This window comes from Herbaspirillum sp. FG34 (genome assembly GCF_057809315.1).
In genome coordinates this window covers 1-57431 of sequence record NZ_JBMDJS010000001.1, presented here as the reverse complement: position 1 = coordinate 57431, position 57431 = coordinate 1, and the positions used below count along the sequence as shown (strand labels likewise).

Below are 57431 nucleotides of genomic sequence, written 5' to 3'. Positions count from 1 at the left end.
TTCCCGCAGCAGGATACCGGGCGCCTGATCGGCGGCATCCGTGGCGACCAGGCCATCTCCTTCCAGGCCATGCGCACCAAGCTCAACGAGTTCATCGATATCGTCAAGGCCGATCCGGATGTGTCCGATGTGGTGGCCTTCACCGGTGGACAGCGGCGCAATGGCGGCTTCATGTATGTCACGCTCAAGCCTCTCTCTGAACGAAAAGACAGTGCCGACAAGGTGGTCGCGCGGCTACGCATCAAGACCGCCAAAGTGGCCGGTGCGCGGGTGTTTCTGGTGCCGGTACAGGACATCCGCATCGGTGCGCGCCAGAGCGATTCGCAATATGAATATTCGCTCAAGTCCGACGATGTGGGCCTCTTGCGCATCTGGGAGCCCAAGATACGCCTGGCGCTGTCCAACCTGAAGGAGCTCGAAGACATCAGCACCGACCAGCAGGACAACGGTCTGCAGACCACCCTGACCATCGACCGCGAGACGGCCATGCGTGCCGGGGTCACGCCGCAGCTGATCGACTCGACCTTGTCCGACCTGTTCGGCCAGCGTCAGATCTCCACCATCTACAGCGGCATGAACCAGTACCACGTGGTGATGGAAGCCGCACCGCAATACTGGCAGAGCCCGGAGATCCTGCGCGATACCTACGTCAGCCTGGCCGGTTCCTCCAATCTCTCGCCCACCACCTCCAGCCTGTCGACCCCGCCGGCGCTGTCGGCCTCGGGCAAGTTGAACGCCAATACCGGGCTGGCGCAGACCATCTCGACGGCGGCCTCGCGCCAGATTCCGCTGGCGGCGTTCTCACGCTTCGAGCCCACCACCACGGCGCTGTCGGTCAGCCATGAGGGCCAGTTCGTGGCCTCGACCTTGTCCTTCAACCTGGCCGAGGGGGTCTCGCTGTCGCAGGCCACCGCCGCCATTGACCGCGCCATGGCGCAACTGGGCGTACCCACCAGCGTGCTGGGCACTTTCGCGGGCACGGCCAATGCCTTCCAGGCCTCCACCTCCAGCCAGCCCATCCTGATCCTGACGGCCTTGCTGGCGGTCTATATCGTGCTGGGCATTCTGTACGAAAGCCTGATCCATCCCATCACCATCATTTCCACGCTGCCCTCGGCGGGCGTGGGGGCGCTGCTGGCCTTGATGGTGACCGGCACCGACTTCAGCCTCATCGCGCTCATCGGCGTGATCCTCCTGATCGGCATCGTCAAGAAGAACGCCATCATGATGGTGGACTTCGCCATCGATGCCGAACGCAATCGCGGTCTGTCACCGCGCGACGCCATCTTCGAGGCCTGCAAGCTGCGCTTCCGCCCCATCATGATGACCACCATGGCCGCGCTCCTGGGCGCCATCCCGCTGGCCATCGGCCACGGCGATGGCGCTGAACTGCGCCAGCCGCTGGGCATCTCGATTGTGGGCGGGCTGGTGGTGAGCCAGCTGCTCACGCTCTACACGACCCCGGTGGTGTATCTGTACATGGAACGCCTGAGCGCCTGGGGCCGCCGCCGTTTCGGCCGCAAGAACAAGACAGAAACCTCGGCGGCCTGAGGCTGCCGCCATGGAGAAACGCATGACGCAACAAGACCTGTTCAAACTCAAGCCGCTGCTGGCGGTGCTGGCAGCCAGCTTTGCGCTGGCGGCCTGCTCGGTCGGGCCCGACTATGTACGCCCGCAGATGGACACCGGCCCGGCCGTCTTCAAGGAAGGCCAGCACTGGAAGCCGGCCCAGCCGCGTGACCTGATGGCCGATGGCAAGTGGTGGGAAATGTTTGGCGATCCGCAATTGAATGCGCTGGCCGATCAGGTCGACATCTCCAACCAGAACTTGGCCCTGGCCGAAGCCAATTTTCGCAGCGCCGTGGCGCTGGTGCAAAGTTCGCGCTCGGCCTATGCGCCCACGCTGTCGGCCTCGGCCGGTGCCTCGCGCGGGCGCTCCGGCTCTGCCGGTTCGTCCTCAGCCACATCCTCCGGCACGTCCACCTCGTCGAGTTCATCGGGCAGCGTGCGCAACGCCTATACCTTCTCGCTGACGGCCTCGTGGGAAGCGGACATCTGGGGCAAGGTGCGGCGCGACGTCGAATCCAGCCAGGCCAGCGCCCAGGCCAGTGCGGCCGATCTCGCCGCAGCGCGCCTGTCGGCGCAGGCCCAGCTGGCGCAGAACTATCTGCAACTGCGCGTGCTGGATGCCCAGCAGCAATTGCTGGAAGACACGGTCCAGGCTTACCAGCGCTCGCTGCAAGTCACGCAGAACCAGTATGCCGCCGGGCTGGTGGCCAAGTCCGACGTGATCCAGGCGCAGACGCAACTGAAATCGGCCCAGGCGTCGGCGCTGGACAATGGCGTCACACGGGCGCAGGTGGAGCACGCCATCGCGCTGCTGGTGGGCAAGACGCCGGCCCAGTTCTCGCTGCCGCGCGCGCCGCTCACGGCGGTGGCGCCGCCGGTGCCGCAGGGGGTGCCGTCGATGCTGCTGGAGCGTCGTCCCGATGTGGCCGCTGCCGAGCGCCGCGTGGCCTCGGCCAATGCCAAGATCGGCGTGGCCAAGGCCGCCTACTTCCCCAGCCTGACGCTGTCGGCCTCGGGCGGTTATCAGAGCTCCACCTTCGCCGACTGGTTCACGCTGCCGGGACGTGTGTGGTCGCTGGGCCCGCAACTGGCGCAGACCATTTTCGATGGTGGCGCGCGCGCAGCGGCCACCGATCAGGCCATCGCCACCTATGACGGGACGGTGGCCACCTACAAGCAGACGGTGCTGACGGCGTTCCAGGAAGTGGAAGACAACCTCGCCGCGCTGCGCATCCTGGAGCAGGAAGCGGCCGTGCAGGGCGAGGCCCTGCAGGCTGCGCGCCAGGCCGTTACGCTGGTGACCAACCAGTACAAGGCGGGGACGGTGAGCTACGTCAACGTCATCACGGCCCAGGCCACCGCGCTGTCGGCCGAGCTGACTTCGCTCAGTATCCTCAACCGCCGCATGGCCGCCAGCGTGCTGCTGGCCAAGGCGCTGGGCGGGGGCTGGGACGGGCATAGCCTGGATGACCTCGGCCCGCTGCAGCAGCAGACGGCTGACAAGGCCAGGGGCCTGAAGGACAACGCAGCGCTGCGTTGATCCGAGTTGCGTATGGAGCGTGCTCAGGCGGTGACCAGTACTGCCGGCAGCGCCCCGCGCAAGGCATTGCAGACCACGATCTCCTGCGCTGTCATCAGGTCGGCGCGGGTGATGACGACTTGCACGGCATCCCATTGCGGATCGGCCAGCAGCACCTGCCGCATGACGCCCGGCAAGACCCCGCACGCCAGCGGCGGCGTGCACCAGCGACCGGCGATCTTGACGAAGACATTGCTGCGGCCGCCCTCGGTCAGTTCATCGCGTTCATTGAAGAACAGCAGGTCGAAGCCGCCGCGCCGTTCGGCTTCTTGCCAGGCGGCGTCGTAGCGGGCGCGCTGGCTGCTCTTGTGGCGCAGGAAGGGGTCATGGCTGTCGGTGGCGGTATCCGCCAGGAAGACCTTGACCGGCGTACTCAACGGGGTCAGCACCGTATGCTGGATCGCGATGCCCCCGTGGATATCCAGCGCCAGCCGCAGGCGATAGGCCGTCTGGTCGGAAAGTTCAGCACAGCGTGCATCGAGTTGTGCTCGGATGGCCGTCGCATCGAAGGGATAGCCCAGCTGTGAAGCAGATTGCTTCAGACGCTCCAGATGCAGCGCCAGATGGCGGCAACCGCTGCGGGTGGCATGGATGGTTTCGAAGAGCGTGAAGCTTTGTGTCAATTCCGTGAGGAAACCTGATTTCAGCTGGCATTCCGCAAATTCGGAGGCAGCCTCGCTGTCGTGGACGATGCCTGCACCCACACCCATCACGCCGCTGCGCATGCCCTGCTGCGGGGCTTGCAGCTCCAGCGTGCGGATCGGCACCGAGAGGCAGAAATCCCCAATGGCATGCCCGCCCGCGCGCGGCGCCTCGAACCAGCCGATGGCCCCGGTATAGAGTCCGCGCGCTTCGGTTTCCAGCTCGTCGATGATCTCCATGGTGCGGCGCTTGGGCGCACCGGTGATCGAGCCGCAAGGGTAGAGCGCAGCAATCGCATCGGCCAGGGTGACGTCCGCGCGCAGGCGGGCGCGGATGGTGGAGGTCATCTGCAGCACCTGGCCGTAGCGACGCACGTCGAACAGATGCGGTACCTGCACCGAACCCGGGACTGCCACGCGGCCCAGGTCGTTGCGCAGCAGGTCGACGATCATCAGGTTTTCTGCGCGGTTCTTTTCATCGTGGGACAGGGCCAGAGCGCGTTGCGCGTTGAGCGTGTCCGCACCTTCCTCTCCGACCGGTACGGCCCGCGCGGTACCCTTCATGGGCTTGGCTTTCAGCGTTCCCTGCTGATGGGCGACGAACAGTTCCGGCGAACACGAGAGCACCATGCCACCGCTCTCATCGCGCAGCAGCGCACCATACGGCACCGGCTGGCGTGCACGCAGGCGGCGGTACAGGGTGATGGGGTCGCCCAGCACGTCGAAGTGCAGGCGATAGGTATAGTTGACCTGGTAGGTATCCCCGGCGGCGATGTAATCGCGGATACGATCGATGGCCGCAGTGAAAGCGGTCTCATCGACGCTGCTGCGCAGACGGGTGATGCCGGCGCTGTCGGAGCGTACTTGGGTGGACAGCCACGCATCCACTTCGGCGGCAGACAGAGGCGCGCAGTGGGCAAACAAGAGCACGCGCGCCAGGGGGGCGGACAACGGGTGATGCGGCAGGCCATGCAGCGCCGCGCCCAGTTCATAGCGCCACAAGGCCACGGCGTGCTGTCCCTCGGCCAGCGCTGCCTGCATCTCGTCCAGCATCGCCGGGAAGAGCGCGGCATCGGTGCAGGCCAGTGTGCGTACATGCCCGGTGTAGAGGCGCGAGCGCGGTTCGGCCGGGCTGGCCTGGTGGTCGTCGAGGAGGGCGAAACATTCGTTCATGAGGCGTGGGCAGCGATGACAGCGAGGGGAGGGGCCAGGGCGGCCGCCGGCAGCATGATAGCGTAAAAGGTATACTGCAAGGCTTGCCGGGCGGCTTGCAAGGCCGGTCATTGTGGCTGCATGCGGCCCGGCTGCCCCTTCATTCTTTCTTGCTCATGGCCATTCCCCGCACCTTCATCATTCCCTTGATCGTCGCCTGTGCGCTGTTCATGGAACAGATGGATTCCACCGTCATCTCGACCTCGCTGCCGGCGCTGGCGCTGGACATGCACGTCGATCCGATTTCACTCAAGCTGGCGCTGACCTCCTATCTGGTCTCGCTGGCGGTCTTCATTCCGATTTCCGGGTGGATGGCCGACCGCTTCGGTTCGCTCACCATCTTCCGCGCGGCCATCTGCGTGTTCATGCTGGGCTCCGTCCTGTGCGGGGTGTCCTCGACCCTGCCGCACTTCGTCGCCGCCCGCTTCCTGCAGGGCATCGGCGGGGCCATGATGGTGCCGGTCGGACGCCTGGTGATCCTGCGCAGCGTGGAGAAGGTCAACCTGGTCAAGGCCTTGTCCTATCTCACCATCCCGGCCTTGTTCGGCCCGGTGCTGGGGCCGCCGCTGGGCGGTTTCATCACCACGTACTTCCACTGGCGCTGGATCTTCTTCATCAACATTCCCATCAGCATTCTCGGGCTCTATCTGGCCACGCGCTTCATTCCCGACCTCAAGGCCGAGCAGGTAGCCCGCCTGGACATCCTGGGGTTCATCCTCTCGGCACTGGGCTGCTCGCTGCTGATGATGGGCCTGGCCACCTCGGGCCGCCATCTGGTCGCGGGGGATATCTCGCTGGCCTGTGTGGTGGCGGGGGCACTGTTTCTGTGTGCCTATGTGTGGCATGCACGCCGCACCACGGCACCGCTGATCGATCTGGCATTGCTGAAGATTCCGACCTTGCGTGCCGGTGTGTTCGGCGGTTCGCTCTATCGCGTGGGCATCGGTGCCATTCCCTTCCTGCTGCCGCTGATGCTGCAACTGGGCTTTGGCTATACGCCTTTCCATTCGGGCCTGCTGACCTGTGCATCGGCCGCCGGTGCGATGTTCATGAAGACCATCGCCGCGCGCTTCCTGCGTCGCTACGGGTTCCGCCGCGTGTTGCTGGTCAATGGCGCGCTGGGCGTGCTGGGGCTGTGGGCCATGGCCACCTTCACGCCGCAGACGCCTTACCTGTTGATGGTGATCATCCTGCTCATCGGTGGTTGCTTCCGGTCGCTGCAGTTCACCAGTCTCAATGCGATTTCCTACGCCGATGTCGACAAGGTGCGCCTGAGCCAGGCCACCAGCATGGCCAGCGTAGCGCAGCAATTGTCCATCGGCATGGGCGTGGTGCTGGCCGGGTTTGCACTGCAGATGTCCAATGAAATCCAGGGCCATGCCACGCTGGTGGCACAGGACTTCTGGCCGGCCTTCCTGGTGGTGGGCGCGGTGGCCTCGCTGGCGCTGCTGATGCTGCGCCAGCTGCCGCCGAATGCCGGTGCCGAGATGGCGGGCCAGCAGGACAACAAGCCGGCCTGACGCACCCACGTCCGGCCACGGCACAACGAGGAGAAGCATGCAGCCCATGACGTACAAGTCCCTGTGGTTTCCGCTGGGCGCGGTCCTGATCTGGGCCGGCAATACCGTCATCAGCAAGATGTCGGCAGGGGTGATTGCGCCGGAGGATATCTCCTTCTACCGCTGGGTGCTGGCGGCGCTGCTGATGTCGCCCTTCCTGGCGCGCCCGACCTGGGCGGCGCGTGCGCAGATCCGTCCGCACCTGGGCAAGATACTGGTGCTGGCCCTGCTGGGCATGGTGTTGTTCCAGAGTCTGGCGTATTTCGCCGCGGCCACGGCCTCGGCCACCAGCATGGGCATCATCGCCTCGCTCATGCCGCTGCTCACGCTGGTACTGAGCATCAAGCTGCTCTCTGAGCCGCCGACGGTCGGCACCCTGGCCGGTGGCATCCTCTCGCTTTTCGGCCTGGCGGTGCTGATCGGGCGCGGCCATCCGCTGGCGCTGTTCGACCAGGGTGTGGTCACGGGTGACCTGCTCATGCTGCTGGCCACCATCGCCTATGGACTCTATGGCGTCATGCTGCGTCGCTGGGCGCTGCCGCTGCGTACCTGGCAACTGCTCTACATGCAGGTGCTGACGGCGGTGGTGCTGCTCTTTCCCGGTTACGTGCTGGGCCATCATTCGCCGATCACGCGCGATAACCTGCCTATCCTGCTGTATGCGGGGATTGCTGCTTCCATCCTCTCGCAGTTCCTGTGGATGCGCGGCGTGGCGTATCTGGGGGCCAGCCGCTGTGCCATTTTCGTGAACCTGATGCCGGTCTTCACTGTCATCATTGCAGTGCTGGCGCTGGGCGAGCAATTGCACGCCTACCACGCCATCGGTGGGCTCATCACGCTGGCCGGCGTGATCATGGCCCAGGTCTTCAAGCAGCGCCTGCGCTGGCGCGCCGGCTGATCTGACAAGAACAGGAAAGAGACATGATCGATCCCGCCATGATCGTCAATTGCACGGTCTACAAGAAGGGCAAGAAGCTGCGCGACATCAGCCTCGACGACATCAGCGACGTGCTGGAAGAGGAGGGCACATTCGTCTGGCTGGGCCTGTTGGAGCCCAATGTCGAACTGATGAACAAGATCAAGGAAGAATTCTGCCTGCACGAGCTGGCCGTGGAAGACGCCTACGCCGCGCACCAGCGCCCCAAGATCGAGGAATACGGCGACACCCTCTTCGTGGTGCTGCACACGGCCCAACTGGCCGGCGGCGAAGTGCTCTTCGGCGAGACTCACATTTTGACCGGTCCGCGCTTCGTGGTCACGGTGCGGCATGGCGCCTCGCGCAGCTATGCCAAGGTGCGCGAGCACTGCGAGATGCTGCCCGAGCGGCTCATGCGCGGCCCCAGCTTTGTGCTCTATTCCATCATGGACTTCGTGGTCGACAACTATCGTCCCATCATGGACGACCTTGAAACCAAGTTCAGCCAGTATGAGGAACAGCTCTTCAATCCCGGCGCCTTGAGCGGCAAGGCCTACCTGCAGGAGCTGTACCAGTTGAAGCGCCAGCTGATCCGCCTGCGCTCGGCCGCCACACCGCTGCTGGACGTCTGTACGCAATTGCTGCGCTTCCATGAAGGGCTCATCACCAAGGAAGGCAAGGCTTATTTCCGCGACATCTACGACCACGTGGTGCGCTTCATCGATACCGGCGACCGCCTGCGCGAAATGGTGGAGTCGGCCGTGCAGATCAACCTGGCCCAGGTCACCATTCATCAGAACGAGATCGTCCAGACCCTGGCCGGCTGGGGTGCCATCCTGGCCATCCCGACCATGATCTTCAGCCTCTACGGCATGAACTTCGCGCACATGCCGGGACTGTCCTGGCAATGGAGCTTCCCGCTGGTACTGGGTGGCATCGTCACCGCCTGCACGCTGTTGTGGCGGCGACTGCGCAAGGCGGGCTGGCTTTAGGAAGTCACTGATCAGGTTCTGACAGGTTGGTGTCGTAGCTTCCCCCCTGCCACCTCGCATGGCGGTGCTAATATGGCTTCCATTGCTCGTGCATCGACTTGATGGGCGAACCCTCTGGCGGCAGGGATACCAAGGAAGGGTACTGTGCCGAGCCACAATTATGCGAATCGAATGATGGAAGGAGTCAAGGAATGGTCGACAAGTCGAAAATCAATGAGGTCATTGTGATCGCGCAACATCGGAGCAAGACGGCCCCGGCGCCCATGAGTTTGTCCGGACCGGCGGGCAAGCGTGTCGTGGTGAACGCAGCCAAGCGCGTGATGAAGACCCATAGCGAAGTCATTAAGGCACTTGCCAAGCGATGATTGATTCTGCTCTGGTGATCGACATTCACGATCTCATTCTGAGTACCGAGCCAGGGCTTGAGGGAGATCACGGGGTAGGGCCAATCGAAGGTGCCCTGGCCCCCGTGGAAAACCGTATTCATTATCAGGATCTTGATGATGTCTTCGAGATCGCCGCAATGTATGCAGTGGCAATAGCCCGAGGGCATGTGTTCAACGACGCCAATAAGCGCACCGCTTTGGTGACGGCATTGACTTACCTCGCCCTGCAAGGGGTTGAACTCTCGCGTGAACCCTTCTTGGAAGAAATTATGGTATGGGTCGCCGAGGGGGTATTGGATGTCGAAGAATTGGCGCTGATCTTCTATTCCATTGCCAAGAATGAGGGATTGCTTGAGTAGATCGCTCCCTGTTGCTCGCGCAAATTGAATCAGAACAGGCGCTGCTCGGACGTCGCGCTTTTCCTTTTTGTAAAGACTTCCTGCGGGTGCGGCAATATGCCGCACCCGCAGGCTCGTTTGCGTCGCTACACTGCGCACGCACTGCGCGCAGAGTGTGCATCCTGCCCACATGTGCAGGACTCGCGTTCTAAATGCGATTCATTTCTCTTGATAATTGCAACAAAGTTGCATTAGAATCCCGCCCTGACCGCGCAAGACGGTCTCTCCATCGCGGCCAGGCAGTCCACGCACCCAGCCGCAGCACAACGACATCACAAGGGAAAAGATGAAAATGACCGCACTGCGGGCGGCCGTGCTGGGCGCGCTCGCCATCGGCTACGGCCAGCAACCGGCCTGGAGCGCCGAGGCCCTCACCAACACCGGCACCGACAGCGGCCTGGGCCAGGTGGTCGTCACCGGTACCAGCCAGCGCCAGCAGTATCGCCAGAGCACCACCTCCAGCGCCACCCGTACCGAAACGCCCCTGCAGGAACTGCCGCAGTCGGTGCAGGTAGTCTCGCGCCAGCTGATGGACGACCTCGGCGCCACGCGCCTGGATGACGTATTGCTCTACGTGAGTGGCGTGGCCAAGCAGAACAACTTCGGCGGGCTGTGGGACAACTATTCGATCCGCGGGTTTTCCGGCAGCGAGAATGGCGGCATGAACATCCTCTGGAATGGCTTCGCCTCCAATCGCGGCTACGCGCCGCCGCGCGATACCGCCAACGTGGAGAGCATCGATTTCCTCAAGGGTCCGGCGGCGGCGCTCTATGGCAACAGCGAACCGGGCGGCACCGTCAACGTGGTCACCAAGAAGCCGCAGTTCAAGGCGGCCCATTCCCTTGATCTGTCGGTGGACAGCCGGGGCGGCTATCGCAGCGCGGTGGACTCCACCGGGGCGCTCAACAGCGAAGTGGCCTACCGGCTCAATGCAGCCGTCGAGCACAAAAACAGCTTCCGCGACAACGTCAGCAGCGACCGCCAGTTCCTGGCACCGGCGTTCACCTGGGTGCTCAGTGAGCGTACCGTGCTGAACTATGAAGGCGAGTACCTGCGCCAGAAGGCGCCGCTGGATCGCGGCATCGTCGCCGTCAACGGCAATCCGGGCGTGCTGCCGGTCTCGCGCTTCCTGGGCGAGCCTGGTGATGGCGACATGACGATGCAGAACACCAATCACCTGCTGACCCTGGAACATCGTCTCGACGACAACTGGCACCTGCGCACCGGTGTGTTCCACAAGGATGGCACGCTGGATGGCTATTCCACCGAAGCCTCGGCCCTGCAGGCCGACAATACCACCCTGCGCCGCCAGCGCCGCTACCGCGACTACAGCTGGCACGATACCGCGCTGCAGGCGGAACTGGGCGGCAAGCTGCACACCGGTGGCATACAGCATGAGGTCCTGGTGGGGACCGAAGTGGACTGGCTCACGCTGGATCAGCGCATGTTGCGCGTGAACCCGAGCGCTGCGGCCCCCTATGCCGTCAACATCTACGACCCGGTCTACGGCCAGGCGCAGCCCACCCCCACCCCCAACACCAATACCAGCGAACGCCAGATCAGTACCGCGCTCTATCTGCAGGACCAGATCAGCCTGAGCGAGCGCTGGAAGCTCCTGGCCGGCATACGTGCCGATGGCTTCCGTTCCACTCTGAACAACTGGCGCACCGGCACCACCACCCGCCAGGACAAGAGCGCCTATTCACCACGCCTGGGCCTGACCTACCTCGTCACGCCCGCGTGGTCAGCCTACGTCAGCGCCAGCAAGTCCTTCCGCCCCAACAGCGGCAGCGATGCCAGCGGCAATGCCTTCAGCCCCGAAACCTCGCGTGCGGCCGAAGTCGGCCTGAAGTTCCAGAGCGAAGACCAGCGCAGCGGCGCCACCCTGGCCGTGTTCGACATCAGCAAGCAAAACGTGCTGACCACCGATCCGGCCAATCCATCCTTCTCGATAGCGGCCGGTGAAGTGCGCAGCAAGGGCGTGGAACTGGACGCCAATGCGCGCCTGGGCCACCACTGGCGGCTGACCGGCAACCTGGCCTATACCGACGCCTACGTCAGCAAGGACAACACCCTGACGGTCGGTTCGCGGCTGATCAACGTGCCGCGTGTATCGGGAAGTGTACTGGCAGTGTTTGAAGATGCGTCTGCAAGTGGCAGGCCCTACGGTATCGGTGGTGGCCTGAACTATGTGGGCAACCGTACCGGTGACCAGGCCGGCAGTTTCAAGCTGCCCGCTTACGTGACGGCGCGTGCTCTGGCCTACTGGCAGTTCACCCCCAAGATGAAGCTCTCGCTGGACCTGAACAATCTCTTCAACAAGCGTTACTACAGCAGCTCCTACAGTACTGTGTGGATCATGCCGGGCGAGGAACGTACCGCCACGCTGGCGCTGAACGTGAAGTTCTGAAGAGGCCCTGCTTGAAGCGTTATTCTCAGATGTCACGTCGGCGCGCCTTGCTGGCACTGCTGGTCGCCAGCCCGTGGCCGCAGGCATGGGCGCATGGCGATGAGGCGGCCAGCACCCATGCCCGTGCCATCACCGGGAGCGACAGCGATGTCCTGACCGTGGTCGGGCCGTGGGAACTGACCGGGCTCGATCCCTCCCGCGCCGGGTACATGTTCGCCCGCATGGAAGTCGTGCAGACCCTGCTGGAGGTGGACGATGCCGGGCAGTTGCAGGCGGGGCTGGCGACGGCCTGGCAGGTCAGCGCCGATGGCCTGCAATGGCGCTTTGCGCTGGCCCGCGGACGGCGCTACCACGATGGGAGCGAAGTCACGCCCGCCAGCATCCTGGCCTGTCTGCAGCGCGCCGCTGTCTTGCCAGGTGTACTGCAACTGGCAGGCATCACGGCCATGACTGTGCAGCAAAGTGATCTGGTGGTGTCTCTGCGCCAGCCCTTCGGCCCGCTGCCTTATCTGCTCACGCATTACTCCACGCAGATCCTGGCGCCGGCCAGTTTCGATGCACGGGGCAAGGTAGTGGCCATCCTCGGCAGCGGCCCGTTCCGCATCAAGTCGATCAGCCTGCCGCAGCAGTTTGATGTCGAGCGGGTGGAGGGCGGGGCGGGCAGGGCGGTACGGCGTGCGCGCTACATCAGCGTTTCACGCGCGGAAACGCGTACGCTGCTGGTCCAGAGCGGCCAGGCCGATCTGGCCTTTTCGCTCGATCCGCCCAGCATCCGCGCGCTGCACAATAGTCCGCATGCCGTGCTGCTGTCGGCCATGCTGCCGCGTACCACCATCCTCAAGCTCAACGCCGGCCATCCTTTTCTGGCCGATGTGCGGGTGCGCCGCGCCATCTCCCTGGGCATCGAGCGCGAGGGCATCGCCCGTGCCTTGCTGCGCGATGCCGACCTCGGTGCGACGCAACTGCTGCCGCCGTCGCTGGCACGCTGGCATGATGCCCGCCTGCCGCCGCTGCATACCGATCTCCGGCAGGCGCGCCGCCTGCTGGAAGAAGCCGGCTGGCGCCTCGGTGCCGATGGCGCCCGCTGGAAGGATGGCCAGAAGCTGCAACTGAGCCTGATCACCTTCGTCGATCGTCCCGAGCTGCCGCTCATCGCCACCGCCCTGCAGGAAGAAATGCGCCAGATCGGCATCGCCGTGCGCGTACAGATCGGCAATTCCAGCGACATCCCGGCCGGTCATCGCAGCGGCCAGTTGCAGATGGCGCTGGCCGCGCGCAACTACGGCAACCTGCCCGACCCGGTGGCCAGCCTCTTGCAGGACTTCGGCCCGCAAGGGGGCGACTGGGGCGCCATGGGCTGGCATGACGGGGAAGTCCCGGCCCTGCTGGCCCGGCTGGCGGCGCTCCCGAGCGGCGACGCCAACACCGGGCGAGCCGAGCGCGAGCGCATCGTGGCCGTCTTGCAGGCGCAGTTGCCGGTGATCCCGGTGCTGTGGTATCGCCAGACCTGTGCCGTCAGTGGTCGCCTGCGCGGCGCCAGCATCGATCCCTTCGAACGCAGTTATCGCATCGCTTCCCTGCAATGGACCTGACCCGCCTTCTGCTGCTGCCACCGGCCACGCGCCGGCAACTGGCCGGCGCCTTGAGCCAGCGCCTGCTGCAAGCCGCCCTGGTGGCCTTGCTGGTGGGCACGCTCTGTTTCTTCATGACACGCCTGCTGCCGGGCGACATGGCCTATCGCATCGCCGCCGGTCGTTACGGCTACGACATGGTGACCACCGAGGCGGCCCTGGCCGTGCGCGCCGAACTGGGCCTGGACCAACCCTGGTTCATGGCCTTGAGTCAATGGTGGAGTCGTCTGCTGCACCTGGACCTGGGGGTGTCTCAGGTGACGGCGCTGCCGGTGCTGGTGGAAATCGCGCATCAGCTGGGCCCCACGCTGCGCCTGTCCTTCCTGGCGATGGTGCTGTCGCTGCTGATCGGCCCGCCCCTCGGTGTGCTGGCCGGACTGCATCCGGGTGGCTGGATCGATCGCGCCACGCTGGCAGTGTCGGTGTTGTTGCGGGCCTTGCCTTCCTTCCTGTTGGGCCTGGTGCTGGTCCTGCTGTTCTCGGTGCAGCTGGGCGCCTTGCCGGCGGCGGGGCATACCGACCACGGTGGCATTGTGTTGCCGGCGCTGACGCTGGCACTGGGGCTGGCGGCAGTGTCCTGCCGGGTGGCGCGCGATGCCATGGTGCAGGTGCGCGCCTCCGATTACTTCGCCTTCGCGCTGACCAAGGGACTCACGCCCGGGCAAGCCTTGCTGCGCCATGGCGTGCGCAATGTGGCCGCACCGGTCACGGCCTATCTGGGAGTGCAACTGGTGATGCTGGTCGAAGGGGTGGTGCTGGTGGAGACCATCTTCGCCTGGCCCGGCATCGGTCACGCCTTGGTGCATGCCATCTTCGGACGGGACGTGCCGATGATCCAGGGCACGGCGCTGGTGCTGGGCCTGTTGTTCGTTCTCTTCAATGCGCTGGTCGATGCCGCCTGCGCCTTCATCGATCCGCGCCGCCGACCATGAATCTGTCTACCTCCGAATGGCCGCTGCAGCCGGGCACACGGCGCTGGCGACCCACGCAGATCGCGGGCCTGTTGCTGCTGTTGTTGATTTTCCTGTTCGCCTGGCTGGGGCCGCTGCTCATCGATGCCGATCCGGCGCGCCAGCAATTGGCGCGCTTTCTTGAAACGCCCAGCCTGGCCCATCCGCTGGGCTACGACCAGCTCGGTCGCGACATGCTGGCAAGACTGGCGCATGGCGCGCGGCTGTCGCTGGCGCTGGCGCTGCTGAGCGTGCTCTCGGCGGCGCTCCCCGGGGTACTCATCGGCTTGCTGGCGGCCTGGTGCGGCGGCTGGACCGAGCGTGTGCTCTCCGCCCTGGCCGATGCCGTGCTGGCCCTGCCGGGCCTGTTGCTGGTGTTGCTGCTGGCGGCCTTTGCTCCGGGCGGCTTCTGGCCTTTGTATGTGGGTATCTCGCTGGCCTTGTGGGTGGAGTATTTCCGCGTGGTGCGCGCCGCCAGCCGCATCCTGCTGGCCAGTCCGCAGGTGGAAGCCTCGCGCCTGCTGGGATTCGGGGCCGTCTACATCATGCGCCGCCATCTGCTGCCGGCGCTGCTGCCACGGTTGTTGACGCTGATGCGCTTCGGCCTGGCGGGTGCGGTGCTGGCGATGTCGGCCTTGGGTTTCGTCGGCGTCGGGCTGCAGCCGCCCACGGCGGAACTGGGCGTGATGATGATCGAACTGCTGCCGTATTACCGCGAAGCACCCTGGCTGCTGGGCGGGCCGGTGCTGGTGCTGTTCCTCACCTTGCTGGGTTTGCTGTTGTCGTCAGGACAGAAGGAGCAGGAATGAACATTCTTTCCTCGAATGCGGCATTGCGGGTGCAGGACCTGTCGGTCTGGCACGGCCAGAGCGCGCTGGTACAGGGCATCGATTTCTCCATTGCGCGCGGTGGGGTGATGACGCTGCTGGGCGAGAGCGGTTCGGGCAAGTCGCTGCTGGCCCAGGCCATCATGGGCAATCTGCCGGCCAGCCTGCATGCCAGCGGCCGGATCGAGATCGATGGAGCGACCACCGAGGCCGCCGATGCCGCGTCACGCCGGCGCGGCTGGGGGCGGCGCGTGGCGCTGCTGCCGCAGGAGCCCTGGCTGGCGCTGGACCCGACCATGACAGTGGCGCATCAGGTGGCCGAGACCTATGAGCTGGTCAGCCGTCCCGCCGCCGACAGCCGCCACGAGAGCCTGCGCGGCGCGCGCCGCCAGGCCCGTACGCTGGCCGGGCAGGCCCTGGCCAGCCTGGGGCTGGAGGCAGCGGCCGATCATTACCCCTTCATGATCTCGGGCGGGATGGCCCAGCGCGTGGCATTCCTGGCCACCCACGCCGCGGGCGCGCCGCTGTTGATCATCGATGAGCCGACCAAGGGGCTGGATGCGGACCGGCGCGGCGAGGTGCTGGCCCTGTTGCAGAGGGCGCAGCAGCAGGGCATGAGTCTGCTGTGCATCACCCATGATGTGTGGCTGGCGCGCGCGCTGGGCGGCGAACTGGCGGTGATGCTGGAGGGGCGCATGGTCGAGCGCGGCCAGACTGAAGCACTGCTGGCGCGGCCCGGGCACGCCTACACGCGTCGACTGCTGGCGGCTGATCCGGCGTGCTGGGCGCAACCGGCGGCGACCGTGTCCACGGCATCGGCTCCGGCCTCCTCCGTGCTCGTCGAGCTCAGCCAGGTGGCCAAGTCCTTCGGTGAGCAGCCTTTGTTCAGCGGCATCAGTGCACGTCTGCATGCCGGGGAAATCGTCGCCGTCAGCGGCCCCAGCGGCGTCGGCAAGACTACTTTCGGCAATATCGTGCTGGGCCTGCTGCGGCCCGATGCCGGACAGGTCACGCGGGCGGCCGGTCTGGCGCGCACCGCCTTCCAGAAGATCTATCAGGACCCGGCGGCGGCCTTTGCGCCCACCGTCACGCTGCGTCAGTCATTGCGCGATCTGGTGCGCCTGCATGGACTGGACTGGCAGCCTCTGGAGGATCTGCTGGCGCGCATGCGGCTCTGTCCCAGTCTGCTGGAGCGCCTGCCGCGCCAGGTCTCGGGCGGGGAGTTGCAGCGCATTGCGCTGGCGCGCGTGCTACTGATGCGTCCGGCCCTGATCTTTGCGGATGAACCGACTTCGCGCCTGGACCCGCTGACCCAGCAGGAGGTCATCGCACTACTGGTGGAGCAGGCCAGGGAGGCGGGTAGCGCCGTGCTGCTGGTGACGCATGATGCCCAGATCGTGCGCTGCGTGGCAGACCGGCGCCTGCTGCTGGGGCCACCGCCCTAGGGCCTGTTCAGGCGCTGCCTTGCCGGTCGTCGTGCTGCGGGTAAGCCGTCTCCTTCTGGCTGCCCAGCAGCACATTGGTCCATTTCCCTTGGGCTGAGCTGGCCCCTTCCGGCAGGAGCATGTAGGACAGGCTCTGCAGGCCGCAATACTGTTCCAGATAATCGCGCGCGTGCGCCATGCGCTCGCGCAGTTGCGTGATGCTGTCCTTGCCGCCGGGCCGCATCGGCAGGAATTCGAAGAGCACTTCCGGATGCAGGAATTCGGTGAGGTGCTGGACGACCTGCTCGACATCGGGCGCCTCGCTGCTGAATTCGTGATGGGCCGGGGCCGCTTCGTCACGCAGCTGGTAGCGGATCAGGCAGCGCATCTTCACCTCCGCCCCGGGTGTTCGGGGATCATCGTCAGGCGCGGATAGTCGTGCTGGATCGCACGGTCGCGACCCTGTTCCTTGGCGCGGTAGAGGGCAGCGTCGGCGGTGTCGATCAGTTCGCGGGCATCGACCTGTGCACCCTTGCCGCTGGCCAGGCTGGCGACTCCTACGCTGATGGTGACGTGTCCCACCGAGCTGCCTTCATGCGGGATGTCGAGGGCGCGCACGGCCTGTACCAGCCGGTTGGAAATGGCATGGGCGCTGGCAGCGTTGCAGTTGGGCAGGATCAGCGCAAATTCCTCGCCGCCATAGCGTGCCACGATGTCGCCCTGGCGACGTGCCACGCTGTTGAGGGCAGCCGCCACCTGCTTGAGACAGATGTCGCCGGCAGCATGACCATAGGTATCGTTGTAGCGCTTGAAGTGGTCCACATCCACCATGATCAGCGAGAGCGACTCGCCGGAACGGTTCAGTCGCGCCAGTTCAGCGGTGAGCGCCGCATCGAAGTAGCGGCGGTTGAAGACGTCGGTCAGGCCGTCCTTCTGCGACTGCGCTTCCAGGGTGCGATAGAGCCTTTCCAGTTCGGTCCGGGCGGTGATGGCTTCGAGCTCGGCATTTTCGCGTCCGGCCACCTGCGCCACCAGGCGGTTGCCGCCATAGCCGATGACGATGAGCAGAAGCAGCACCGCGATGCCGCGGATCCACACGCGCCGTGTCCAGTCTTCCAGGACGTCGTCCTTGGCCAGCGCCACGGCGACGAACAGGGGATACAGGCTGCAATGCTGGAAACTGGTCAGGCGCACGATATCGTCGCGCGGCGAGCGCATCTCGAAGCTGCCTTCTTCGGCCCGGCTGAGGTATCGGGTCACCAGCACGGACTTGGAGATGTCCAGGCCAATGGAATAGCTCAGCAGCGGCTGACGATAGATCACGGTGCCTTCGTTGAGGCCGAACAGGATGGCGCCGTCGCGGCCGATGGCGAACTGTTCGTAGTAGCGCTGGAAGTGGCTGAGGTCGACATCGGCCACCACCACCCCGGCAAAGCTGCCGTCGGTGTGGTTCACGCGCCGGCTCATGGTCACGATCCACTGGCCGTTGGTGCGGCTGCGCATGGGCTTGCCGATGTAGGCCTGGTCGGTGCGCAGGCGCTGGTGATGCAGGAAGTAATCGTCCTGGATGTAGCGGTGTTCCAGAGTGGCCTGCGAGGTACCGATGGCCAGGCCCGTTTCGTCATACACCATCAGACTGGCCAACTGCGGTACGGCCGCCACCGAGGCCACCATGAAATCATGGGTACGCTGGCGCCCGGCCACGCCGGGACCGTCATATTCCATATGCTCCTGGATGCCTTGCAGGACCACGTCGATTTCCTTGAAGGACTGGTCGGCATGCTGGGTCATGGCCAGTGCCATGTTGGAGGCATTGCGGATGGCCTCGTCGGTGGCCACCTCATAGGCACGCCAGGCCGACCACGCCTCCAGCAGCAGGATGACGAGACAGACCACGACCACGAACAGCTTGGCTGTTCTGGATGCGCGCTGGATTCTGTGTTCTGGCATGTTGTCGCTTTCCCCCGGAAACGGCTTTACCCCCCGGCGCCCTGTTGCCTGTCTGCATTGTTGTTCAGGCTGTTGGGCGCGTCTATCAGGGATGTCCTGAACTTGTATCGAGATTAACAGATTCCCCTGATGCAAGGGCGAGCCGCCGTTGCCTGTACCCCTCAGTCGTAGCGGCGGCTGAACAGGATGTTCAGGCCATTGATGGTGCCGGCCCGCGCCACCACCGACCAGCGTCGCGAGATCTGCCAGGTGGCCTTGGCTACGCTGGCCGCGCCCTGCAGGCTCTGCTCGTAGCCCAGCGTGATCTTCTGGGTGATGGCCTTGCCCAGGTTGACCACCTGGTCATCGGTCAGCCCCGATTCGCTGGAACCGATGCTGAACTGGTCCAGCCCGATATCCTTGGCGATGCGCTTGCCGCCCATGTTGCCCACCAGCGCCAGGGCCTGGCTGCTGGCGGTACGCTGGCCGATGCTGGAACTGTCGGTGCCGTGACCGAACATCATCCAGGACAGTTTTTCGTCATCCGGCACATTGGGTTCGGACACCAGTTGCACGCGTGGCTGGTTGACGTTGCCGGTCACCGAGACCCCGGCTTCGACATCCTGGTTGCGGCGCATGGCCAGGATGTTGATGTTGGGATTGGCGATCGGGCCCTGGAAGTTGATGATGCCGCGCTCGATATTGAGTTTGGTGCCAAAAGCTTCATAGCTGCCCTCGGCCACGTTGATGGTGCCCGTGGCGCGCAGCGGGGAGAGCGGTTCGCTACGAACATTCATATCACCCCGCAAACGCAGGTCGGCGCCGCTGCCACGGAAGCGGAAGTCGTTGCCCAGATCGAGCGCCAGGTTGATGACGGGGGCGAACTTGCTGGCCGGTTTCTCGGTGGCCGCTTCCAGTTTCTGTTGTGACGAGGCGGCTGCACCGACGCGGTTCTTGCCGCTGCGGCTGACGATGACCACGTCATCGCCCAGCTTGGGCGCGCTGCTCTTGGGCAGGTCGAAGAGGGCACGGTCGACGGTGAACTTGCCATCGACCCGCAACTGTTCGTTGACGTTGCTGATCTTGCCTTCGCCGGAGAGCATCAGCTGGCGGTCGGGGCTGGCGAACAGTTCCAGATGGTCGGCGGTGAGGGTGGCGTTGAGGTCCGGATTATCCGCACCCAGCTGGACCTTGCCACCGGCGCGCAGGGTGCCGCGTCCGCCGTGGAACTCGATCTGACGCAGATCGATCACGTTGCTGTCCATGACGATACGCACGATGCCATCCTTCAACTGGATACCCTGGTCGAATTCGGTCACGGCCAGGTTGTCGCCATTGATGGCGCCCGACAGGCGCGGCTGGGCGAGCGTGCCGCCGGCGTTGAGGGTGGCGGCCAGCTTGCCGTTGAGGCTCACTTGCGGGCCGATCAGGTCGCCCACGCGCTTGAGTTCCGGTACATCGAGGCTGGCCCTGAGGTTCAGCGGCGATTCGGGCGCGAGGGCCAGCAGTGCATCCACACGACGCAGGCCGACCTCGCCACCCAGCTCCAGTGTACCGATGCGCGCGGCGTTGACGCGCCCGGTGACATTCATGCGTTCGCCCTGGAACTGGCCGCGCAGCTGCAGTTCGGACAGGCCCAGCGCCGCTTCGCCCACGCTGGTGGTGACCCGCAGATCGCCCGACTTGCGCGCGATCTGCAGGTAGCCGCTGGCAGTCTCGGCCAGGCTGAAGTCCCAGTCGCTGTCCAGCACCAGGTCGGTCTTGACGGGCGGCGGCGTCCCGGTGAACTGCTGCACCAGTTCAAGTACCCGGCCCACATCCAGCGCGCGCACCTGTCCCGCCGAAGCCAGTCGGCCCTGGTGGTAGGACAGGCGCTTCAGTTCCAGCGCGCTGTGGTCGATCTCGATGCGGGTGCTGCCGGTCTCGATGTCGTCGGCCGACGCGTCCAGTGTGAGCGGGCTGGTCAGGGCGATGCGCGGCAGGCCCTGGTTGCTGAACTGGTCCAGGCTGCCGGCCCAGCCATAGTTGCCACGGGTCTTTTCGGTGAGCTTGCCGTGCGCGGCCAGGTTCAGGTCCAGCGGCTGGTCGGCCAGCTTGCCCCTGGCCTGCATGGACAGGGTGTGGCTGGCATAGGTGCCATCCAGTTTCAGGGCCAGGCGTGCCAGTTCGGCGTGCGGACCGCTGTAGCCGTCGCCTTCGATGCTCAGGGACAGGCGGTTGTCGGGCGAGGCCACACCGGCAGCCAGGTTGCTGTGCAATTCGCTCTGGCCGGTCAGGTGATGCAGCTTGTGCGCACCGAAGGCCAACTGCTCGGCCTGCAGGCTGGCCAGCAGGTTGGGGCGCTCGCGCGTGCCGGTGAGGATGCCATCCACCCGCAACAGGCCGGCCAGTCCATAGCCCAGCCGCGCGAGCTGCGGCGCATCGACCTTGAGCCTGAGCTTGTCGCGGGCGGCACCGAAGCTGCCGTCCAGGTCCAGCGTATTGCCGGCGATCTGCACATTGGCGTGGCTGGGCATCAGGCGCATGCCGGCCAGGTTGATGTCGCCCTGGCCGCGCATGGGGAGGGCATCGTAAGTACTGTCGTGGATGCGGAAACCCAGCTTGAGCTTCAGTTCCGGAGAGAGCGCACCGGCGGCGTCGAAGTCCATGTTGATGCGCGCCGGGATGGGCTTGGAGGTGGTCGCGGCAACGCGCTTGCGGCCCTTGCCGGAGGTGGTCGGGGGCGGCCTCACCGCCTGCAGCACGGCGGTCGGATCGAAGTCCACCAGCCGGCCCTTGAAGGCGTAATCCATTGCATTGGCGGTCTGCAGGGTACCGGAGGTCTCCAGGCGCGATTTGCCGGCGCTCAGCGAGGCGTCGCGCAGTTGTACTTGATCCTTGCCGATGAGGCTGTCCACATGCAGCTTCAGGGTGCTGTCCTGCAGGGTCAGCAGGAGTTGCTGGGCGTCGGGCGCAAGCGTGACATCCACCGGCCCGGAAAGCCGGGTTGGCCGCACCTGGTGATGCAGCTGGTTCAGGTCCAGGTCGCTCACGCGCAGCTTGAACTGTCCCGCCATGGGCTCAGCCTTGCCGGGCTCGCTACTGCCGGGACGAAACTGCCCGCTGCCTTCGATGCGTGCGTGCTGCGGCAGGCGGATCTCCAGCCGCGACAGGGTTTGTTGCTGCAGGTCCAGCTTCAGGTCGGCGCTGGCCGAGAGCAACGGCAAGCGTTGCTGGTCCAGGCTGCCGGGGCGGGCATTGTCGATCTCCACACGGCCCGCCACCTGCAAGGGAGCGTCGGCGGCCAACCCGGCAGGTGGTGCCAGGTCGGCGCGCAGGTTCAGGTCGGCGGCGGGCGCTGCGGCGTTGAAGGCTTGCGGATTGAGGTGCTGCAGGTCCACCCTGGCACGCTTGAGCGGGATACTGGCAAAGGGCGTGGCGACGATGTCGGCATTACCCTTGAGCTTGTCGCCGCCCGCCGTGAGCGCGATGCCCAGTTCCTGCAGCGAGCCCGACAATTGCGCGTTGAGCTGGTATTGCTCCTTGTTCTCGCCGTACTGGTAGGCCCCGGCCAGTTCCAGCCCGCCACCGATGGCAAACGGCGGCTTGCCGTTCAGATGCAGCAAGGCAGTGGCGTCGCCGAAGGCGGTGTTGAGGCTGTCCAGCACCAGCGTATGTTGCACGCCGTCGGAGTTGCCATGCAGCTTGAGCTTGGCGAGTTCGGTGGTGGAAGTCCCTTGGATCAGTTTGAGGCTGGCCACGCTGATCTCGTGGATCTCCAGCGCCAGCGGGATCTCCAGCGAGGCCGGCAGGGTGCTCGGTTCGGAGGGCGAGGGTTGCTGGTTCAACTGCACGTTGCCCACGCGCAGGTAATCGAGGTTGAACTTGCGGCGCAACAGCGCCAGGTGCCAGCGCGCGTCGACGCTGTCGATGTCGAGGATGCGCTTCTCATCCTGGTAATGCAGGTCGCGCAGGCGCAGGCCGTCGGCGACCGTGCCGCCCAGCAGCTGGCCCGAAAGCTTGCCGTCCAGGGCCTTGACGGCGGTGTCCCAGAGCAGCCGCGCACCGCTTTCGGTATGGGTGGCCAACAGGGCGGCAGCGGCAACGGCCAGTACCAGCGCGGCCACGCTGCCGCCGCTCCACGCGGCGATGCGACGGCCGCTGCGGGCGCGACGACGCGGCGGCGGTGTGGCGGGGGCTTGTTGCGGATCGTGTTGCGGTTCGCTCATGCTGGGTGGTGATTCGAATTCAGTTCATCGGGAGGTGGGCGCGCTGCCGGTCCGGCGCTAGAACGCGATGCCCAGCGAAACGTGCGGCCGGATCTGGTGCTTCTGGATGCCATAGGCCAGGTCCAGGTTGAGCGTGCCGACCGGACTGCGCCAGCGCGCACCGGTACCGACCCCGTGATAGAAGGTCTTGTTGTTCCAGTTGTCGGCGGCTGCGCCCACGTCATAGAAGACCGCCGCCCCCCAGTTCTCGCTGAACCAGCGCTGGTACTCCGAGCTGCCCACGGCCAGGTACTTGGTCGGATAGACGGTACCGTTCTGCTCGTTGCCGATGCTCTGGTAGCTGTAGCCGCGCACCGAATCGTTGCCGCCGGTGCGAAACAGCAGCGAGGGCGGCACCGCTCCGGCACTGCCCGCCGTGAAGACCCCGCCCAGTTCTGCGCGCAGCACCACGATGTCGCGCTTGCCGACCGGCACGAACTGCTTGAAGCGGCCATACAGGCGCGAGAAGCTCTGGTCGGTCAGCAAGCCCTTGAGGGCGAAACCGGCTTCCAGGGTCAGCAGGTTGCCCTTGCGCGGGAAGATCGGGTCATCCACGTTGCGGCGCGACCAGGCAAAGCCCGGCACCAGCGCGCGGTGCTTGCCGGGCGTGACGATGGTGTTGGCGGGCAGGGTGCTGCCGTCTTCCTGGCTGAGCTCGTCGCGGTAATAGGTCAGCGAGTAGGTGGTGTCGTAGTTCTCGCTGTTGCGCGCGCGCTTGAACCCGACCTGCTGGCTGCGCAGATCGATGCCTTCCAGCTTGGTCCGGTCGTAGGAGGTATTGAGGCTGTTGACGAAGGCCTTGTCGTCCGGCGGCATGGCCAGCGACAGCACGCCGTACTGGCGCTTCTGCTCCAGCCGCAACTGACTGTCGAACACGTAGGCCTTGTTGAACACGTTGTAGTGCGAGTAGCGGCCCTCGACCTGGGCGCCGGTATCGGTGCTGTAGCCCACGCCGGCGCGGATGCGCTGGGTCGGGAACTCGGTGACCTGTACCTTCACCGGGGTCTGGTCGGGATGCGCGGGATCGTCATCGATGGCCACGATGGCATTGGAAAAATACGGCGTGTTCTGGATCTGCCGTTGCAGGGCCAGCAGGCGGTTGACGTCATAGGATTCGCCCACGATGAGCGGATTGACGTGGCGGATGATGCTTTCCGGGTAGCGCCGGGTGCCGGTGATCTGCACAGGCCCCAGCGTGAAGGCCGGACCGCTGTCATAGCGCACGGCCAGCTCGGCCTGGTGCTCGTCGGGATCGATACGCGCCTCGGAGCTGGCGATGCGGGCAGCGGCGTACTTCTTCTGCTGCAGTTTTTCCAGGCCGGCGTTCTTGGCGCGGTCCCAGTCTTCCTGGCGGAAGGGCTGGCCGACCGGCAGCGCCCAGTCTGCGCGGATACGCGCCACGGTGGCCTGGTCCTCGCGCGCGGCCACGCCGGTGACGCCGATGTCGGTCGCGCTGATGGCGGTGCGCGGACCGGGGTCTACGCTGATGGTGATGCGGCGTACCGCCTTCTTGCCCTCCGCGCCGGCATCGTCCTGCTGGCTGACCTTGGTGACGGGCGTGAAGTAACCCTCGGTGGAGGTCAGCTCACGCACCTGGTCGGCGGCGGTATCCATCATGAACTTGAGCTGCTCATCACTGATGTCGTCGCGGTCCTGGTAGCGCGAGAGGTCCAGGAAATCCTTGAGCAGCGACTGCACCGGCCGTGGGGCGTCGATCTGTACCTTGTAGGCGGCGTGGGCGGTATCGGCGGCGCACCAGAGGAAGGCGATGGCCAGACTGCGGGTCCAAGTCATTGATTCACTGCATCATCGGTTGTCGGTTGAGGCGGCCTGACGCGCCGCAAGGCAAGTCGGGTAGGATGAGGGCTGGCGGCATGCCACCCAGGCCTGACCTTTGCGCAGTGCGGATAGTTCCTGGCCGTGCAGGCGGCGCAAGCTTCATTTTCGGCTCGCCCTGCATGTCATCCTGTGACACGGTGCCATGCACGCCGCTTGCGGTATTGCCGGTGCAAGCCCCGGAGGGCCTGCCCGCCTGTTCATCCCGCTATTGTAATGCCCCGGCAGTGGTTGTCGTACGGGCAATCTGGCAGTTCATCGAAGGAGAATCCTGTGAGCAGTACCAGTAGTGTGAGCTTTGATGCGTATTCGGAAAAGGCGACTTGCGAGCGCCTGTTGTGGGTGCATCGCTGGACCGACAAGCTGTTGAGCTTTCGCACCACGCGCCCGGCCGGCTACGGTTTCACGGCCGGGCAGTTTGCGCGCCTGGGCCTGGAGATCGATGGCGAGGTGGTCTCGCGTGCCTATTCGATCACCTCGGCCGAAGGGGACGATTACCTGGAGTACTACGCCATCATCGTCCCGGAAGGAAAATTCACTTCACGCCTGAACCAGCTTCAGCCGGGCGATGCCGTCTGGGTCGAAAAGCTCAGTTACGGTTTCATGACTGCCGATCGTTTCGTCGATGGCCGCCAGTTGTGGATGCTGGCCACCGGTACCGGCCTGGGGCCATATGTCTCGATCCTGCAGCAGCCCGAGGTGTGGCAGCGATTCGAGGATTTGATCGTGGTCCACGGTGTACGCCAGCGCGAGGAACTGGCCTATACCGAAACCTTCGCCCGCTTGCAGCAGCAAGCCCGCGAGCAGGACTGGCCGGCGCGCCTGCATCGGCTGTGCTGCGTCACGCGCGAGGCCGACCTGCCGGTCGCCCCAGGCTGGCTGGGCGGGCGCATCACGACTCTGCTCCGGGACGGCCGGCTGGAACAGGCCAGCGGCCTGGCCCTGAGCCCCGAGCACAGCCGCGTGATGGCCTGTGGCAATCCGGACATGGTCACCGAGGTGCGCGAGTTGCTGCGGGAACGCGGCATGACGCCGCTGCGGCGTACCGGTGGCGGGCAGTTCGTGACCGAGGATTACTGGTGATGCAGGAGGCGCCCCGGTGCAAGCCCTTGAGGCGTCAGCCGGACAAAGCCAGGACGCTGCGATGCAGCTTGGGCGTACCTGGGCTTGATGGTGCGTGCTGGTGAGGAGCGATGAGAATTCCGTGGGAACCTCACACGATATCGAGCCAGGCCACAAATATTTTTTAGATATCTTCACTAAAAGCTTGGGATCGAATATTTTCTATTGACACCTCGAAATAATTCGATTTTTTGTGGGAATAACGCACTTTCCTTTCTATTTTCTTCAGATTTTCTCTATCTCCTAACGATGGAAGTTTTCGCGATGCCGTAGTGGCATCGTCCGACATGGGGAGCCGACATCGATGCAGACAAATCGAGGGCGCCAGCCGAGGCAATACAAAGGCGATATATGGGAGGATGAACGCGGGCAATGATGTCGCGGAGTCGCCACCTGTCAGTCAATTGAACCATTTGGGGGTAGCATGAATTTGAAGAAAGTCCTGCACGTTGCCATAGCCGATGATCATCCCATCGTGTTGGGCGCGCTTCGGGGTGAGCTGGCGCGCCTGCCGGAAATCCGTATCGACCTGGAAGTCGAGAATGGCGAAGCCCTGATCAACGCGCTCAAGCGTTCGCCGTGCGAGATCGTCATCACCGACTTCGCCATGCCGGCCGATGACAGCGACGAGTCCGATGGCTTCGCGCTGGTCAAGCGCCTCAAGACCGAGCATCCGTCGACCAAGGTGATCGTCTACACCGCCATGAACAATGGTGCGGTCATCCGGCGCCTGTATCGCATGGGCGTGTTTGCCGTCATCAACAAGCGCGAGAAGACCGACGAGCTGATCAATGCCTGCCTGGCCACCCAGAGCAGCAAGCAGCTGTATTTCCCGGTCTCGCTGCGCGGCGAGCTGGAGATGAGCTGGGCCCAGGGCGAGGGCTTCGGCCTGGTGCGCGAGCTGACCCAGAGCGAGCTGGAAGTGGTGCGTCTGTTCGTCGAGGGGCAGTCTTTGGGGGAAATCTGCGTGCGCCTTTCGCGCACGCCCAGCACCATCAGCACTCACAAGAACAATGCCATGCGCAAGCTGGGATTGAGTACGGATGCGGAGCTGATCAAGTATGCGTATTCGACGGGGATGATCAACTGACCCAGGAAAGTGCCCGGCACCGCATTGGTGCCGGCCTTGTCGGGGAGGGGAGCAGAGGAGGTAAGGCGGCGCGGCCCGCCAAAACAAAAAGCCCGGTCACCAGGACCGGGCTTTTTGCTTGAATCTGTGGGGTGGCTGATGGGACTCGAACCCACGACGACAGGAATCACAATCCTGGACTCTACCAACTGAGCTACAGCCACCGTCGACTGTCAGACAGACTCGCGTCCGTCATCAAGTAAGCAAAAGATTATACAAACACTTGAAGGGAATGGCAACACAATTTCCATGCAAATTGGCAATTCCCCTGAAATTCCTTCCTCACCCAGCCAGGATCTGCTTCACCCACCGGCTTGTGGCAGCAAGGCCCGTACCGGGGGATCGAGCTTGAGCAGCCCCCGGAAGGCCTGTTCCAGCGTCGTGCCGCTGGCCGTGGTGAAGCCGGCCAGCGACCCGGTGGCGGCCCGGGTCTGCAAGCCCTCGGTCTGCAGCAGGCGTTGCAGTTGCCGGGTGACGGCCTGGCCGGTATCGATGATCTCCGGGACCTCACCGATCAGGCGTTTGCATACGCTCTCGATGGCCGGGCGCACGAAGGGGTAGTGGGTGCAGCCCAGTACCAGCGTATCGGCGCCCTGCTCCAGGAGGGGTGCCAGATAGCGCTCCAGCAGTTGCACCGTCGCTGGCGAGAACAGTTCACCTTTCTCGATCAGGTCCACCAGGCCCACGCAGGCCTGGGGCAGGTAACGCACCTGATACTGCGCCTGCATCTGCTGCTGCAACAAGGCAAAGCGCGTGCTGGCCAGCGTGCTGCGCGTGGCCAGCACGCCGACGGTGCCGCTGCGGGTTTGCTGGGCAGCCGGTTTGAGGCCGGGCTCGATGCCCACCACGATCAGTTGCGGCCAGTGCGCGCGGATGGCCTGGATGGCGGCGGCGGTGGCGGTATTGCAGGCCACCACCAGGGCCTTCACGCCTTGCTCCAGCAGGAAGGAGGCGATGGCCAGGGAGCGCTCCACGATTTGCGCTTCGGTCTTGTCGCCATAGGGCGCATAGCCGGAGTCGGCAAAGTAGAGCAATTGTTCGCGCGGCAGGGCGGCGTGGATGTGACGCAGCACCGACAGGCCGCCGATGCCGGAATCGAAAATGCCGACCGCGGCATCAGCTGCGGTCGGCATTGCGGTAGTGCTGTCAGACCCTGCGGCAGAAGGCACGCTGACCTGCTTGACGGCTTCATTCATGGTGCTGCGCGCGCTCCTGCTGCGAGGCTTGCCTGAGTTTGATCAGGCCGTGGTGACGGGGATCTTGGAAAGCGACACGCTCTGGGCGATCTTTTCCTTCCATTCGGCCGGCCCGGTGTTGTGCACCGAGATGCCGTTGGCGTCCACGGCCACCGTCACCGGCATGTCCTTGACGTCGAACTCGTAGATCGCTTCCATGCCCAGGTCGGCAAAACCCAGCACCTTGGCCGACTTGATCGCCTTGGAGACCAGGTAAGCCGAACCACCCACGGCCATCAGGTAGGCCGACTTGTGCTTCTTGATCGCCTCGATGGCAGCCGGGCCGCGCTCGGACTTGCCGATCATGGAGATCAGACCGGTCTGCTCCAGCATCATGTCGGTGAACTTGTCCATGCGGGTGGCGGTGGTCGGGCCAGCCGGACCCACCACTTCGTCGCGTACCGGATCGACCGGGCCGACGTAGTAGATCACGCGGTTGGTGAAGTCCACCGGCAGCTTCTCGCCCTTGGCCAGCATGTCCTGGATGCGCTTGTGGGCGGCATCGCGGCCGGTCAGCATCTTGCCGTTCAACAGCAGGGTCTGGCCCGGCTTCCAGGATGCGACTTCTTCCTTGGTCAGGGTGTCCAGATTGACGCGCTGGGACTTCTCGGTGTCGGCTACCCAGTGCACTTCAGGCCAGTCCGACAGCGACGGCGGTTCCATGTAGGCCGGGCCGGAGCCATCCAGCACGAAGTGGCCGTGGCGGGTCGCGGCACAGTTGGGGATCATGGCCACGGGCTTGGAGGCCGCATGGGTCGGGTGCATCATGATCTTCACATCCAGCACGGTGGTCAGGCCGCCCAGGCCCTGTGCGCCGATGCCCAGTGCGTTGACCTTCTCATAGAGCTCGATACGCAGTTCTTCGGTCTTGTTCTGCGGGCCGCGCTTCAAGAGCTCGTACATGTCGATGTCTTCCATCAGCACTTCCTTGGCCATCAGCATGGCCTTCTCGGCGGTGCCGCCGATGCCGATACCCAGCATGCCCGGCGGGCACCAGCCGGCACCCATGGTCGGGACCGTCTTCAAGACCCAGTCCACCAGGTTGTCGGAGGGATTCAACATGACGAACTTGGTCTTGTTCTCGGAGCCGCCGCCCTTGGCCGCGATCTGCACGTCCACGGTGTTGCCGGGCACCAGTTCCATGTGGATCACGGCCGGGGTGTTGTCCTTGGTGTTCTTGCGCTCGAACTGCGGGTCGGCCACGATGGAGGCGCGCAGCACGTTGTCCGGGTGCGAGTAGCCGCGGCGCACGCCTTCGTTGACGGCGTCGGCGATCGAGCCCGAGAAGCCTTCGAAGCGCACGCCCATGCCGATCTTCAGGAACACATTGACGATGCCGGTATCCTGGCAGATCGGGCGCTTGCCCTCGGCGCACATGCGCGAGTTGGTCAGGATCTGTGCGATGGCATCCTTGGCGGCCGGGCTTTGCTCGGTCTCGTAGGCGCGGGCCAGATGCTGGATATAGTCGGCCGGATGGTAGTAGCTGATGTACTGCAGCGCGGCGGCGACGGATTCGATGAGATCGTCTTGCTTGATGATGGTCATGGCTGGTTCTCTCGGTTTGGATGAGGCAAAGTCAGTGCGGCTTGTCGGACGATTCGGTCGGATGCACCATCAGCCGGTCGCAATATGCGATGGCCATGGCCGACAAGAGGAAGGCGATATGGATGCCGGTCTGGGCGATGAGCGTCTTGGCATCATACAGATTGGCGTTGATGAAGGTTTTGAGCAGGTGGATCGACGAGATCCCGATGATGGCCGTGGCCAGCTTGACCTTCAGGACAGAAGCATTCACATGCGAGAGCCACTCGGGCTGGTCCGGATGGCCTTCCAGGTTCATGCGGGAGACGAAAGTTTCATATCCGCCCACGATCACCATGATCAGCAGGTTGGAAATCATCACCACGTCGATCAGCGCCAGCACCACCAGCATGATGGTTTGTTCATTGAGCTTTTCCGGGCGGATGGCGCCGGGAATGGCCACGGCGTCCAGGATGTGAGCCAGCGAACTGGCACTGCCCATGGCCGCACCGATCAGGTCCACCAGCTCGACCCAGAAGTGATAGACGTAGACGCACTGCGCCAGGATCAGCCCCAGATAGAGCGGCAGTTGCAGCCAGCGGCTCATGAAAATCAGGTTGGGCAGGATGCCGATCTTGCGGGGAGGCTGGGGCGACGAGTTTTTCATGGGTCTGGGCTACGCGTGATTCTGGCGATGGTGGCGATATCCGAGGAGGGCGCCGACTGCGGAGGACCAGCGCGGCTTCGGATTTGGGGCCGTATTCTACACGCCCTTCGCCCATTTCCGGGGACCCGCCTCGCAAGCGCCGTGGACAGTGCCTGCGGGAAACATCGACCTGTGCCAGAATGCCAATATGTTGTCTTGAACATCAGAGAACATTGCAGCGATATGAAGGTCTGCGTCCATGGAGTCAGCGCACTACTGCGCCGCTCCGACGCCTACCAAGGCGCCGTCATCGCCGGTCAGCCCTGATGCAAGCGGCTTCCCGCCCCGATGGGTGCTGCTTGTGTAAGGACTGAGTAAGTGAAACGGCCTATGTTTTGCGGAAAGCAAAAACAAACCTTTTGGAGACTACCGTGGCAGACATCGAGACATTCAAGCAAGAGAACCGCGTATTCGCACCGCCGGCCGAGCTGGTCAAGCACGCCGCCATTTCGGGCATGGACGCCTACCAGGCCCTGAACGCCGAATTCGAAAAAGACTACGAAGGCAGCTGGGCCAAGCTGGCCAAGGACAACCTGAAGTGGCACAAGCCTTTCACCCAGACGCTGGATGAATCCAACGCACCGTTCTACAAGTGGTTCGCCGATGGCCAGGTGAACGTTTCGTACAACTGCCTGGACGTCAACCTGGACAACGGCAATGCCGACAAGACTGCCGTCATCTTCGAATCCGACGACGGCAAGGTCACCCGCGTGTCCTATCGCGAACTGCACCAGAAGGTCTGCCAGTTCGCCAACGGCCTCAAATCGCTGGGCATCAGGAAGGGTGACCGCGTGGTCATCTACATGCCCATGTCGGTTGAGGGCGTGGCCGCCATGCAGGCGTGTGCGCGCATCGGTGCGACGCACTCGGTGGTCTTTGGCGGCTTCTCCGCCAAATCCCTGCACGAGCGCGTCATCGACGCTGGCGCCGTGGCCGTGCTGACCGCGGATTACCAGGTGCGCGGCGGCAAGCAGCTGCCCTTGAAATCCATCGTCGATGAAGCCTTGGCCATGGGCGGCTGCGACACCCTGAAGCACGTGGTCGTCTACAAGCGCGCCGGTGCCGAGATCAACTGGGTCGAAGGGCGCGATCTGTGGCTTTCCGACGTGGTGGCCAACCAGCCCGATACCTGCGAGCCGGAATGGGTGGATGCGGAGCATCCGCTGTTCATCCTCTACACCTCCGGTTCCACCGGCAAGCCCAAGGGCGTGCAGCATTCCTCGGCCGGCTACCTGCTGTGGGCCGTGCTGACCATGAAGTGGACCTTCGACATCAAGCCTGATGATGTCTACTGGTGTACTGCCGACATCGGCTGGATCACCGGCCACACCTACATCGCCTATGGCCCGCTGGCCGTGGGTGCGACCCAGATCGTCTTCGAAGGCGTACCCACCTATCCGAACGCTGGCCGCTTCTGGGACATGGTGGCGCGCCACAAGGCCACCATCTTCTACACCGCACCGACGGCGATCCGTTCGCTCATCAAGGCCGCCGATGCAGATGAGAAGGTCCACCCGAAGCAATACGACCTGTCCTCGCTGCGCATCCTCGGTTCGGTGGGTGAGCCCATCAATCCGGAAGCCTGGATGTGGTACTACAAGAACGTTGGCCGCGAGAATTGCCCCATCGTCGACACCTTCTGGCAGACCGAGACCGGCGGCCACATGATTTCACCGCTGCCGGGCGCAACGCCCCAGGTACCCGGTTCCTGCACGCTGCCGTTGCCGGGCATCACGGCAGCCATCGTCGATGAGACTGGCAATGACATCCCCAATGGCAATGGCGGCATCCTGGTAGTCAAGCGTCCGTGGCCGTCGATGATCCGCACCATCTGGAACGATCCGGAGCGCTTCAAGAAAAGCTACTTCCCGGAGGAGCTGGGTGGCAACATCTATCTGGCTGGCGACGGCGCGGTGCGCAACAAGGAGACCGGCTACTTCACCATCACCGGGCGTATCGATGATGTGTTGAACGTCTCCGGCCACCGCATGGGCACCATGGAAATCGAATCGGCGCTGGTCGCCAACAGCATCGTGGCCGAGGCCGCCGTGGTCGGCAAGCCCGATGAAACGACGGGTGAATCGATTTGCGCCTTCGTGGTCTTGAAGCGTCCGCGTCCGACCGGAGACGAGGCCAAGCAGATTGCCAAGGAGCTGCGCGACTGGGTGGCCAAGGAAATCGGTCCGATTGCCAAGCCCAAGGAAATCCGTTTCGGCGACAACCTGCCCAAGACCCGTTCCGGCAAGATCATGCGTCGTCTGCTGCGCGTGCTGGCCAAGGGCGAGGCGATCACGCAGGACGTCTCCACACTGGAAAATCCGGCCATCCTGGATCAGCTCAAGGAAGCGCAGTAAGCCTGATACTGCCGTTGCAAGGCGGCGGCAGGCAAACCGGCGGGGCAGGGCGTTGTGGTAGCGATGCCTGGTCCTGCCGGTTTTTTTATGGTCTTTTTGAAAAACATGCAGAAAAGACTTGGCTTCGCCGAGAAGCTTGCTATAATGCGTGGCTTCGCTGAACGCGAACCCAAATCCAGGAGAGGTGGATGAGTGGTTTAAGTCGCACGCCTGGAAAGCGTGTATAGGTTCATAGCCTATCGGGGGTTCGAATCCCCCCCTCTCCGCCAGTAGTGCTAAAAGCCCCGCATTGCGGGGCTTTTTTATTGCTCGCCACTTTGCCGGACGATCCCGAATCAGAACCGCACTTTCAGATAGGCCGATGGCCCGGTCAGTTTCACATCGAGTGCGGCTTGCGAACTGCCGCCATCGCGGTCGATATGAATGCGGGTGATGCCATAGTCGGCGCCAATGCCGAGGTTTTTCAGCGGATACCATTCCACGCCCAGAGCCGCGCCATAGATGTGTCCGGTCACCGTCCCCCAGTTTTTCCTGACCCCCGAAGCCTCGGCATACAGTCGCAGGTCCTTGCTGAAAGCGTGCTTCCATCCGAGCTCAAGAAGCGGTGCGAAGGTCTTTTCGGTATCGCTTTCATCGAGGGAACCGGTGGTGCCGTTGAAGACACCATTGGCTCTGAGATCATAGTGGGCGCGGTAATAACCAGCGCCCAGGCCGATGCCGAACACGTCATTGCCCTTGCCCAGCCACCACTTGTAGGCCAGCGAGGCGAAGTCCACCTCGATATTGGCGTTGGCTGTGCCGGCCAGGATGGCTGGCGTACCGCCGACGTTGAAGGAGCGCGAAGTGCTGTAGCTGTAGTCGTTGCGGTAGCGGAAATAATCGAAGGACAGCCCCTGGCTGTCTCCCAGCAGAAGTTCGGCGCGCAAGCGCGGCAGGGTGGTGCGGTTGCGGTCGATGTCGCCGCTGTCAGCGGAGCCGTAGCGCGTATTGGCCTGGACGTTGAAGGTCGGATTGACGTAATAGCCGCCTGCCGACAGGCTGAAACGATCCAGCGCCGGTGAGGGATCTGCATGGGCGCCTTGAGCAAGCAGGCTCAGTGCAACCGTGCCGGAAAGAGAAGCCATCAGGCGAAATGTCCTGATGGGCAAGCAAGGACGTGCGAGCGAATCGAGCTTCATAGTGGTCACTACCCCAGAAAGTGTATGGTCACAGGACCGGTCCGACGGACCGGAAAGGCTGGATCATCCTAGAGCAGTCACTTCGGGCGCAGCGATCAGCGCTTTTCTCTAACTTTTGTAGGAAAGGGCGAGCCGGCATTGCCGAGAGGAGAGAAATCGTAGTCACAAGCTGATCTGCACGGTTGTCCGTGCCAACGCCGTAGCCGTCGTCAAATCCCTTCTTGGGCAGCTGAAAATTGCTTGTGCTGCGCTTCGCAGGGAGACAGATTCTGTCCCGCTCAGCTGTCCTTTTGCCCGGCCGCTGCCGGCTTCAGTGCACCGTCACCCCGGCGCCGGCTCCCACCTCTGCGGACTGTGGCAACACGTCCTGTTCTTCGATGAACAGCAGGAATTCCATATGATTGCGGGCATGCACCCATGCCGCCAGCGTCCGTCCGCTGTGCGCCTGCAGGGCGCCGATATGCCTGCCGATCAGACCACCTGCGTAGTGGCGTATCTCGCCGGGCTCGGCACCGGCAGCCGACATCGCGACCAGGCAATTGCGGGTGGCATTTCGAATGAGGTCGCCCACGATCAGGTTGGCCCCGGCCATCTCGGCCAGCTTCTCTATGATCAGGACATATCGGTCCGCAATCTCTTCTGCAAAACTGTTTAGCATGATTTCTCCCATCCCCCGAGCGTATACTGTGTTGGCTCTTTGATACCATCGGGAGAATCCTGAGCCGCCTTGCCGCGCTGTGGCGCACTACGCGCATCTCAGGCAATCTCTGATGGCAATGCCCGCCCGGTTGAACAATAATGGCGCCACGAGACGTCACCGTTCAGGGGAGAGCAATGCAAGTGTGTCCGATCAAGGTGGCGTCCAGGGCGGCCAAGGGGTTTGTGGCGGCCGTCTGCATCATCATCCTCGTGCTGGAGGCATGGACCTCCTGGCACGAGCACAGCACCGAGATGGACGAATCCTTCCGCGCCACGGCCAACATGGCGCTGGCCCTGTCGCAGCATGCGGACCAGGCGCTCGACGAGGTCGACATCGTGCTCAAGGCCGTGATGGAGCAGGTTCAGGACAAGCGGCTGGCGACCACGGACAACGAGCGCCTGCACAACTTCCTGGTCCGCAACGTAAGCGAGGTGCCGCAACTGGCGGGCCTGTTCGTCTATGACGAAAAAGGCCGATGGATCGCCTCCTCCCAGCCGGTTCTCGAAACACGATTCAACAACAGCGACCGCGACTATTTCCAGCATCACCAGGCACATCAGGCCGATACCACCTTCATCGGCAAGCCCATCCGCAGCAAGTCCACCGGGCACTGGGTTCTCACCATGAGCCGCCGCGTCAGCAAGCCCGACGGTTCGTTTGGTGGCGTCGTGCTGGCCACGCTGGACATTCAGTTCTTCGAACGCTTCTATCACAAGTTCGATATCGGGCAGCAGGGTGCCATCCTGTTCGGCTCGAACGACGGCACGGTCCTGTATCGCCGGCCACTGCTTGCCGATTCCATGGGCAAGTCGCTCGCGCAGTCGCCCTTGTTCCAACAGCACATCAAGGTGCAAGAGGCGGGTGCGGTAGAGAGCCGCTCGACGCAGGACGGTATCTTGCGCATCCATGGCTTCAAGCACCTTGCCAACTACCCGCTCTTTGTCATCGTGGCCGTGTCCGAGGACGAAGTCCTGCACGGCTGGGCCAGGCATGCCATCGTGCGCGGCATGGGCATCATTGTCCTGCTGCTTGCGATCTGCTACGGCGGTACCAGGATGGTGGCGCAGGTATCACTGCGGGAGCGGGCACAAGCTGATGCGGTAAGGGCGCAGGCGGAACTTGAGGCCATGTTCGAGCTGCTGCAGACTCAGTCGCGCCGTGACGGATTGACCGGCGCCATCAATCGCCGCCATTTCGATGAATTGCTGGAGGCCGAAGCGGCGCGCTTTGCGCGAGTGGGCGGGGCGTTTTCGCTGCTGATGATCGATGTCGATCACTTCAAGCAATACAACGACCGCTACGGCCATGTGGTAGGTGATGTCTGCCTGAAGAACATTGCAGCGGCCATCTGCGGCGCCGTCCAGCGGGAGATCGATACCGTGGCCCGCTACGGGGGCGAAGAGTTTTCCGTGCTGTTGCCTGAGTGCGGCAGCGCCGGTGCCCTCGTCGTGGCCGAACGGATAGAGGCAGCCGTCAGCGCCCGGGCTATCCCGCACGCATCCAGCGTCGAGGGTACGGTCACGGTCAGTATCGGCATTACCTCCATCACCTCCGACGAGGGCTTTTCCTACCTCCCGCGCGAACTCATCGAAAGCGCCGACAAGGCCCTTTATCAGGCCAAGGAGGCCGGGCGCGGCAGGGCGGTCTACCGCGAATTCCCCGTCAGAAAACCCAAGCTGGCCTGGTCCGCCTAGCGGTCTGAGGCTGGCAACGAGCAGCCTCAGTCGGCCGCGTCCACGGCCTGCATGGCGCGCTCGCGGATCTTCTCCATGGCGCGCAGGAGTGCCTCGCGCTCGCCACAGCTCAAGGCCTGCAACAGATAGGCTTCACGCGCCTGCACCATCGGAACGATCTTGCGGTACAGCTTGCGGCCCTGCGCCGTTGGCCGCACGATGCGCGCGCGTGCATCGTCCGGACAGGGCTGGCGCAGTACCAGTCCTTCCTGTTCCATGCGCGCCAGCGCGCGGCTGACCTGCATCTTGTCCAGCGAGGTGTGGGGTACCAGAGCACTGGCCTGCATTTGCCCCTCTTCGGCCAGGGCAGCCAGAATGCGCCACTCGTCACGGCTCAGCCCGAAGCGGTCGGCATAGACACCGGCCACTGAACGACTGACCGCCTCGGCCAGTTGCGCCAGTTGATAGGGAAAGAAGGATTGCAGTTTCATTCCCGCATGGTAACAGACGTTACCAATTCAACGCAGCCGTCCTGCGCTTGATCCATGTCAAGACCCCTGCCTGTGCTGCCGTTCTTGCCCATCTTCCACATTGACCCTGGCCGTCGGCTGTCCATATAGTAACAACCGTTACTAATTCGAAGAACGCCCTCCAGGAGACTGCCATGAAGATCGATCGCATCCATCACGTTGCCTACCGCTGCAAGGACGCCAAAGAAACCGTGCTCTGGTACCAGAAATACCTGAACATGGATTTCATTCTGGCCATCGCCGAAGACCAGGTGCCCTCGACCAAGGCACCTGACCCCTACATGCACGTCTTCCTCGACGCCGGCCAGGGCAATGTGCTGGCCTTCTTCGAGATCCCCAATTCTCCGCCCATGGGGCGCGACACCAATACCCCGGCCTGGGTGCAGCACATCGCCTTCAAGGTCGACAGCGAAGCCACGTTGCGGGAAGTCATGCAGCGCCTGCGGGCCGATGGCATCGACGTGGTCGGCGTTACCGATCACACCATCTTCAAATCCATCTATTTCTTCGATCCCAGTGGCCACCGCATCGAACTGGCCGCCGATTGCGCCAGTGCGCAGCAGATGCAGTGCCTGGACGAGGTGAAGTGGGACATGCTCGAAGAGTGGTCGCGGACCCGCCGTGCGCCTCGGCACGCTGCCTGGATGCACGCGCAGGAATTCACGGCGGCAGACCATTGATCCGATAAAAAAATGACACCAGCATCACCCGTTCATTGACAGGAGACACCCATGCAGAGCACTTATACCTATCCCCGTTTCGCCTACCGGCAATCTGATGAACAGCGCAGCGGGCAACCGTTGCGCCATCCGGTGGTCATCATCGGCGCCGGCCCCATCGGTTTGACGGCCGCACTGGAATGCGCAGCACGCGGCCTGCCCGCCGTGGTGCTGGATGACAATGACACGGTCAGCATCGGTTCGCGTGCGGTCTGCTATGCCAAGCGTCCGCTGGAAATCTGGGACCGCCTGGGCGTGGCGCAGCGCATGGTGGACAAGGGCGTGGGCTGGCAACTGGGCAAGGTGTTTTTTGAGGAGCGCCAGGTCTACCAGTTCGACCTGCTACCGGAGACCGGGCACAAGATGCCGGCCATGATCAACCTGCAGCAATACTATCTGGAGCAGTATCTGGTGGAAGCCTGTCTGGCGCAGCCGCTCATCGAGCTGCGCTGGAAGCATCGCCTGCTGGCCCTGGAGCAGGACGACGACGGTGCCACCCTGAGCGTGGAAACGCCGGATGGCATCTTCACCATGCAGGCACAATGGGTCATCGCCTGCGACGGTGCCAACAGTGATACGCGCAAGATGGTCGGCGCGCAATTTACCGGTCAGTTCTTCCAGGACCGCTTCCTTATCGCCGATGTCATCATGAAGGCCGATTTCCCCACCGAGCGCTGGTTCTGGTTCGATCCGCCTTTTCATCCCGGCCAGAGCGTATTGCTGCACAGGCAGTGCGACAACGTCTGGCGCATCGATTTCCAGCTCGGCTGGGACGCCGATCCGGAGGAAGAGAAGAAGCCCGGCAAGGTCATCCCGCGCATCCAGGCCATGCTGGGCGAGGGTGTGGAATTCGAGCTGGAATGGGTGTCGGTTTACCAGTTTGCCTGCCGCCGCATCGACAACATGCGCGTCCAGCGGGTACTCTTTGCCGGTGATGCGGCGCACCAGGTCTCCCCCTTCGGGGCACGTGGCGCCAATACCGGCGTGCAGGATATCGACAACCTGATCTGGAAGCTCAAGCTGGTCATCGATGGCCAGGCACCGGCCAGCTTCATCGACAGCTATCACGAGGAGCGCGCCTTCGCCGCCGACGACAACCTGCGCCAGTCCACGCGCTCCACCGATTTCATCACGCCCAAGAGCCGTGTCAGTCGTGTGCTGCGCGATGCCGTGCTGACCCTGGCCGAGCGCGAGCCGTTCGCGCGGACCCTGGTCAACAGCGGGCGCCTGTCCACGCCCACGCCTTATGTGGCGTCCTCGCTCAATACCCCCGACAACGTCCTGTTTGGCCCACGCATGGTGCCCGGCACCCCCTGCGCCGATGCGCCGGTGCGGCAGGCAAGGCGGCCGGGCTGGCTGCTGGATCAGTTGGGGGAGGGCTTCACCGTACTGGTGTTCGGTAGTGGCGAGACCCCTGCCAGCCTGCATGCGGCAGGCCTTGAGATTGTGGTCAAGACCATCGGCCCGGCCGGTTCCGGGGCCATGCTGGAGGATGTGCAAGGCTTGGTCGCACAGCGCTATGCCGCGCGCGAGGGATGCACCTACCTCATCCGGCCGGACCAGCACGTTGCAGCCCGCTGGACTCGCTTCGACCCGTTGCAGGTGGCCGCCGCGGTTGAGCGCTGCGTCGGTCTTTGCACGACGTGACGCGACAACGGCAGCACGAGGCTGCCGTTGATGTTTTCTGCCGGTGTGTGCAAAGCGCTCACCACAATCCGCAGGAATCAGTAGATGTCCAGTCCGAAATACTGGGCCACGTCACCTTCGGTCCAGTCCTTGATGACATTGCGTTCCAGCAGCACACGATATTCCGAGCGCTGCACGCCACTGCCCTGCTGCACGATACGACTCTCCAGGGTATAGATGGTCCGGTGGATGCGGGTCGTCATGGAGGCGTGCTTGATGATGCTGCCCGGTTCCGGTTCCTGCTGGTCGTCATTGGCGGGGATGTCCATCGCGCTCTCTCATTTCATCTGTGCGCGCCGCGCCAGGATCTTCTCGATCTTTTCCTTGAGCGTGGTGGCGTTGAAGGGTTTGACGATATACCCATCGGCGCCTTCCTGGGCCGCCGTGACGATGTTCTCCTTCTTGGCCTCGGCCGTGATCATCAATACCGGCAGATGCGCCAGCGCCGGCGTGGAGCGGATTTTCTTCAACAGGGTCAGGCCGTCCATGACCGGCATGTTCCAGTCGGTCAGCACGAAGGTAATGTTGGAAGCACCCGACTCCAGGATCTTCAGGGCCGTGGAGCCATCATCGGCTTCCACGATCTTGGTGTATTCGAGTTCCTTGAGCAGGCCGCTGACAATGCGGCGCATCGTCGAAAAGTCATCGACGACAAGAAAATGTTGGTCTGTATCAGCCATGGTGTAAAGCTACCTTGAGGAAGCGGTGTGAGTTGCGCGGGGCGCAAAAAGCATGCCGACGCCGCGCTGCGCGCAGTAATGCAGTCAGTCAGCGGATCAGTTGCTCAGCGCCCACTTGCCTGCGCTGTTCTTGCAATAGCGCAATTTCAGCGGCTCGGTCCCGCGCTTGCTGGAGACCACCAGGTCCACCTTGGCGCAGGGCGGGGTGCTCTGCTCGAAGGTCGGCGTGATCTTGGCCGTGGTGGAGGGCTTGGGGCCATCGGTCCACTGCGAGGTCTTGCCGCTCACGCCCGCATCCAGCGAGGCGCTGATGGCGGCATAGAGGGAGTTGATCTGTTCCTTCTTCAGGTCGGCCACGGCCGTGTTGGAGAAGAAGTCCAGGTTGGCCTGGGCATGTGCAGGGTAGCTCAGGGCTGCGGCGCAGATCAGGCCGGCCTGGGCGGCCAGCTTCAGAAAGCGGACGCGGGAGGGGGAACGCTTGTTCATGGCTTGCTCGTTTCTCGATGTCGGAATGTGAATGGCGCCGCCGGCCATCGGGGGGAAAGGGCAGACGGCGTTCCAGTCACTGTTTATACCAGAAGTCACCTCAGCCCCAAACCTGCGCTTGCACGGTAAAGCCCCCGCTTTTCCCGCTTTGCGACGCGCACCGGCTCGTCATAATGCGCCAGGCTGGACAGTATATACATACGCTGCATGTTGCACGCAAGCGCCGTCTACAGGCGATGCAAACGATTGCAGCGATTCAATTCCAATACAAAAAAGGGGAAGCAATGAAGTCATGCCTGATGCGCGCCAGCATGGTTCTGGCAATACTGACCGGGATGTTGTCCGCCTTGCCATCTCCGGCATGGGCGCAGACGCCCGTTGCTCCGGCGGTGCAGGCGGTGGCCTCGGGTGTGCGCTATCAGTTGATCGGCCGTTGGGATGTCGACCGGCTCAATGCCATTCTGCAAAAGGACACGCCCGCCTTCTCCGGTGTCCAGGTCAACTACACGCCCGCGCGCAATGCCGTGCTGCTCTATCGGGTGACCTATCCTTCGGTGATCCCGGAGCGCGGCAATCAGCCCATCCTGGCGTCCGGCCTGCTGGCATTGCCCGATACGTCCGCCAGATCTTATGCGCTGGTGTCCTACCAGCATGGCACCGTGTATGAGCGCCAGCAGGTACCTTCCTTCCCCGAGCAATCTCCCGAAACGCAACTGATGATTGCCCAGTTCGCCGGCCAGGGCTATGCCCTCATCGGTGCCGATTATTTCGGCATGGGCATTTCCAGCGAGCCGGAAGGCTACATGGTCAAGGGCAGCCATCAGCAGGCCACCTACGACATGTTGCTGGCGGCGCGCAGCGTGCTGGCCAGCATGGGCGTGCGCGACGACAAACTGTTCCTCTCGGGCTGGTCCCAGGGCGGCTTCGTGACCATGGCCTTCCTCGAAAAGCTGGAGGCGGCCGGCATCAGGGTCGATGCCGCCACCACCGCCAGTGCGCCCCTGGATGTGTTCGCACTGCTTGAAGGCTTTCTTACCTATCCGCGTCCCAATGATGCGGCCTGGCTCAACAGCATCGTGATCCTCTCGGCCTTCGCCTTCGAGAATTACTACGGTGTACCGGGGCTGGCGCGTTCGGTACTCAAGGATTCCGTCTATGACGTGGCCAAGAAAGCCTATGATCGCCAGCCCTTCAATGTGGCCGACATTCCGACCGACCTGCACAAGTTGATGCGCCCTGAATATTTCGACCCGCAATACTTTGCCCAGTCCGCCTACGGGCGCCTGATCGCGGCGACCCAGGCCTATCGCTGGGTCATCCGTTCCGACGTGCGCAATTATTATGGCGAGACGGACGAAGCCATCACCCCTGGCGTAGGCCGCATGGCGATGACCTACGCGCAAGCCATGGGCGCGGGCAATCCGCATGTGCAGGCGGTGTCGACCGGACCGACTACGCATCGCGGCACTTTTGCCACGGCCGTGCCGGCGTGGAAACGCTGGTTCGATGAGAAGATGGCCGGCAAGTAAGGCGCCTGGCGCGGTGCCGACGGCAGCGCGCCGTGCCAGCCGAAGCGGCTGTTCAGGTCGTGCAATGAAAAAAGGCCATCCGGATGAACGGATGGCCTTTTGCATGGCCGGAGGTGGTGCCGAGAATGGTTCAGGTTTCGGGCAACTCGCCTTTGGCAGCCAGATCAATGGCGCGCACGATGGCGACGGCCTTCTCGATCACTTCAGCCTGGCTGGAAACCCGCATGCTTTTCTTGAGGTGGTGGATGTGATCGCGGGTCTTGCGGCTCACCGGGACATTGAGGAAACCATCCGGTTCGGTCAGAAACTGCGGCGGAACCACCACGACGGGTTCGATGGTCTTGGAACGCTTGGGCATGGGTATCTCCCTTGTGATTGGTCTGGAATGAGGTTGCTGAAGTGCCTGCGGCAATATAACTTCGATCGTAAAGGCAGAAGAACTTATTTCTTCGATTTTACGATTTTTGTCGGGCCGCTCTTATTTGGCGGGAATGCTGGTGCCGATCTTTGGCGCGATCGCAACAGCGAAGATGCCCCCGCTTTTTATTCCTGCTTGAAGTTCGTGTCAAGCGAATTCCCACAATATTGTCCCTTTGGGCCAGTCCTGCATTCCTTAGATTTTGCCTCATCGCGATCAATCGTGCACGGCGGCCGGCCTCTCCGCTTTCGCTCGGGGGATGGGCGTTGGCGCGTGGGCCGGCATGGTGGTGTCCGATCCGGAAACCTTAGAACTTCGGGCAGGCACCGCAGAGATCGGGAGCGATATCCGGAGCGATATCGGATTTCCCCCGGGTGCTCCGATGACGGAAATGATTTCCGCTATCCGGGACTGGCTGGCATGGTCCTTGCAGGGAAGAAGATCGCGTCCGGCAGCTCCTGCTTCATGGCAACGATGCGGGACGCGTACGGATTGCGGCGTGTGATTTTCTAAGTCTTTGTCTGCCGCACCGTTGACGACATCCACGACAACAAGGGAACCTTCATGAAGTTCATCAAGACCATCATTGCCCTGGCCGCTCTGGCCTCTCTCAGCGCTACCGCCTGCGCCGACAACCTGGCCGACATCCAGAAGGCCGGCGTGGTCAGGATCGGTGTGCCGCAGGACTTTGCGCCGTATGGATCGGTCACGGCTGATCTGCAGCTGCAGGGGCTGGACATCGAGGTCGCCAAGCTGGTCGCCAAGGGCCTGGGTGTGAAGGCCGAACTGGTACCGGTGCCGATCTCCAGCCGCATGGCGTTCCTGCAGACGCACAAGATCGACCTCATCATCTCCACCCTGGGCAAGAATGCCGAGCGTGAAAAGGTGATCGACTTCTCGCAAGGCTATGCGCCCTACAACAACAGTGTCTTCGGCGTGGCCGCCATCAAGGTCGCGGGTCCGGCTGACCTGGCCAACCAGACTGTGGGCGTGGCCCGCTCCACCTTCGAAGATCTGATGCTCACTGACAGCGTTCCCAAGAGCACCATCATCAAGCGCTACGAAGACAACAACGGGCTGATCTCGGCCTACGTGTCCGGTCAGGTGCAGTTGGTCGGCACCGGCGATTTCGTGGCCTATGCGCTGGCCGAGAAGACACCCGCCAACAAGCCGCTGCTCAAGTACATCATCAACGTCTCGACCTGCTATGTAGGCATGAACAAGGGTGAGCCCGCGCTCATGGCCAAGGTCAATGAGGCGCTGACTGCCTCCAAGAAGAGCGGTGAGCTCAATGGCATCGTCAAGAAGTGGCTCAATGTGCCGCTGCCGGAAAAGATCGCCACGACTTACCAGTAAGCGATCCGGCCCGCAAGGACGGCCCGCCCTGGCGGGCCGTTCTGCTTATTGGAAAGTGGTAGCCATCTTGGCGGGCAAGGGCACGTTCAGCCATTTCTGCACGATGGCATTGAGTTCGCCATTTTTCTTGGACGCGGTCAGGACCTCATTGACCTTGTCACGCAAGGCCGCTTCGCCCTTGTTGAGGCCGACGCTGCAGCTGGATTCCTGGATGATGTACTTGAGCACCGGCTTGTTCTCAGGAGCCTTCTCGGCCAGCGCATAGGCCACGAAATCGCCGGTGCCGACCAACTGCACCTGACCGGACACGTAGGCCGAGATCATGGCGTTGTTGTCTTCGTAGCGCTTGATGGTGGCGCTCTTGGGGGCCGTGTCGGTCAGCTGCAGGTCCTGGAAGGTGCCGCGTGCCACGCCCACGGTCTTGCCCGCCAGGTCGGCCGGGCCGCTCACCTTGACTGAGGCTACCCCGAAGACGCTGTTGTTGTAGGGCGCATAGGATTGCGAGAAGTCGATCACCTTTTCACGCTCGGCATTCTTGCCCAATGTGGAGATGACCAGGTCCGCCTTGTGCGTCTGCAGGTAGGCGATGCGGTTGGCGCTGGCTACCGGCACCAGTTGCACCTTCACGCCCATTTTTTGCGCGATCAGCTTGGCCACATCGATGTCCAGGCCCTGCAGTTGCAGCTCCGAATTGACCGAGCCGAACGGCGCGAAGTCCTGCGGCACGGCGATGCGAATGGTGCCGGCCTTCTGGATGTCGGCCAGCGCGTCGGCCCGTGCGAGTTGGGTGGACAGGCCCAGCAGGGCCAGCGAGACGGCCAGCACCGGTTTGGCAAATTTCATGTAAATCCCTTTCGTTGAATGGACTGTGTCGTGCCGGGGCGGGTTTGCAATGACCATGCCAGGCCTGGCGCGGGAGCGGCGGCCCGGTTGCAAATGCGCCGCAACAGGCGCCCACGCTATCGTCCGGGATGGTGCCGATCCGGCATGATGTGATGCCGATATGGACTGGCCGATGGAGGGGCAAGGCCGGGGCGATGTTGGGGCGGGCGGGCACCAAGTTTGTACCTGTCCCGGAGATTGATAATGTGATCGCCCACCTGGCGCGGCACAAAAAAAACCACGGATCACACCGTGGTTCTGCTCAACGGCCGGGTCGTGGCCGCGTCCGTGAAGGGGACGGACGCTTCAGTCGCCGGTCAGTGCGGCAGCCTCGACTTCATGCGCCAGCACTTGTCGTACGGTGGCCACGACATAGTCGATCTCGGCCTCGCTGGTACCGCGTCCCAGCGAGAAGCGTACGGCATTGCGCGCCACCTCGGGCGAGCGGCCAATGGCCAGCAGCACGAAGGAAGGGGCCGACGCCGCCGAGTTGCAGGCTGAGCCGGCCGACACCGCAATGCCCAGCAACTGGCTGCCCAGCGTGCCATAGCGCGTGGGCGGAAAGCTCACGTTGAGGTTGTGCGGCACTCGCGCCTCGGCGCTGCCGTTCAACTGTACGCCCGGCAAGTTCGCCAGACCCGACCACAGGCGGTCGCGCAGGCAGCGGATGCGGCGTCCTTCTTCTTCCAGCAATTCTCCCGCCAGCGCAAAGGCCTCGCCCATGCCCACGATCTGGTGTGTGGCCAGGGTGCCGGAACGCATGCCGTTTTCATGGCCGCCGCCATCGATCTGCGCTTCCAGCGTCAGATCCGGGGTGCGACGCACGTACAGGGCACCGATACCCTTGGGGCCATAGACCTTGTGCGCCGAGAAGGACATCAGGTCTACCTTCAACTGCTGCAGGTCGATGGCGATCTTGCCGGCAGCCTGCACCGCATCCACGTGAAAGATCACGCCGCGTTCGGCACATACTTCGCCCAGTTCGGCAATCGGCTGTATGACGCCGATCTCGTTGTTCACATACATCACCGAAACCAGCAGCGTATCCGGCCGCAGTGCCGCGCGCAGCTGCGCTGCCGTGATCAGGCCGTCTGCATCGGGCTGCAGGATGGTGACCTCGAAGCCCGATTTCTCCAGCGTACGCATGGTGTCCAGCACGGCCTTGTGTTCGGTCGCCACCGTGATGAGATGCTTGCCTCGTCCCTGGGCACGCAGCGCGTGGGCACTGCCTTTGAGCGCCAGGTTGTTGGATTCGGTCGCCCCCGAGGTCCAGATGATTTCATCGGCCCGGGCACCGACCAGGCCCGCCACTTGTGCACGTGCCCGGTCGACCGCGCGCCGCGCCTCCCAGCCAAAAGGATGGGAACTGCTGGCCGCATTGCCGAACTTCTCCGTGAGGAAGTCGCACATGACGCGGGCCACACGCGGGTCAACCGGCGTGGTGGCGCCATAGTCCAGGTAGATGGGGAAACGAAGATCGGCCGACGGGCCGCAGGGAGCAGGGGCGTTCATGACGGTGTTCCGGAGAGTGCAGCGTATTCCAGTTGAGCAGGGTGACCAGCGACCAGCACATACAGTAACGCCGTCGCCCGCATCCGGAAAACGACTTTGCGCTTATTTGTATATACGATTTGTAAAGATTGCCCGCGAGCATCGCCACTGGCCAGGCCGCAAGGCAGGAGGACGGCGAGATTCGCGGTCACATGCCACCTCACGTATTTGCTTATACAAAATTATTATACTGAAATAGAATACAAGCAAACCTATAATTCGAAAATCATATGCAAGCACTTTGATCAAGGAATGCGATTTCCATGGACCTGAATCAGCTGGAAGCCTTTGCTGCGGTAATGACCCTGGGCAGTGTGACCGGTGCCGGCCGCAGCCTGGGCCGTTCGCAGCCGGCCGTCAGCAAGGCCATCGGTGATCTCGAGGCCGAGCTGGGCTATGCCCTGTTCGATCGCAATGGTCCGCGCGTCACGCCCACGGCGAAGGCTTTTCTGCTCTATGAAGAGGTGGAGCGCTCGCTGGTGGGCCTGCGCAGCATCCGCGAGCGTGCGCAGGAGATCGCCCGCGAAGAAGTCCATCCCGTGCACCTGGTGGCGACGCCTGCCCTGGCCTCGACCATCGCCCCGGCGGCCCTGCAGTTGCTGGCTGCCGACAGGGAGCGAGCCTTCCCCGAACACGTCCACCTGCGCAGCGCTTCGGCCGAGCAGGTGGTGCATGCAGTCCTGCACCGTACCGTCAGCCTGGGGCTGACCTCGCTGCCGGTGGCCCATCGCGGGCTGGAGTTGCACTGGATCGGCGAGGCACCCTGCGTGGCGGTGGTGCGCGCCGACCATCCGCTGGCCGGTCGCGACAAGCTCACCCGCGCGGCCCTGCGTGGCCAGCGCGTCATTACCATGTCCAACCGCTATCGCCTGCGCCAGCGCGTGGAGTTGGCGCTGGGCGAAAACAGCCAGCTCGATGTGGCCATCGATACCAATACCTCCTTCAACGCCATCATGGCCGCCCGTGCCGGGCTGGGGGTGGCGCTGGTGGAGCCGGCCACGGCCTATGGCATGCCCATCGAGGGCATGGTGGTCAAGCGCCTGGCAGTGGAGATTCCGTTTTACTTCGGCGTGGTCACGCCCTATGGCAAACCGGTCGAAGGCGTCACGCAACGTCTGATCGATGCCGTGGAAAAGGCCGCCCGCATGACCTTGCAGGGCTTCGTCAAGCGCGATGCCAGCCTGCATGACGAATTGTTGTAAATGATTTGGCAGCACGCAGTTAGAACCCAAGCAAGCAGCGTCAACCGGGAAGGGCGTTGCATCACAAAACCCGAATCGAGACGATCGCAGGCCCTTGCCCGCGACGTCTCTTCATGCTTTTGACGAGGCGCTATGCACGAGACCGAACCGACCCTGATCCCCGCTGCTCCCCCGCAAGGACTGGCTGCCCTGGAGGCGCGCCTGCGCCAGGATCTGCAATGGCTGGCGCTGCCCGGCAAGTCCTGGACCCCGGCCATCCTGCGCGATGGCGTGCCGGTGATCGACGTGGCCATCATCGGCGGCGGCCAGGCCGGCATGGCCGCCTCGGTGGCGCTGTCGCACCTGGGCATTCCCAATGTGATCTATGACCAGTCGCCCAAGGACTTCGAAGGCCCCTGGGCCACCACTGCGCGCATGGAAACCCTGCGCTCGCCCAAGACCCTGACCGGTCCCGCACTGGGCTTCCCGGCGCTGACCTTCCGCGCCTGGTTCGAGGCCCAGTTCGGGCTGGACGCCTGGGAAGCGCTGGACAAGATCCCGCGCCTGCAATGGATGGAGTACCTGCGCTGGTTCCGTCGCGTCATGCAGCTCGATATCCGCAACGAACACCGCGTGCTGGCCGTGCAGCCGCGCGCCGATGGCATCGTGGCGCTGCAGCTGCAATCGCCTGCGGGCACATCGACCGTGCTGGCGCGCCGCGTGGTGGTGGCCACCGGCCGCGACGGCCTGGGTGGCGCCTACCTGCCGCCGCTGGCCGATCAGTTGCCGCGCGATCGCTGGGCACATTCCTCGGACCTGTTCGACTATGCCAGTCTCAAGGGCAAGCGCGTGGGCGTGATCGGTGGTGGCGCCTCCGCCATGGACAGTGCTGCCACCGCACTGGAAGAGGGGGCCGCGCGAGTGGATATGCTGATCCGCCGCAAGGACCTGCCGCGCATCAACAAGGGCAAGGGATCGGGCAGCCCCGGCCTGGTTAACGGCCACCTGCACCTGTCGGACGAATGGAAGTGGCGCATCCGCCACTACGTCAATGCGCAGCAGGTGCCGCCGCCCTCCGGCAGCACCCGCCGCGTCTCGCGCTTTGCCAATGCACGCTTCCTGCTGGGCACCGCCATCGAATCGGTCAAAGTCAAGCCGGACGGCACGCTGCTGCTGCAGACCAATCGCGGCCCGCTGGAACTGGATTTCCTGTTCTTCTCCACCGGCTTCAAGATCGACTGGAGCCTACGCAGCGAGTTCAAGGACATCGCCCCGCACATCCTCAACTGGAGCGACCGCTACACTCCGCCGGTCGGCGAAGAAGACCAGGAACTGGCCGACTCGCCCTACCTGGGGCCGGTATTCGAGTTCCAGCAAAAGACCCCGGGCAGCCTGCCGGGCCTGGAGCGCATACATTGCTTCTGCTATCCGGCGGCGGCCAGCCATGGCACGGTTTCCGGCGACATCCCCGCCATCAGCGATGGTGCCTACCGCCTGGCGCAGGGCATTGCTGCACTGATGTACGGCGAAGACGTGGAGTATCACTACCGCAATATCCAGTCCTATGAAGAACCGGAACTGGAAGGCGACGAGTGGAGCGAATCGCCCTGGGAGCTGCCCGCATGAGTGCAGCGATCGCAAAGAGCGTGTTGCAGGCGCTGATGGTGGTGCTGTTGATGACGGTGATCGTCTTCTTCGGCCTGCACATGATCGGCAATCCGGTCGATATCCTCATCGGCCAGGATGTCGATCAGGTGGACCGCCTGCGCATCATCCAGGAACTGGGACTGGATCAGCCGGTGTGGCGCCAGTACCTGGCCTTCCTCAATGGCGCGCTGCACGGCAATCTGGGCAACAGCTTCGTCTACAACACCCCGGCCATCCTGCTGATCTTCCAGCGCCTGCCGGCCACGCTGGAACTGGCCTTCGCGGCGTTGCTGCTGGCCTTGCTGGTCGGGGTGCCGCTGGGGCTGTTGGCGGGCATGAAGCCGGATCATCCCTTCTCGCGCCTGGTGATGACCACCAGCATCTTCGGGTTTTCGCTGCCGACCTTCTGGATCGGGCTGATGTTGATCATGGCCTTCTCGGTCACGCTGGGATGGCTGCCTTCGGGCGGACGCGGCCAGACCGCCGAACTGTTCGGTGTGCAATGGTCGTGGCTGACTGCGGACGGCTGGCGTCACATGATCCTGCCGGCCATCAACCTGTCGCTGTTCAAGATTTCGCTGGTCATTCGCCTTACCCGCGCCAATGTGCGTGAGGTGCTGCCGATGGACTACGTGAAGTTCGCCCGTGCCAAGGGCTTGTCCCCGGCGCGCGTGGTGCTGATGTACGTGCTGCGCAATACGCTCATCCCGCTGGTGACCGTGGTCGGACTGGAGTTCGGCTCCACCATTGCCTTTGCGGTGGTCACAGAAAGCATCTTTGCCTGGCCTGGTGCGGGCAAGCTGATCCTGGACAGCATCAACGCACTGGATCGTCCTGTCATCGTGGCTTACCTGATGGTGATCGTCTGCATGTTCGTTACCATCAACCTGGTGGTCGATGTGCTCTACAAATTGTTGGACCCGCGTGTGCGGGTGGAGGCCCGTGCATGAGCGCGCCGCAGACCGAAGTGACGATGACGCAAGAACAGGTGCGCGCCCGCGTGGCCGAGCTGTCGGCCTTCCGGGCCCCGCGCCGCGAGTCCCCATGGCGGCGCGTGATGCGCCATTTCGTGGCCTCGCGTTCGGCCATGCTGGGACTGGTGATCGTGCTGCTGCTCATCGTCGGCGCCATCGCTGCTCCGTGGATCACGCCGCAGAATCCGTATGACCTGATGCAGCTCGATGTGCTTGATGCACGCCTGCATCCTGGCACGATTAACGGTGCAGGCAGCTTTACCTATTGGCTGGGCACCGATGGCCAGGGCCGCGATCTGGTCTCGGCCATTCTCTATGGCCTGCGCATCAGCGTGGGCATCGGCGTGGGCTCAGCCCTGATCGCCGGTGTCATCGGCACGCTCATTGGCCTGCTGGCCGCGTATGCCGGTGGCAAGGTCGATACGCTGCTCATGCGCTTTGCCGACCTGGTGTTGTCCTTCCCTTCGATCCTGGTGGCAATGCTGATCCTGGCCTATGTGGGCAAGGGCATCTTCAACGTGATGGCCACGCTGGTGGTGCTGGAGTGGGCGTATTACGCGCGCACCGCACGCGGCCAGGCACTGGTGGAGCGGCGCAAGGAATACGTGGAGGCCGCGCGCGGCCTGAATCTGTCGTCCTGGCGCATCATGGTGCGCCACATCCTGCCCAACTGCCTGCCGCCGCTCATCGTCATCGGTACCCTGCAGGTGGCGCGCGCCATCACGCTGGAGGCGACCTTGTCCTTCCTCGGCCTGGGGGTGCCCATTACCGAACCCTCGCTGGGCCTGCTCATCTCCAATGGTTACCAATACATGCTCTCGGGCGAATACTGGATCAGCTTCTATCCCGGCATCACGCTGCTGGTGGTGATCGTGGCCATCAACCTGGTGGGTGACCGCCTGCGCGACATCCTCAACCCACGGTGGCAGAAATGAGCGCGCCTACTCTTGAGGTGCGCAATCTGCGCACCCATTTCTTTACCCCCGAGGGTGTGCTGCCGGCGGTGGATGACGTCTCGCTGTCGGTCGGGCGGGGTCGCATTCTCGGCCTGGTCGGTGAATCCGGATCGGGCAAGAGCGTGACCGGCTTTTCCATCCTCGGCATGGTCGATGCGCCGGGTCGCATCGTCGGCGGCGAGATCCTGTTCCAGGGACGTGACCTGGTCAGCATGGACAAGACCTCCTTGCGCGAACTGCAGGGCAACCGCATCGCCATGATCTTCCAGGACCCGATGATGACCTTGAATCCCGTCTTGAAGGTGGAGGCGCAGATGGTCGATGCCGTGCTGGCGCACAGCAAGGTCGGCCGCCAGCAGGCGCGCGAACTGGCCCGTGACACTCTGGGCATGATGGGTATCGCCAGCCCGGAGGAACGGCTACAAGCCTATCCGCACCAATTGTCGGGCGGCATGCGTCAGCGCGTAGCGATTGCCATCGCGATGCTTCACAAGCCTGACCTCATCATCGCCGATGAACCCACCACCGCGCTGGATGTGACCATCCAGGCGCAGATCCTGTCGGAAGTGCAGAAGCTGGCGCGCCAGCACGGCACCGCGCTGATCTGGATCACGCACGACCTGTCCGTGGTGGCGGGCCTGGCCGATGAAGTGGCGGTGATGTATGCCGGGCGCATCGTCGAGCAGGGCAGTGTGGATGCGGTGCTGGATGCGTCGCTGCACCCCTATACGCAGGGCCTCATCGGCAGCCTGCCCAGCAACAACCGGCGCGGTGCGCGTCTGCGCCAGATTCCCGGGATGACGCCCAACCTGCTGCACCTGCCGCCGACCTGCGCCTTCGCTGCCCGCTGCGAGCGCCTGTCCCGGCAGTGCCTGGTGGCCCCCGCGATCAGCGAGCCACTGCCGGCGCACCGGGTGCGCTGCCATCACCCCATCCCAAGCACACAGAGCAACGAGCACCATGGATAAGGCCGTCATCCCTCTGATCGAAACCCGCGCCGTCAGCCGCCGCTTCGGCGAGCGCCGCCAGGGCTGGCTGGAACGCCAGTTGCAGGCGCGCGGCTGGAGCCGACCGCCGGCCGTTACCCATGCGCTGGACCAGGTGGACCTCAGGGTCTTGCCTGGCGAAGTGGTCGGCCTGGTCGGCGAATCCGGCTGCGGCAAATCCACCCTGGGCCGGGTAGCCTGCGGCCTGCTTGATCCTTCCGATGGCCAGGTACTGGTCCATGGGCGCGAGCGCGCCAGCCTCAACGGCAGAGAAGAGGCCGAGGCACGCCTGCAGGTGCAAATGATTTTCCAGAATCCGTATGCCAGCCTGAATCCGCGTTTGCGCATCGACCAGATTGTCGGCGAAGCGGCGCAAGTGAATGGAAAGGTCGAAGGCGACCTCGATGCCTACGTCTGCCAGCAGTTGCTGCGCGCCGGTCTCGATCCGGCCCTGCGTGACCGCTATCCGCACCAGTTCTCCGGCGGCCAGCGCCAGCGCATCGGCATTGCGCGCGCACTCGCGGTGCAGCCGCAGATGCTGGTCTGCGACGAGGCAGTGGCGGCGCTGGATGTGTCGATCCAGGCGCAGATCCTCAATCTGTTCATGGACCTGCGTGAGCAACTGGGTCTGACCTATCTCTTCATCAGCCATGACCTGGGGGTAGTGGAGCACGTGTCGGACCGCGTGGTCATCATGTACCTGGGGCGTGTGGTGGAAAGTGCGCCGGTGGCCCAATTGTTCGGCCAGCCCAACCATCCCTACACGCAGGCGCTGCTGGCCGAGGTGCCGCGCATGGGAGCACGCAAGAAGGAATTCACCGCTATCAAGGGCGAGATCCCCAGCCCGCTCAATCCGCCCACTGGTTGCCACTTCAACCCGCGCTGCCCGCATGCCACGCAGCGTTGCCGTGAAGAGCAGCCGGTGCTGCGCGAGATCGCGCCGGGACACAGGAGTGCCTGCCATCTCAATGATGGCCGTTGACAAGGTTTGTTGAAATGTTCTACCTACCGTTCGGACTGAGCAAGGGGGCCGTCCAGAAAGCCCCGAACTGATGTATCCGTAGTGCTTCCACCCTGACCACAGAGGAACCCGACCATGAAGAAGACCCTCCTGACCCGCCTGCTGGCCGTCGCCCTGACCGGTGCAGCCCTGGCCGCTGCCGCCGATGCGGCGCATGCGCAGAACCTGAACATCGGTTTTGCCGATCCGCTGTCCTCGCTGGATCCGCAACTGAACAACCATGCCGGTGACCGCTCCGTGGACCTGCATTTCTGGGACCTGCTGGTCCAGAACGATTACAACAAGCTGGTGCCCGGCCTGGCCGTGAGCTGGAAGAACATCGACCCCAAGACCTGGGAATTCAAGCTGCGTCCCAACGTCAGGTGGCAGGACGGCAAGCCCTTCACAGCCGATGACGTGATCTTCTCCTACCAGCGCGCCCGCGCGGTGCCGGGCAGCGTGGCCACCTTCGCCGGCTACCTGCGCACGGTGGAATCGGTCACGGCCAAGGATCCGCTGACGCTGGTCATCAAGACCAATGTTCCCAATCCGGACCTGCCGCTGAACCTGGCCTCGGTGCATATCGTGAGCAAGCACGTGGGCGAGAAATCGACCACCGAGAACTACAACAGTGGTGCCGCGATGATCGGTACCGGCCCTTACAAGTTCGTCTCCTACATCCCGGGTGATCGTGTGGTGATGCAGCGTAACGACGACTACTGGAATGGCAAGGCGCTGTGGGAAAAGGTCAATTACCGCTACATCAACAATGGTGCGGCGCGTACCGCTGCGTTGCTCTCGGGTGATGTGGATGTGATCGACAAGGTTTCGGTGTCGGACCTGGTCAGGCTCAAGCAGTCGCCCGACATCAAGGTCTATCCCTACAACGGCCTGCGCGTGCTGCTGATCCAGCCGAGCTTCCATGAAGGCCCGAGCCCCTTCATCACCGACAACAATGGCAAGCCGCTGGAGAAGAACCCGCTGCTGGACGTGCGCGTGCGCCGTGCCATGTCGCTGGCCATCAACCGCAAGGCCCTGATCGACCGCATCCTGCAGGGTGCGGCCACCGAGGCCAACCAGTGGATGCCGGCCGATACCTTCGGCTACAACCCGGAGATCAAGAACATCCCCTTCGACGCTGCGCAGGCCAAGAAGCTGCTGGCCCAGGCCGGTTTCCCGGAAGGATTCAAGCTGACCATCCACGTGCCCAACGACCGCTATCCGCAGGCGCCGGAGACCATGCAGGCGGTGGCGCAGTTCTGGACCCGCATCGGCATCAAGACCCAGGTCGAGGTGCTGCCGTGGGCGTCGTATTCCTCGCGTGCCAACAAGAACGAGTTTGCCGTCTCCGTGCTGGCCTGGGGTAACGGTACCGGTGAAGCCAGCTATGCGCTGGTCAATGTGCTGGGGACGGTCGATCCCAAGAAGGGGATTGGCGCCTCGAACTGGAACCACTACAGCAGCCCGGCCGTGGACAAGGCCCTGGCCGATTCGACCGCCGAGTTCGATGCGGCCAAGCGTGAGGCCATTCTGCGTGGTGCTGCCAAGACGGTCTCGGACGATGTGGGCGTGATTCCGCTGTATCACTACCAGAACATCTGGGCGGCCAGGAAGGGCCTGAAGGTCACTCCGATCACCAGTGACCGTACCACCGCCATGATGGTGACGCAGGACAAGAAGTAAGCGCATGCCCAACTTCTCGATTGACGTCAGCCCGGCCGACGACCTGATCGACGTACCCCGCCGCATCATCGTGCGGGGTGCGCATCCGGGCGAGCCGGTGCGCATTTCCTCGTCTACCTTGCGGGAGGATATCGAGTGGCGCAGCACCGCCTGCTACATTGCCGATGCCTACGGCAATGTCGACGTGAGCATGAATCCGGCCATCGATGGCGATTACTACGGTATCGATCCCATGGGGCTGCTGTGGTCGCAGAAGCCGGTGCAGGCCGGTCGGCGCGATCCCTTCCATGCCGATGTGCTGGCGCCGCTGGTGACCACGCTGACGGTCTCTTCACTGGATCAGCCAGGGCTCGCACCTTGTGTTCCGGCCAGTACCGAGCTGGTGCAACGGCTGGCCGGTGCCGGTGTGATCCGGCGCGAGGTGCGGGAGCAGGGGCTGGTCGGTACGCTGTTCCTGCCGGCCACGCCGGGGCCGCATCCGGCGGTGATGATTCTCAACGGGTCCGGTGGCGGCATCAATGAACCGCGTGCCGCGCTGTATGCGGCACGTGGTTATGCGGCCTTTGCGCTGGCGTATTTCAAGGCGCCGGGCCTGTCGGACTACATCTCCAATACACCGCTGGAATATGTTGAACGCGGTCTGGACTGGTTGCGTGCCGAGGTACGTCCCTTGTACGATTTCGTCGCCATCAGTGGGCAGTCGCGCGGCGGCGAGCTGGTGTTGCTGCTGGCTGCGGTCTTCCCGCAGAAGGTCTCGGCGGTGTTGGCCTATGTACCCAGTGCCCTGGTACACAGCGGCCAGAACGCGGCTGACCCGGCCGTGGGGCGGGAAGGTCCGACCTGGTTGCTGCGCGGTGAACCCTTGCCGCATCAATGGCAGGACAACCGCACGGCCAGCTGGGCACCGTTTGACGAAGGCCCGGCCCCGCACCGTCATGCGCTGGCCATGCTGACTGCGCTGCAGGATGAGGATGCGGTGGCGCGTGCCCGCATTCCGGTGGAGAAGATCACGGCACCGGTGTTGCTGCTGTCGGCCACCGATGATGGTTCCTGGCCTTCCAGTCTGTATTGCGCGATGGTGCGTGACAAGCTGGCCGAGGTGTCGCATCGCTGGCCGGTGGTATGGCGCGACTATGCGCATGCCGGCCATTCGATTCTGTTCCCGTTTGTTCCGACCACGCAGACCACGTATGCGCACCCGGTCTCGGGGCGCATCAGTACCGGTGGCGGCGAGCCCGCCGCCAATGCCCGTGCCGATCTCGACGCCTGGCAGCAGGCGCAGCACTTCCTGCGCGAGGCGCTGGCCAGGCACACATCCACAAAGGAAATTTCATGAGTACCCCTGTCTACGACATCAGCAAGGATGTCATCGACCAGTTGGCCGGTCTGGCCGCTGGCAGTCCCCTGCACGGCCTGCGCCATCAGCGCGACAAGGTGGCCGTGGCGTCGCAGGGCAGCTATGACACCTTGTTCGATCCGGCTCTGGAGGGCATCGGCCTGGACGAGCGTCTGCTGGTGGCGCTGTACGCCTGCCGTCTGGCGGGTGCGTCCGATCTGGCTGCGCACTACCGCGAACGTGCGCAGGCGGTGTCGGCTGATGCCGGGCAACTGGCGGTGGCCGAGAGTGGCGCGCCTGAGCAATTGCCGGAGGGCCGTTTGCGCGCCATGCTGGTCTTTACGCGCGCGCTGACGCAGCGGCCGGTGGAAGGCGACAAGGCGGCGATCGAGAAGCTGCCGGCCGCTGGCATCAGTACGCCTGCGGTGGTGGCGCTGTCGCAGCTGATCGCTTTCGTGTCCTATCAATTGCGTGTGGTCGCGGGCCTGAAGGCCATGCGTGCTGCCGCTGCCCAGTAAGGAGAGTCGACATGAGCGACATCATCAAGGCCAATGGCTTTACCAATGAGTCCCTGGAGTGGGATGCCTGGCTGGATGTGATCCAGCTGGAAGCGGCCAGTGAGGACCAGATCAAGGTGCTGGAAGAAAGCCATCCCAAGGCCAAGACCTCGGACTATTACCTGTTTCTGGCACATCAGCCGGACATCCTGCGTCAGCGCTCGGCTGCGTTCAACGCCATCATGTATGCGCCAGGCGGGTTGTCGCGCGCCGAGCGGGAGCTGGGTTCGCTGGTGGTTTCGCGTATCAATGGCTGTGTGTATTGTGCGTCGGTCCATGCACAGCGTTTTGAGCAGTTGGCCAAGCGTAACGATACGGTTAGGCAGGTGTTCGATTCGCCTTATGGGGCAGGGGTGGATGCGCGCGAGCAGGCCATCGCCAAGTTCTCGGCGGAACTGACCGAGACGCCTGGTGATATCAGCGCCGGGCAGATCAAGGCGTTGTATGACGTGGGCTTGAACGAGCTGGAAGTGCTGGATCTGATTCATTCGGTGGCCATCTTCGCCTGGGCCAACCGCTTGATGCTCAACCTGGGTGAGCCGGTGTTTGCCGATGGCAGCAAGGCTGAGGCCAAATAATCATTTGCATGAGGAGACTGTGATGCACATTCCGGATCATCTGGTCTATGCCGATACCCATGAGTGGGTGAAGCTTGAAGACGACGGGACACTGACCATCGGTATTACCGATTTCGGTCAGGAACAGTTGGGGCCGCTGGTGTATGTGGATATGCCAGCGGTGGGCAAGGTGTTGGTACAGGGGGCTGAATCGGGCATCGTCGAGTCCAACAAGACAGCTTCTGATCTGCATGCGCCTGTTGATGGGGAGGTGATTGCTGTCAACGAGGTGCTGCTTGATGCGCCTGATGCCATCAATGCGGCGCCTTATGAACAGTGGATCTTCAAGCTGAAGCCGGCTGTGCCTTTCTCTGCTGATGGGTTCCTTGATGCGGCTGGTTACATCAAGCTGATTTCCTGACTTGTTCCCGTTGCTGGTTGATGTTGTCTTGGCGGGCTTGGTTTTTGGTTTTGGTTTTTGGGTAGTCTGCACGGATTGCTGTTCTGCGCTCTAGCTTAATGCCTATCTTTCTCCGGTCGGAACGGAGCGCCGGGGGCGGCCCGGCAGCCGCTCACTTTTCTTGTCTCGCCAA

Annotated in this window: 48 protein-coding genes and 2 tRNA genes (1 of these 50 running past the window's edge); 32 read left to right on the top strand and 18 right to left on the bottom strand. The window is 63.5% G+C overall.

Annotated elements, in window-relative coordinates; genetic code table 11:
- Positions 1-1551 carry the final stretch of an efflux RND transporter permease subunit gene (locus ACODSZ_RS00250; protein WP_488926798.1) on the top strand. 1686 nt of this gene lie to the left of the window's left edge, so only the last 1551 of its 3237 coding nucleotides appear in the window; its start codon lies beyond the left edge, outside the window; its stop codon occupies positions 1549-1551.
- Between the two features lie 22 nt (positions 1552-1573).
- Positions 1574-3109, top strand: coding sequence for an efflux transporter outer membrane subunit (locus ACODSZ_RS00245; protein WP_488926797.1), 1536 nt, complete (start codon positions 1574-1576; stop codon positions 3107-3109).
- 23 nt (positions 3110-3132) lie between these two features.
- On the opposite strand, the gene ACODSZ_RS00240 is transcribed toward ACODSZ_RS00245, so the two are convergent.
- Positions 3133-4962 carry a chorismate-binding protein gene (locus ACODSZ_RS00240; protein WP_488926796.1) on the bottom strand — a complete coding sequence of 610 codons (1830 nt, stop codon included), beginning with the start codon at positions 4960-4962 and terminating at the stop codon, positions 3133-3135.
- Between the two features lie 155 nt (positions 4963-5117).
- Between ACODSZ_RS00240 and ACODSZ_RS00235 the strand changes: the two genes are divergently transcribed.
- The 10 genes from ACODSZ_RS00235 (at position 5118) to ACODSZ_RS00190 (ending at position 16515) form a co-directional block, all read left to right on the top strand.
- Positions 5118-6521 carry a DHA2 family efflux MFS transporter permease subunit gene (locus ACODSZ_RS00235; RefSeq protein WP_034350089.1) on the top strand — a complete coding sequence of 468 codons (1404 nt, stop codon included), beginning with the start codon at positions 5118-5120 and terminating at the stop codon, positions 6519-6521.
- Between the two features lie 46 nt (positions 6522-6567).
- Positions 6568-7458, top strand: a complete 891-nt coding sequence (locus ACODSZ_RS00230; protein ID WP_175343020.1) for a DMT family transporter — start codon at positions 6568-6570, stop codon at positions 7456-7458.
- A gap of 23 nt (positions 7459-7481) precedes the next feature.
- Positions 7482-8468, top strand: a complete 987-nt coding sequence (locus tag ACODSZ_RS00225) for a magnesium and cobalt transport protein CorA (protein WP_008327273.1) — start codon at positions 7482-7484, stop codon at positions 8466-8468.
- A 191-nt stretch (positions 8469-8659) separates the two neighbouring features.
- Complete coding sequence (locus tag ACODSZ_RS00220) at positions 8660-8833, top strand: hypothetical protein (protein WP_488926795.1); 174 nt, start codon at positions 8660-8662, stop codon at positions 8831-8833.
- The gene (locus tag ACODSZ_RS00215; RefSeq protein ID WP_488926794.1) at positions 8830-9213 is read left to right on the top strand and encodes a type II toxin-antitoxin system death-on-curing family toxin; all 384 of its coding nucleotides are present in this window, start codon (positions 8830-8832) and stop codon (positions 9211-9213) included. Before ACODSZ_RS00220 ends, ACODSZ_RS00215 begins: the two co-directional genes overlap by 4 nt.
- A gap of 325 nt (positions 9214-9538) precedes the next feature.
- Positions 9539-11662: a TonB-dependent siderophore receptor gene (locus ACODSZ_RS00210; RefSeq protein WP_241821091.1), complete on the top strand. Its 2124-nt coding sequence runs from the start codon at positions 9539-9541 to the stop codon at positions 11660-11662.
- A gap of 29 nt (positions 11663-11691) precedes the next feature.
- The gene (locus tag ACODSZ_RS00205; RefSeq protein WP_488926933.1) at positions 11692-13254 is read left to right on the top strand and encodes an ABC transporter substrate-binding protein; all 1563 of its coding nucleotides are present in this window, start codon (positions 11692-11694) and stop codon (positions 13252-13254) included.
- The gene (locus ACODSZ_RS00200; RefSeq protein WP_008327283.1) at positions 13245-14225 is read left to right on the top strand and encodes an ABC transporter permease; all 981 of its coding nucleotides are present in this window, start codon (positions 13245-13247) and stop codon (positions 14223-14225) included. The genes ACODSZ_RS00205 and ACODSZ_RS00200 overlap by 10 nt, the downstream gene beginning before the upstream one ends.
- Positions 14222-15052 carry an ABC transporter permease gene (locus tag ACODSZ_RS00195; RefSeq protein ID WP_488926793.1) on the top strand — a complete coding sequence of 277 codons (831 nt, stop codon included), beginning with the start codon at positions 14222-14224 and terminating at the stop codon, positions 15050-15052. Before ACODSZ_RS00200 ends, ACODSZ_RS00195 begins: the two co-directional genes overlap by 4 nt.
- Positions 15049-16515 carry an ABC transporter ATP-binding protein gene (locus ACODSZ_RS00190; protein ID WP_488926792.1) on the top strand — a complete coding sequence of 489 codons (1467 nt, stop codon included), beginning with the start codon at positions 15049-15051 and terminating at the stop codon, positions 16513-16515. Before ACODSZ_RS00195 ends, ACODSZ_RS00190 begins: the two co-directional genes overlap by 4 nt.
- Before the next feature lie 7 nt (positions 16516-16522).
- On the opposite strand, the gene ACODSZ_RS00185 is transcribed toward ACODSZ_RS00190, so the two are convergent.
- The 4 genes from ACODSZ_RS00185 to ACODSZ_RS00170 all read right to left on the bottom strand — a co-directional run bounded on the left by ACODSZ_RS00185 (position 16523) and on the right by ACODSZ_RS00170 (position 24464).
- Positions 16523-16882, bottom strand: coding sequence for a hypothetical protein (locus ACODSZ_RS00185; RefSeq protein ID WP_488926791.1), 360 nt, complete (start codon positions 16880-16882; stop codon positions 16523-16525).
- 2 nt (positions 16883-16884) lie between these two features.
- Positions 16885-18444, bottom strand: coding sequence for a sensor domain-containing diguanylate cyclase (locus tag ACODSZ_RS00180; RefSeq protein WP_175343014.1), 1560 nt, complete (start codon positions 18442-18444; stop codon positions 16885-16887).
- A gap of 161 nt (positions 18445-18605) precedes the next feature.
- A complete protein-coding gene (locus tag ACODSZ_RS00175; protein ID WP_488926790.1) occupies positions 18606-22631 on the bottom strand; it encodes a translocation/assembly module TamB domain-containing protein in 4026 nt (1341 codons plus the stop codon).
- A 57-nt stretch (positions 22632-22688) separates the two neighbouring features.
- Positions 22689-24464: an autotransporter assembly complex protein TamA gene (locus ACODSZ_RS00170; protein WP_175343012.1), complete on the bottom strand. Its 1776-nt coding sequence runs from the start codon at positions 24462-24464 to the stop codon at positions 22689-22691.
- 315 nt (positions 24465-24779) lie between these two features.
- Between ACODSZ_RS00170 and ACODSZ_RS00165 the strand changes: the two genes are divergently transcribed.
- Together ACODSZ_RS00165 and ACODSZ_RS00160 are read left to right on the top strand one after the other, a co-directional pair.
- Positions 24780-25589: a ferredoxin--NADP reductase gene (locus tag ACODSZ_RS00165; RefSeq protein WP_488926789.1), complete on the top strand. Its 810-nt coding sequence runs from the start codon at positions 24780-24782 to the stop codon at positions 25587-25589.
- Between the two features lie 463 nt (positions 25590-26052).
- A complete protein-coding gene (locus tag ACODSZ_RS00160) occupies positions 26053-26718 on the top strand; it encodes a response regulator (RefSeq protein ID WP_008327293.1) in 666 nt (221 codons plus the stop codon).
- 127 nt (positions 26719-26845) lie between these two features.
- Here the strand turns inward: ACODSZ_RS00160 and ACODSZ_RS00155 are convergent.
- From ACODSZ_RS00155 to ACODSZ_RS00140, 4 genes are all read right to left on the bottom strand, one after another.
- Positions 26846-26921 (bottom strand) — tRNA-His (locus ACODSZ_RS00155).
- Between the two features lie 138 nt (positions 26922-27059).
- Entirely contained in the window at positions 27060-27953 is an 894-nt protein-coding gene (gene murI / locus ACODSZ_RS00150; protein WP_008327294.1) for a glutamate racemase, read from the bottom strand.
- Between the two features lie 42 nt (positions 27954-27995).
- A complete protein-coding gene (locus tag ACODSZ_RS00145) occupies positions 27996-29537 on the bottom strand; it encodes a fumarate hydratase (RefSeq protein ID WP_008327295.1) in 1542 nt (513 codons plus the stop codon).
- A 31-nt stretch (positions 29538-29568) separates the two neighbouring features.
- Positions 29569-30180, bottom strand: a complete 612-nt coding sequence (locus ACODSZ_RS00140; protein WP_008327296.1) for a YqhA family protein — start codon at positions 30178-30180, stop codon at positions 29569-29571.
- Between the two features lie 410 nt (positions 30181-30590).
- On the opposite strand from ACODSZ_RS00140, the gene acs reads away from it, so the two are divergent.
- Complete coding sequence (gene acs / locus ACODSZ_RS00135) at positions 30591-32573, top strand: acetate--CoA ligase (RefSeq protein ID WP_008327298.1); 1983 nt, start codon at positions 30591-30593, stop codon at positions 32571-32573.
- Between the two features lie 178 nt (positions 32574-32751).
- A tRNA-Ser gene (locus tag ACODSZ_RS00130) sits at positions 32752-32842 on the top strand.
- 66 nt (positions 32843-32908) lie between these two features.
- On the opposite strand, the gene ACODSZ_RS00125 is transcribed toward ACODSZ_RS00130, so the two are convergent.
- Both ACODSZ_RS00125 and ACODSZ_RS00120 read right to left on the bottom strand, forming a co-directional pair.
- Positions 32909-33697, bottom strand: coding sequence for a hypothetical protein (locus ACODSZ_RS00125; RefSeq protein ID WP_299535931.1), 789 nt, complete (start codon positions 33695-33697; stop codon positions 32909-32911).
- Between the two features lie 364 nt (positions 33698-34061).
- On the bottom strand, positions 34062-34421 hold the full coding sequence (locus tag ACODSZ_RS00120) for a hypothetical protein (RefSeq protein WP_488926788.1): 360 nt from the start codon (positions 34419-34421) through the stop codon (positions 34062-34064).
- A 164-nt stretch (positions 34422-34585) separates the two neighbouring features.
- On the opposite strand from ACODSZ_RS00120, the gene ACODSZ_RS00115 reads away from it, so the two are divergent.
- A complete protein-coding gene (locus ACODSZ_RS00115) occupies positions 34586-36145 on the top strand; it encodes a sensor domain-containing diguanylate cyclase (RefSeq protein ID WP_488926787.1) in 1560 nt (519 codons plus the stop codon).
- Between the two features lie 26 nt (positions 36146-36171).
- On the opposite strand, the gene ACODSZ_RS00110 is transcribed toward ACODSZ_RS00115, so the two are convergent.
- Complete coding sequence (locus tag ACODSZ_RS00110) at positions 36172-36615, bottom strand: MarR family winged helix-turn-helix transcriptional regulator (protein ID WP_008327318.1); 444 nt, start codon at positions 36613-36615, stop codon at positions 36172-36174.
- 173 nt (positions 36616-36788) lie between these two features.
- Between ACODSZ_RS00110 and ACODSZ_RS00105 the strand changes: the two genes are divergently transcribed.
- Both ACODSZ_RS00105 and ACODSZ_RS00100 read left to right on the top strand, forming a co-directional pair.
- Positions 36789-37334: a VOC family protein gene (locus tag ACODSZ_RS00105; RefSeq protein WP_241821100.1), complete on the top strand. Its 546-nt coding sequence runs from the start codon at positions 36789-36791 to the stop codon at positions 37332-37334.
- A 51-nt stretch (positions 37335-37385) separates the two neighbouring features.
- The gene (locus ACODSZ_RS00100; RefSeq protein ID WP_488926786.1) at positions 37386-39020 is read left to right on the top strand and encodes an FAD-dependent oxidoreductase; all 1635 of its coding nucleotides are present in this window, start codon (positions 37386-37388) and stop codon (positions 39018-39020) included.
- Between the two features lie 77 nt (positions 39021-39097).
- On the opposite strand, the gene ACODSZ_RS00095 is transcribed toward ACODSZ_RS00100, so the two are convergent.
- From ACODSZ_RS00095 to ACODSZ_RS00085, 3 genes are all read right to left on the bottom strand, one after another.
- On the bottom strand, positions 39098-39328 hold the full coding sequence (locus ACODSZ_RS00095) for a hypothetical protein (RefSeq protein WP_008327323.1): 231 nt from the start codon (positions 39326-39328) through the stop codon (positions 39098-39100).
- Between the two features lie 9 nt (positions 39329-39337).
- Positions 39338-39739 (bottom strand): response regulator, encoded by a 402-nt coding sequence (locus tag ACODSZ_RS00090; RefSeq protein WP_034350101.1) that lies wholly within the window; start codon positions 39737-39739, stop codon positions 39338-39340.
- 96 nt (positions 39740-39835) lie between these two features.
- Positions 39836-40225 carry a hypothetical protein gene (locus ACODSZ_RS00085; RefSeq protein ID WP_175343006.1) on the bottom strand — a complete coding sequence of 130 codons (390 nt, stop codon included), beginning with the start codon at positions 40223-40225 and terminating at the stop codon, positions 39836-39838.
- A gap of 284 nt (positions 40226-40509) precedes the next feature.
- On the opposite strand from ACODSZ_RS00085, the gene ACODSZ_RS00080 reads away from it, so the two are divergent.
- Positions 40510-41754 (top strand): alpha/beta hydrolase family protein, encoded by a 1245-nt coding sequence (locus tag ACODSZ_RS00080; protein ID WP_249776944.1) that lies wholly within the window; start codon positions 40510-40512, stop codon positions 41752-41754.
- Positions 41755-41884: 130 nt separating this feature from the next.
- Here the strand turns inward: ACODSZ_RS00080 and ACODSZ_RS00075 are convergent, their stop codons facing one another.
- Positions 41885-42112, bottom strand: coding sequence for a hypothetical protein (locus tag ACODSZ_RS00075; RefSeq protein WP_008327329.1), 228 nt, complete (start codon positions 42110-42112; stop codon positions 41885-41887).
- Between the two features lie 624 nt (positions 42113-42736).
- Between ACODSZ_RS00075 and ACODSZ_RS00070 the strand changes: the two genes are divergently transcribed.
- On the top strand, positions 42737-43528 hold the full coding sequence (locus ACODSZ_RS00070) for a transporter substrate-binding domain-containing protein (protein WP_175343005.1): 792 nt from the start codon (positions 42737-42739) through the stop codon (positions 43526-43528).
- Positions 43529-43573: 45 nt separating this feature from the next.
- On the opposite strand, the gene ACODSZ_RS00065 is transcribed toward ACODSZ_RS00070, so the two are convergent.
- The gene (locus ACODSZ_RS00065; RefSeq protein ID WP_488926785.1) at positions 43574-44371 is read right to left on the bottom strand and encodes a transporter substrate-binding domain-containing protein; all 798 of its coding nucleotides are present in this window, start codon (positions 44369-44371) and stop codon (positions 43574-43576) included.
- Between the two features lie 345 nt (positions 44372-44716).
- On the bottom strand, positions 44717-45922 hold the full coding sequence (locus ACODSZ_RS00060) for an aminotransferase class V-fold PLP-dependent enzyme (RefSeq protein WP_008327336.1): 1206 nt from the start codon (positions 45920-45922) through the stop codon (positions 44717-44719).
- Positions 45923-46224: 302 nt separating this feature from the next.
- On the opposite strand from ACODSZ_RS00060, the gene ACODSZ_RS00055 reads away from it, so the two are divergent.
- The 11 genes from ACODSZ_RS00055 to gcvH all read left to right on the top strand — a co-directional run bounded on the left by ACODSZ_RS00055 (position 46225) and on the right by gcvH (position 57259).
- Positions 46225-47163 carry a LysR family transcriptional regulator gene (locus ACODSZ_RS00055; RefSeq protein ID WP_008327337.1) on the top strand — a complete coding sequence of 313 codons (939 nt, stop codon included), beginning with the start codon at positions 46225-46227 and terminating at the stop codon, positions 47161-47163.
- 132 nt (positions 47164-47295) lie between these two features.
- Positions 47296-48768: an NAD(P)-binding domain-containing protein gene (locus tag ACODSZ_RS00050; protein WP_175345106.1), complete on the top strand. Its 1473-nt coding sequence runs from the start codon at positions 47296-47298 to the stop codon at positions 48766-48768.
- Positions 48765-49739: an ABC transporter permease gene (locus tag ACODSZ_RS00045; RefSeq protein ID WP_175345107.1), complete on the top strand. Its 975-nt coding sequence runs from the start codon at positions 48765-48767 to the stop codon at positions 49737-49739. The genes ACODSZ_RS00050 and ACODSZ_RS00045 overlap by 4 nt, the downstream gene beginning before the upstream one ends.
- The gene (locus ACODSZ_RS00040) at positions 49736-50698 is read left to right on the top strand and encodes an ABC transporter permease (RefSeq protein ID WP_175345108.1); all 963 of its coding nucleotides are present in this window, start codon (positions 49736-49738) and stop codon (positions 50696-50698) included. The genes ACODSZ_RS00045 and ACODSZ_RS00040 overlap by 4 nt, the downstream gene beginning before the upstream one ends.
- On the top strand, positions 50695-51687 hold the full coding sequence (locus ACODSZ_RS00035; RefSeq protein ID WP_034350104.1) for an ABC transporter ATP-binding protein: 993 nt from the start codon (positions 50695-50697) through the stop codon (positions 51685-51687). Before ACODSZ_RS00040 ends, ACODSZ_RS00035 begins: the two co-directional genes overlap by 4 nt.
- Complete coding sequence (locus ACODSZ_RS00030) at positions 51680-52687, top strand: ABC transporter ATP-binding protein (RefSeq protein ID WP_488926784.1); 1008 nt, start codon at positions 51680-51682, stop codon at positions 52685-52687. Before ACODSZ_RS00035 ends, ACODSZ_RS00030 begins: the two co-directional genes overlap by 8 nt.
- 114 nt (positions 52688-52801) lie before the next feature.
- On the top strand, positions 52802-54388 hold the full coding sequence (locus tag ACODSZ_RS00025) for an ABC transporter substrate-binding protein (protein ID WP_488926783.1): 1587 nt from the start codon (positions 52802-52804) through the stop codon (positions 54386-54388).
- A gap of 4 nt (positions 54389-54392) precedes the next feature.
- Positions 54393-55724, top strand: a complete 1332-nt coding sequence (locus tag ACODSZ_RS00020; RefSeq protein ID WP_488926782.1) for an acyl-CoA thioesterase/bile acid-CoA:amino acid N-acyltransferase family protein — start codon at positions 54393-54395, stop codon at positions 55722-55724.
- Positions 55721-56242, top strand: coding sequence for a CMD domain protein (locus tag ACODSZ_RS00015; RefSeq protein ID WP_008327345.1), 522 nt, complete (start codon positions 55721-55723; stop codon positions 56240-56242). The genes ACODSZ_RS00020 and ACODSZ_RS00015 overlap by 4 nt, the downstream gene beginning before the upstream one ends.
- 11 nt (positions 56243-56253) lie before the next feature.
- Entirely contained in the window at positions 56254-56859 is a 606-nt protein-coding gene (locus tag ACODSZ_RS00010) for a peroxidase-related enzyme (RefSeq protein WP_008327346.1), read from the top strand.
- A gap of 22 nt (positions 56860-56881) precedes the next feature.
- Positions 56882-57259 (top strand): glycine cleavage system protein GcvH, encoded by a 378-nt coding sequence (gene gcvH / locus ACODSZ_RS00005; protein WP_488926781.1) that lies wholly within the window; start codon positions 56882-56884, stop codon positions 57257-57259.
- Positions 57260-57431: the final 172 nt, after the last annotated feature.

Coding starts and splice junctions, on each gene's coding strand:
- ACODSZ_RS00025 (WP_488926783.1), top strand. CDS start 52,802: ATGAAGAAGACCCTCCTGACCCGCCTGCTGGCCGTCGCCCTGACCGGT.
- ACODSZ_RS00035 (WP_034350104.1), top strand. CDS start 50,695: ATGAGCGCGCCTACTCTTGAGGTGCGCAATCTGCGCACCCATTTCTTT.
- ACODSZ_RS00185 (WP_488926791.1), bottom strand. CDS start 16,882: ATGCGCTGCCTGATCCGCTACCAGCTGCGTGACGAAGCGGCCCCGGCC.
- ACODSZ_RS00115 (WP_488926787.1), top strand. CDS start 34,586: ATGCAAGTGTGTCCGATCAAGGTGGCGTCCAGGGCGGCCAAGGGGTTT.
- ACODSZ_RS00140 (WP_008327296.1), bottom strand. CDS start 30,180: ATGAAAAACTCGTCGCCCCAGCCTCCCCGCAAGATCGGCATCCTGCCC.
- ACODSZ_RS00210 (WP_241821091.1), top strand. CDS start 9,539: ATGAAAATGACCGCACTGCGGGCGGCCGTGCTGGGCGCGCTCGCCATC.
- ACODSZ_RS00125 (WP_299535931.1), bottom strand. CDS start 33,697: ATGGCTTCTCTTTCCGGCACGGTTGCACTGAGCCTGCTTGCTCAAGGC.
- ACODSZ_RS00010 (WP_008327346.1), top strand. CDS start 56,254: ATGAGCGACATCATCAAGGCCAATGGCTTTACCAATGAGTCCCTGGAG.
- ACODSZ_RS00190 (WP_488926792.1), top strand. CDS start 15,049: ATGAACATTCTTTCCTCGAATGCGGCATTGCGGGTGCAGGACCTGTCG.
- ACODSZ_RS00030 (WP_488926784.1), top strand. CDS start 51,680: ATGGATAAGGCCGTCATCCCTCTGATCGAAACCCGCGCCGTCAGCCGC.
- ACODSZ_RS00230 (WP_175343020.1), top strand. CDS start 6,568: ATGACGTACAAGTCCCTGTGGTTTCCGCTGGGCGCGGTCCTGATCTGG.
- ACODSZ_RS00215 (WP_488926794.1), top strand. CDS start 8,830: ATGATTGATTCTGCTCTGGTGATCGACATTCACGATCTCATTCTGAGT.
- ACODSZ_RS00065 (WP_488926785.1), bottom strand. CDS start 44,371: ATGAAATTTGCCAAACCGGTGCTGGCCGTCTCGCTGGCCCTGCTGGGC.
- ACODSZ_RS00070 (WP_175343005.1), top strand. CDS start 42,737: ATGAAGTTCATCAAGACCATCATTGCCCTGGCCGCTCTGGCCTCTCTC.
- ACODSZ_RS00205 (WP_488926933.1), top strand. CDS start 11,692: ATGTCACGTCGGCGCGCCTTGCTGGCACTGCTGGTCGCCAGCCCGTGG.
- ACODSZ_RS00240 (WP_488926796.1), bottom strand. CDS start 4,962: ATGAACGAATGTTTCGCCCTCCTCGACGACCACCAGGCCAGCCCGGCC.
- ACODSZ_RS00235 (WP_034350089.1), top strand. CDS start 5,118: ATGGCCATTCCCCGCACCTTCATCATTCCCTTGATCGTCGCCTGTGCG.
- ACODSZ_RS00085 (WP_175343006.1), bottom strand. CDS start 40,225: ATGAACAAGCGTTCCCCCTCCCGCGTCCGCTTTCTGAAGCTGGCCGCC.
- ACODSZ_RS00080 (WP_249776944.1), top strand. CDS start 40,510: ATGAAGTCATGCCTGATGCGCGCCAGCATGGTTCTGGCAATACTGACC.
- ACODSZ_RS00045 (WP_175345107.1), top strand. CDS start 48,765: ATGAGTGCAGCGATCGCAAAGAGCGTGTTGCAGGCGCTGATGGTGGTG.
- ACODSZ_RS00170 (WP_175343012.1), bottom strand. CDS start 24,464: ATGACTTGGACCCGCAGTCTGGCCATCGCCTTCCTCTGGTGCGCCGCC.
- ACODSZ_RS00075 (WP_008327329.1), bottom strand. CDS start 42,112: ATGCCCAAGCGTTCCAAGACCATCGAACCCGTCGTGGTGGTTCCGCCG.
- ACODSZ_RS00175 (WP_488926790.1), bottom strand. CDS start 22,631: ATGAGCGAACCGCAACACGATCCGCAACAAGCCCCCGCCACACCGCCG.
- ACODSZ_RS00015 (WP_008327345.1), top strand. CDS start 55,721: ATGAGTACCCCTGTCTACGACATCAGCAAGGATGTCATCGACCAGTTG.
- murI (WP_008327294.1), bottom strand. CDS start 27,953: ATGAATGAAGCCGTCAAGCAGGTCAGCGTGCCTTCTGCCGCAGGGTCT.
- ACODSZ_RS00145 (WP_008327295.1), bottom strand. CDS start 29,537: ATGACCATCATCAAGCAAGACGATCTCATCGAATCCGTCGCCGCCGCG.
- ACODSZ_RS00180 (WP_175343014.1), bottom strand. CDS start 18,444: ATGCCAGAACACAGAATCCAGCGCGCATCCAGAACAGCCAAGCTGTTC.
- ACODSZ_RS00200 (WP_008327283.1), top strand. CDS start 13,245: ATGGACCTGACCCGCCTTCTGCTGCTGCCACCGGCCACGCGCCGGCAA.
- ACODSZ_RS00040 (WP_175345108.1), top strand. CDS start 49,736: ATGAGCGCGCCGCAGACCGAAGTGACGATGACGCAAGAACAGGTGCGC.
- ACODSZ_RS00105 (WP_241821100.1), top strand. CDS start 36,789: ATGAAGATCGATCGCATCCATCACGTTGCCTACCGCTGCAAGGACGCC.
- ACODSZ_RS00090 (WP_034350101.1), bottom strand. CDS start 39,739: ATGGCTGATACAGACCAACATTTTCTTGTCGTCGATGACTTTTCGACG.
- ACODSZ_RS00220 (WP_488926795.1), top strand. CDS start 8,660: ATGGTCGACAAGTCGAAAATCAATGAGGTCATTGTGATCGCGCAACAT.
- ACODSZ_RS00120 (WP_488926788.1), bottom strand. CDS start 34,421: ATGGGAGAAATCATGCTAAACAGTTTTGCAGAAGAGATTGCGGACCGA.
- ACODSZ_RS00195 (WP_488926793.1), top strand. CDS start 14,222: ATGAATCTGTCTACCTCCGAATGGCCGCTGCAGCCGGGCACACGGCGC.
- ACODSZ_RS00050 (WP_175345106.1), top strand. CDS start 47,296: ATGCACGAGACCGAACCGACCCTGATCCCCGCTGCTCCCCCGCAAGGA.
- ACODSZ_RS00160 (WP_008327293.1), top strand. CDS start 26,053: ATGAATTTGAAGAAAGTCCTGCACGTTGCCATAGCCGATGATCATCCC.
- ACODSZ_RS00020 (WP_488926782.1), top strand. CDS start 54,393: ATGCCCAACTTCTCGATTGACGTCAGCCCGGCCGACGACCTGATCGAC.
- ACODSZ_RS00245 (WP_488926797.1), top strand. CDS start 1,574: ATGACGCAACAAGACCTGTTCAAACTCAAGCCGCTGCTGGCGGTGCTG.
- ACODSZ_RS00225 (WP_008327273.1), top strand. CDS start 7,482: ATGATCGATCCCGCCATGATCGTCAATTGCACGGTCTACAAGAAGGGC.
- ACODSZ_RS00100 (WP_488926786.1), top strand. CDS start 37,386: ATGCAGAGCACTTATACCTATCCCCGTTTCGCCTACCGGCAATCTGAT.
- ACODSZ_RS00060 (WP_008327336.1), bottom strand. CDS start 45,922: ATGAACGCCCCTGCTCCCTGCGGCCCGTCGGCCGATCTTCGTTTCCCC.
- ACODSZ_RS00095 (WP_008327323.1), bottom strand. CDS start 39,328: ATGGACATCCCCGCCAATGACGACCAGCAGGAACCGGAACCGGGCAGC.
- ACODSZ_RS00055 (WP_008327337.1), top strand. CDS start 46,225: ATGGACCTGAATCAGCTGGAAGCCTTTGCTGCGGTAATGACCCTGGGC.
- ACODSZ_RS00110 (WP_008327318.1), bottom strand. CDS start 36,615: ATGAAACTGCAATCCTTCTTTCCCTATCAACTGGCGCAACTGGCCGAG.
- gcvH (WP_488926781.1), top strand. CDS start 56,882: ATGCACATTCCGGATCATCTGGTCTATGCCGATACCCATGAGTGGGTG.